A 54076-nucleotide genomic window follows, 5' to 3' on the forward strand; every position below is an offset into this window, starting at 1 on the left:
CGGAAGGGCACGCACGACGTCGCCGAACTCGACGGCGAACGCGCGGAACTCGCGCGGATCGACCTCCTGGAGCTCGGCGAAGCCCATGCCGCCGAAGCGCGAGAACAACTGGGTCATCGCGCGTTCGAGCTGGACCGTGTCGGCCGAGGGGAGCAGCACCCCGATGTCGCGGATGCCGTCGACGAGGCCCTTGCCGTTCCGGGAGGCCGCGGCGATCAGCACCCGGCGCAGGCCCCGACGGAGGTTCGGCGGCACTTCGCCCATCATCCCGAAGTCGATGAACGTGAACTTCCACGCCGGGGAGTCGGCATCCGTCGTTGTGGGAAGGGGGGTGACGAAGACGTTGCCCGGGTGCGGGTCGGCGTGGAAGAAGCCGTCGTCGAAGAGCTGGTCGAACATGACCGCCGCGAAGCGGGCAGCGACCTCGGACGGGTCGATTCCGGCGGCACGAAGAGCGTCGACGTCGTTGATCTTGATCGCCGTGACGTCCTGGAGGGTGAGTAGGCGACGCGTCGTGCGCTCCCACACCACCTCGGGGACGGCCACTCCCCCTTCACCACCGAAATCGTCGGCGAAACGCTCGGAATTGGACGCTTCGTGGAGGTAGTCGATCTCTTCCAGGCTCGTGGCCGCGAACTCCTCGACCAGCGCCGGCATGTCGACACGGTCGCGCACGAGGGCGACGCGGCTCAACCATCCGCCGACCTTGCGCAGAGCACGCAGGTCGACGTCGACGATGCGGTCGATGCCGGGGCGCTGGATCTTGACGACGACCTCGCGCAACCCGGTCTGTTCTGCGAGGTCGTCGGTGAGGATCGCACGGTGCGCCTGCCCGAGAGAGGCGGCGGCGAGCGGACGCTCGTCGACCATCGCGAAGGCGCGCTCGAGTGGCATCCCGAGTTCTTCTTCGGCGCGGACGCGCATCTGCGCGAAAGGAACCGACGGGACCTCGTCCTGCAGACCCTCCAGCTCTTTCGTGATCACCGGAGGGAGGACATCGAGCCGGGAGGACATGAACTGTCCCACCTTGATCATCAGACCGCCGAGATCGATCGCGAGAGCGTGGAATCGGCGCGCGATGACCTGCATCCGCCGGGTGCGGCCGCGAGCGGAGATGCGCTCCAGACCGAACCGCGGCAGGAACAGCTCATACCACCAGGCCTGCACGAGATACCGCGCGGCGAACCGGGTGATGCGCCGGTAGCGGGCGCGCATGAGGGCGTCGTCGGTCATCGCATCTCCCGGATGCCGATGACCCGACGACGGCCGTCGGGCTCTGGCACCCTCAGCTCTGGGCGAGGATGGAGTAGAGCTTACGGCGCGCCTCGTCGAGGATCTCGACGGCGGCAGCGACCTGCTCCTTGTCACCCGTACGCGCCACCTGTGCGGCGGCCTGCGCGAGCTCGACACCGGCCTTGGGCAGCGCGGTCATGCGCCCGCTGTCGCGTGATCCGGCCGACTCCCAGGGAGCGGTGCGCTCGGTGGTCTCGTCACCGGCGGCGGCACGACCCTCTTCGGTGAGCGAGTACGTCTTGCGTCCACCCGACTCCTCGGCCCGGACCAGGCCCTCGTCGGTGAGGAGCTGCAGCGTGGGGTACACCGAGCCGGGGCTCGGCTTCCAGCTGCCGCCGCTGCGCTCTTCGATCTCACGGATGATCTGGTACCCGTGCATCGGCTGCTCGAGCAGGAGCGAGAGGACGGCCGAACGCACGTCGCCCTTGTTCATGCGGGAGCCGCTCGACGTCTTCTGCTCGAACTGCGCGCGCAACTGCTCCATCGCGTCGAGGATGTTGGACATCGGCCAGCCCTGACCGGCGGAACCGCCGCGTGCGCCGAACGCGTCTCCGAGGAATGAACCACTCATGACGACCTCCTGATGCGGACCCCGGATGGGTCCAGCGATATACAACGATATATCGCTGAAGGAGGTCGGGGCTGGGAATCCGCCGACCCGCGCGACTCAGTACCAGTTGGTCGCCTGGGAATGCCCCCACGCGCTGCACGGCGTTCCGTACCCGCGGGAGATGTAGTCCAGACCCCATTTGATCTGCGTCGCGGCGTTGCTCTGCCAGTCGTCGCCGAACGTCGCCATCTTGCTTCCCGGCAGCGACTGCGGGATACCGGTCGCACCGCTGGGGTTGTAGGCCTGGTAGTTCCAGCCGGACTCCTTGGTCCACAGGGACGCCAGGCACGAGAACTGGTCACTGCCCCAGCCGTACTGCTCGGCCGCGGTCTTCGCGGCGAACTCCTTGGCCCCCTCGGGGGTGTTCACGCGGGCGAGCGCTTCAGCCGCCTCCTGCTGACGCTGAGCCTCCGCGGCGGCCGCGGCCTCGGCCTGGCGCTGCGCCTCGGCGGCGGCATCCGCGGCGGCCTTCGCCGCGACGGCATCGTTCAGGCTGCCGCGCAGCTGTGCCACCCGCTCCGCCACACGCTGGCTCTCGCTCGCGGCATTCTGGCTGAGGGCCGGAACGAGCACGACCGGGAACAGATCCGCGGAGGACAGCCGGTCAGCGGCGCTCTCCAACCCCGACGTGTCGACCGAGACATCGCCCACCGACAGCGGCAGACCGGCGGCGGCGATGTCGGTCTCGACGGTCGCGGCATCCTCGAGTGTCGCCTGAGCGCGGGTCAAGGCCGCGTCCGCATCGCCGACCACTCCCTGGAGGGTCGGAGCAGAGCCGATGGCCGCGCTCGCGCGGAACGCCGGCGCCGAGAACCCGGATGCCGAGGCGTCGGGAAGAGACAGCGGCGAGGCCGCGGCCAGTCCCGTGGTCGCCACCAGACCCAGGGCGACACCGGCACACGTGGCGGCGGTGACGAGGGTGCGACGAGCGCGGTGGACATGGGTGAGCTTCACATCGGAACGCAACAAAACAGGTGAGATCTTTCGTCAGGGGCGCGACTCGTCGGACGCGAGCGCGAAAATGTGCCGTCGGGTCGACACAAGTCCCCGAGTGTGAGCGGCACGTCTGAGCGTTATCTCTTCGTTACCTGAAAGGCTGGTGAGAGGCCTGCCGCCGGGACAGCGGGATCGGGCAGCACGCCGCGGCACCGGACAGGGCCTCGACGGGGGTGCCTGGCATCCCCTTGGAAAGGCCCTCTCACCGGGCGTTCCCGCGAACTCCTCGCCACCGCGCAGCCGGCTGGGCGGGGGTACCCGCCGAAGCGACTCCCCGAACAAACGAACGGGCCGATCCGGCGAGGAAAATCGCGCGGATCGGCCCGTTCGGCGTGCGGTCGGAGCGGTTCGCGTCAGGAACGGTGCGCGCGGTAGTAGTTCAGCAGCGCGGCCGTCGAGGCGTCCTGGGACGCGAGGGCGTCGTCGTCACCCTCGATCGCGGGAGCGATCTGCAGAGCCAGCTGCTTGCCGAGCTCGACACCCCACTGGTCGAAGGAGTTGATGCCCCAGATCGTGCCCTGCGTGAAGGTGATGTGCTCGTACAGCGCGATGAGCTGACCGAGGACCGCGGGCGTCAATGCCGGGGCGAAGATCGACGTCGTCGGACGGTTGCCGGGGAAGGTCCGTGCCGCGACGAGGGCGCCCGTGGTGCCCTCGGCCTCGACTTCTTCGGCGGTCTTCCCGAACGCAAGAGCCTTCGTCTGCGCGAGGAAGTTCGCGAGGAAGAGCCCGTGCACATCGCGTCCGTCGTCGGCCAGCGGGTAGGCGGGATTGACGAACGCGATGAAGTCGGCGGGGATCAGGCGAGTGCCCTGGTGGATGAGCTGGTAGAACGCGTGCTGCCCGTTCGTTCCCGGCTCGCCCCAGAAGATCTCGCCGGTGTCGGTCGTGACGGGCGAGCCGTCCCACCGCACGGACTTGCCGTTGGACTCCATGGTCAGCTGCTGGAGGTACGCGGCGAACCGGCTCAACTGCTGCGCATAGGGCAGGACCGCGTGCGACTGCGCACCGAGGAAGTTGGTGTACCAGACGTTGAGCAGCCCCATCAGGACCGGAACGTTGCGCTCGACCGGCGTCGTCGCCACGTGGACGTCGACAGCGTGGAAACCCGAGAGCACTTCGCGGAACGCGGCGGGGCCGAACGCGATCATCAGCGAAAGACCGATCGCGGAGTCGACCGAGTATCGCCCGCCGACCCAGTCCCAGAAGCCGAAGGCGTTGGCGGGGTCGATGCCGAAGGCCTCGACCTTGTCCAGAGCGGTCGACACCGCGACGAAGTGGTGCGCGACGGCGTCGACGCGCGCGTCGTCGGTGGCGTCGATCGCGCCGGCGGCGGCGAGACCGGCCCACAGCCAGTCTCGGGCGAGCCGGGCGTTGGTCAGGGTCTCGAGCGTGGTGAAGGTCTTGGATGCGACGATGAACAGCGTGGTCTCGGGGTCGAGGTCGGCAGTCTTCTCGGCGATGTCCGTCGGGTCGATGTTGCTGACGAAACGCGCCTGGATACCGGCGTCGGCGAGCGGCTTGAGTGCCTCGTAGACCATCACGGGACCGAGGTCGGATCCGCCGATGCCGATGTTGACCACGTGCGTGACCTTCTTGCCGGTCACGCCCTGCCACTCGCCCGAGCGGACCCGGTCGGCGAAGGTCGACATCGCGTCGAGAACGGCCTGGACGTCGTGATCGACATCCTGTCCGTCGACGTGGAGTGCGGGTGCGGCGTCCGCGGGGCGACGCAGGGCCGTGTGCAAGACCGCACGGTCTTCGCTCGTGTTGAGGTGGACGCCGCGCAGCATGTCGGCGAAGCGCTCGCGCACTCCGGTCTCGTCGGCGAGGGCGACGAGGGCCTCGAGGACGTCGGTGGTGATGAGGTTCTTCGATAGGTCGACGTGGAGATCGCCGACCGTGCGCGTGAGGCTGTCGACGCGATCGGGATCGGCGGCGAACCACGCGCGCAGATCGGGGTCGAAGCTCTCGCGCAGTGCCGTGAGGCGGGTCCAGGCGGAAGTGGTGGTGGGGTCAACGGGCGCAGTCACGTCCCCCACGGTAGCGACCCGAGCGGACGGACGAGGGGTGGATGACGAACGAAGGGGAAACCGCTAAGCGATCGACCCCTCGGGAGGAACCGTGCCCACGGTCGGGAGCGCGATCTCGCGCGTGCCGTCCCACGGCTCCGTCCACCCGAGCCGGTCGAACATCCCGTCGAGCAACATCGCCGTGAACCCCCACACGACATGGGTCCCCTTCGCGTGCGGCACGAGGAAGGCCGGGCCGCGCCAGGTCCGTCCGTCGCGGTGGATGCTGGTCACTCCGCGACGCGCCGGGTCGAGAAGGTCGGCGACGGGGGCGCGGAACACGGCGGCGGATTCGGCGGCATCGACCGCGCGCACCGGAGACGGCCGATCCCACCACCCGACGACCGGGGACACCAGGTGTCGCGAGTACGCCAGCGGCACGCGCGGCAGTGTGCCGATGACATCCACTCCCGCCGGATCGAGTCCCGTCTCCTCCTTCGCTTCGCGGAGCGCGGCGGCGACCGGGCCGGAGTCCCCCGCATCGACGCGACCCCCGGGGAAGGCCACTTGCCCCGGATGCGCTCGCAGAGTGGCGGCGCGGGCGAGCAGCAGGACATCCAGATCGCGCGGCACCGCGCGGGCGGAGCGGGAACTGGGGACCGCATCGAGAGTGCCGAACAGGATCAGGACGGCGGCGTCCCGGGCACCGTCCGCGACCGGCAGGGCACGGAGGTCGGCGAACATCTCGTCGGTCGCGCCGTCGACGAGCGCGCGCAGTTCGGTGCGGGGCGAGGGCATGGATCGAGGGTAGTCGGACCGGTCGCGCGCGAGAGCGGGACGCACGTGGGGGAAACGGGCGCGGAAGGCGGCTCTCGCCGGCGTCGCCGCTCGCCGCCCACGGCGTCGCGCGACATGTGAGGATGAACGCGGGAGGTGCCCGATGGCCGAAAGACTCCACGCCGTGACGCTCGTCGTCGACATGCCCATCACCAAGATCGACGCCCTCGACGTGATCGCCTTCGCGGCGAACGGAGCGGTCGACAATGCCGGAACGCCCCGTCCGCTCGTCTGGCTCGCGCCCCACGCCTGGGCGGAGGTCGAGATCCCCAAGTTCGCCGATCCCCCACCCTTCGCGATCGACGTCTACTCCGACGCATCGCGCGAGATCGCCTGGGCGCAGGCGCGTCGGCTGCACAGCGCCCTGGAGCGGCTGGGATGGACGGTCGAGCCCCCGCGCGCGAGCGCCCGGTGACCTCGACCGCGGCGGATCTCGACCTGCCGACGCCGACACGACGGCATCCCGGATCTTCGCCCGGCGAACGGACAGGTCGCTACGAGACGAGACCGGCCAATTCGGCGCTGCGGTCCCACAGCAGGCGCGCCAGCCCGGGGTGGTCGGCCCGTCGGTGGGTCTTCGCGGGCTTGTTGTTGGCGTAGAAGCCGCCGGGCTGCCAGTCGACGCCGGGCTCGCCGAGAGCGAGCCACGTCAAACGCGCACCTCCGACGTCGGTGGAGGGCAGGAAGCGCTCGGCCAGAGCTCCGCCGTAGAGGAACTTCCACGACCCACTGGAGGTCGACCCGAAGCTCGAGGCGATGACGCCGGGGTGGTAGGCGACGGACGAGAGCCCGGCGTCGCCGAAGCGGCGGTTCAGTTCCTTCGTGAACAGCACGTTGGCGAGCTTGGCGTTGCCGTATGCAGCCGAGGCGGAGTATCGACGCTCCCCCTGGAGGTCGTCGATGTCGAAGCGCGAGAACAGACGCGCCGCCGCACTCGAGGTCTGGATGACCGACGCCCGCGAAGCGATGAGTGTTTCGCGTAGCAGGTTCGTGAGGAGGAATGGCGCGAGGTGGTTCACCTGGAACGTGACCTCGAAACCGTCGGTCGTGAGCGCGCGCTCCGCGAAGATCCCGCCGGCGTTGTTGGCGAGCACATCGATGCGCGGGAATTCCGCCGCGAGGGATGCCGCGAGCTCCCGAACCTGGGCGAGATCGGAGAAATCGGCCACGAACGAGCGAACCCCGAGCGCGTCCGCGACGCGGCGCGTCTTGTCGGGGTTTCGGCCGACGACGACGACATCCTCTCCGATGTCGTGGAGTTGGCGGGCGGCGGCCGCACCGATCCCATCGCTGGCTCCGGTGATCACGATCGTGCGGGGCATGAGTCCTCCTGGCGGAATGGGGTGTCGCAAGCGACGACGGCTGGCCACGTTAGCCCGCTCCCCCGGACAAACGTGCGGGCTTGCCCCCGGTATCCCCCGCGCATGAGAACTCACAGCCCGTTCCCAGTCCCACGGGACCAAATCGACCAGGTCCGACGTTCTCCCCACTGATGCCCGTACCGGGCATCGCACGCGAAAGGATGCACACCGTGACCACGGAGTACCGGAAGACGTCGGCCGCCCTCGGGCACCTCACCGACCGCCAGTTCGCCGTCACGCAGGACGACGCGACGGAGCCGCCGTTCCGCAACGAGTACTGGGACCACCACGAGGCAGGGATCTACGTCGACGTCGTGTCGGGGCAGCCGCTGTTCGCCTCGACCGACAAGTTCGACAGCGGGACGGGCTGGCCGAGCTTCACCAAGCCCATCGACGACGACGCCGTCGTGGAGAAGACCGACCGGATGCTCTGGATGAAGCGCACCGAGGTGCGTTCGAGCGGCGCCGACAGCCACCTGGGCCATGTCTTCGACGACGGCCCGCGCCAGGCCGGCGGGCTGAGATACTGCATGAACTCGGCCGCGCTCCGGTTCGTGCCCGTGAGCGAGCTCGAGGCTCAGGGCTACGGCGCCTATCTGGCCCTCTTCCGCGAGAGTCGTGCGTCGTGAACCTCTTCTCCCTCTTCTCCCACCGCGATCGTAAAAGGAGCCACACCATGACCAGCGGACCCACCGACACCGGCGAGATCACCCGCCGACCCGGCACCGAGACCGCCGTCCTCGCGGGCGGCTGCTTCTGGGGCGTCGAGGACCTCATCCGCCGCCAGCCCGGCGTGCTCGACACGCGCGTCGGCTACACCGGCGGTACGAACGACCACGCGACGTACCGCAACCACCCCGGCCACGCCGAGGCGGTCGAGATCGTCTTCGACCCCACGAAGACGAGCTACCGCGACATCCTGGCGTTCTTCTTCCAGATCCACGACCCGTCGACCCTGAACCGTCAGGGCAACGACATCGGCACGAGCTACCGCTCGGCGATCTTCCCGCTCTCGCCCGAGCAGGAGCAGGTCGCCCGCGACACGATCGCCGATGTCGACGCGTCGGGCATCTGGCCCGCGAAGGTCGTCACGACGATCGAGGCCGAGGCCCCCTTCTGGGAGGCCGAGCCCGAGCACCAGGACTACCTGATCCGCATCCCGAACGGCTACACGTGCCACTTCGTGCGGCCCGGCTGGGTGCTGCCCAAGCGCGAGGACGCGACCGCGTAAGTCTCGGACGAGCGCCCGGATGCCATGGCATCCGGGCCCTTTCCGTTGCCTGCGGCGCGGGCGGCGGTTGATACGGTGGCGGCACCATGGACATCCGAGTGGACACCGCGTCGACGACTCCCCCGTTCGCGCAAGTGCGGGTCCAGATCATCGCGATGATCGAGAGCGGCGCGCTGCCGACCGGCACACGGCTTCCCCCGGTCCGCGCGCTCGCGACCGACCTGGGCCTCGCGGCGAACACCGTCGCGCGCGTCTACAAGGAACTCGAAGAGGCGCGGTTCGTCGAGACCCGCGGTCGCGCGGGCACGTTCGTCTCGGCGGGAACGGATGCCACGCGGGAACGCGCAGCCGCGGCCGCCGCCGCGTTCGCCCGCGCGATGCGCGACCTCGGGGTCGAGGCCTCCGATGCGCTCGACCTCGCGCGCGCGGCGCTGCGGAACGGGAGCTAGAGCGTGGTCCGCATCCTGCTCACGGGGATGTCGGGCGCGGGCAAGTCGACTCTGCTCGCAGAACTCACGCGCCGCGGACACCAGACGGTCGAGACCGACCTCGACGGGTGGACCGACGGGAACGGCGGGCCGTGGGACGAGGAACGGATGACAGTTCTGCTCGCGGGGCATCCGGACGTGATCGTGTGCGGAACCGCGGAGAATCAGGGCCGGTTCCGTGAGCGATTCGATCAGGTCGTGCTCCTGAGCGCTCCCATCGATGTCCTGATCGACCGCGTTCGCGCCCGGACGGACAACCCGTACGGTCGGACGTCCGCGCAGCAGGACGAGATCCGCCGATACGTGCGGGACGTGGAGCCGGCGCTCCGTCGGATGGCGACGCTGGAACTCGACGGCCGTCGACCGGTCAGCGAGCTCGCAGACACGGTCGATGCCCTGACCTGACGAGCCGCAACCCCCACCGGCTGGGAACACACCCTGCCTACGCTCGACACCGTGAGCGGATACGACGTCGTGGTGATCGGGGCTGGGCTCGCGGGGCTGCGGTGCGCGACGCGCCTCGCCGAAGCGGGGCGGGATGTCATCGTCCTCGAGGCGGCGGACACGGTCGGCGGTCGGGAGCGCACGGATGTCGTCGACGGTTTCCGCCTCGACTGTGGCTTCCACGTGCTCAACCCGGCGTATCCGGCGATCCGGCGGTGGGTCGACGTGGGCGCGCTGGCGCTGCGGCGGTTCCCCGTCGCTCTCGGGGTGCGGCTCGACGATGGCGTGGCCCGCATCGCCCATCCCTTGCGGCACCCGGCGACGATCCCGGCGTCGCTCGGCAGCGGACTGGTACGCCCCGCCGACCTCCCGCCCCTCGCACGGTGGGCGCTTCCCGTCCTGACGAATCCGCGCGCGGTGAAGCGCGGGCCCGATCGTCGTCTCGCCGAGGCGTGGGATCGGGCGGGCCTCCGCGGTCCCCTGCGCGAGAGCGTGCTCGAACCGTTTCTCGCGGGCGTCCTCGCCGACGACCGGCAGGAGTCGTCCGACACCTTCGTGCGCCTTCTCATCCGCAGCTTCGCCCTCGGCGCGCCCGGGGTTCCGGCCGCGGGGATCGGCGCCCTGCCCGCGCAACTGGCGGACACCGCGCGGCGCGCGGGCGCCGGCATCCGCCTGTCCCATCGGGTGACCGCCACCCGGCCGCACGGGCGAGGGTGGCGTCTGGATGTCGAGAACATGGATGCCGTCGACGCCCGCGCCGTGGTGCTGGCCACCGGCCTGACCCCCGGTCTGGACGTTCCTCTCCCCCGACCGCGCGGTCTCCAGACGTGGTGGTTCGCCACCGACGAGCGCCACAACGACGATCGAGCTTTGCGCGTGGACGGTCTGTGTCGCGGACCGATCGTGCACACCGCGATCGTCTCGAACACCGCCCCGACGTACGCCCCACGGGGCCAGCACCTGGTCGAGGCAACGGTCGTCATGCCCACGGCCGCGACGGAGGCGGACGTGCGCCGGCAGCTCGCCGAGCTGTGGGGTGTCGACACCCGTCCGTGGCGCCTGCTGCGCCGCGACGACGTCTCACGAGCCCTTCCCGCTCAGGAGCCGTCGCCGCATCTGCGCCGCCCGGTGCGACTCGGCGACGGCCGCTACGTCGCGGGTGATCACCGCGATACCGCCTCGATCCAAGGTGCGCTCGTGTCGGGGCAGCGGGCGGCGGAGGCCGTGCTGCACGACCTGTCGCGGTGAACCGGCGGGTCCCACACGTCAAAATGGGAGCATGCGGATCACCGGGGCCCTCGCCCTCACCATCGCGGCGACTCTCGCGGGGCTGTTCGGCGTCCTCATGCTCGGCGCGTCCGGTCTGACCGTGGCCGGCCCCGGGATCACCGTCATCCCGTACTCGGACTCGGACGATTCCGAGCGCGCCATCGGCATCGCCATGGGTGCCGCGGGACTCGGGATCTGGATCGTCGGGCTCATCGGCGCAGCGCTCGTCGGACTTCGCGGCTCGAGGCCTGGCCGGGGCCGCCGCGTCGTCGTGGGGATCGCGCTGGCGCTCGGTGCCGTCGTCGTGCTCGCTGGTCTGATCGCCGTGCTCACCGTGGCCCCGCCCGTGAGCGAATATCCGCAGCCGGAGTGGGGCCGTGCCTGAGCGCGAGACCCCGCGAGGGCGGACCCCTGTTCGATGACGCGATACCTCCGATCGCGCTCGTGACCGGACCCGTCTCGCTTCCGACGGAGACCCGCATTCGGGCGGCGACATCGACCTCCTAGCCCGACAGATCGAGAGCTTCCGGGCCTTGCAACGTCGTCGAGCGGGCCCCCGACCGCGCCGCGTTCGGCGCCGTCCGTCGCCCTGGCCGCCTCCGCACGTTCTCGGCGCTCGCGCGGATCGCCTGGCTTCTCTTCCGGCGAGTGCCTCCGGCGTGGTGCCCTCTCCTTATGACCCGTTCCCGTGACAGGGGTGGGAATGGACACGCCCCTCGGAGAGACTGGAGGACATGGAGTTCGGCGGAACCGTGCCCATCGACGCCCCGGATCCGGGCACCGCGTCCGACATCCGGCTGCGCGCGATCCCGTTTCCGGTGTTCCAGCTCCGGCCGCAGCGTTCCCTCACGCGCGTCCCGATGACGGGGTTCACCGAGATGGGCGGGCCGAACGGCGCGGACGAAGTCTCCGTGCAGTTCACCTACACCCTGTGGCGGTATCCCGACGACCGCTCCGACCCCCGGAACGAGATCGAGGTGGACGAGCGGACCCGGCGCGCGATCGAGGGCGATCCGCCGGGGGGCCGACCCGCCTGGCTGAAGGAGCAGGCGCGGATCTTCCTCTATCCGATGCTGTGGGAAGCGACCCGCACCACGTGGCACGCATCACCCGACCGCGATCGGCACTCCCTCGCGCAGCAGCTCCTCGACCACACGAATCACTTCCTGCGGAACAGCTTCCGCGAGGAGCTCGGGCTTCCGGCCGGCCCGACGACAGCGGACGCGTGGAAGGTGAAAGCGAGCGCGGTCGCCGATTCCTCGATCAGCGTGGACGGAGAGGAGCGTCCGGGAGTACACATCGACACTGACCCGTTCGTCTATGCCGTCGGCGTCCGCGTGAACGAACACGTCGTCTGCACCACGGTGCTCCCGCGGGACAGCCTGCCCTTCCTGACGCTCTCGCTCGCGCGCATCGAGTCGTAGCTCAGCGACCCGCCAGCGCCTCGAGCGCCGCGCCCGTGACGCGCCGCGTGGTCCACTCCTCCATCGCCTCCGCGCCGAGGGCACGGTAGAAGCCGATCGCGGGTTCGTTCCAGTCGAGCACCGTCCACTCCAGTCGCGGATAGCCGCGCTCGAGGCACTCTGCGGCGAGCGCCGACAGCAGCGCGACGCCGTACCCGTTCGAACGGTACGGCTCGTGCACGTAGAGGTCTTCGAGCCAGATGCCGTGGCGCCCGGTCCACGTCGAGTACGTGAGGAACCAGATCGCGATCGCGCGGATCTCGCCCTCTCCCCCGTCGACGACGAAGGCGAACGCGCGCGGGTCATCGCCGAAGAGCGTCTCGGTGAGCATGTCGACCGTGTTGTCGACGGCATCCGGTTCGCGTTCGTAGTCGGCGAGCGCCTGGATGCACGCGAGGATGCCGGGCTCGTCGCCCGGGCGGGCGCGGCGCAGCTCGGCACCATCGGTCAGCGAGGTCATGCCTCGAGGCTAGCCCGCACCGACAGCGTCGCGTCGAGGGCCTCGCGCTCGTCGAAGACGAAGCAATCGCCGTCCCAGTGCGCGTCGCCCTCCGCGGCGAACCAGCCCAGGATGCCGCCGTCGAGCTGGTACGCGTCCAGTCCTTCGTCGCGGAGATACAGCGCCGCCTTTTCGCACCGGATGCCGCCCGTGCAGAAGCTCACGACGGTCTTGCCCGCGAGCTCGTCGCGGTGGGCGGTCGCGGCATCCGGGAACTGGGTGAAGCGTTCGATCCGCCAGTCCTTCGCGCCCGCGAACGTGCCGTAGTCGACCTCGAACGCGTTGCGGGTGTCGACGAGGACGACCTCTCGGCCCTCGTCGTCGACTCCCCGGTCGAGCCACCGACGCAGCGTTGCAGGCGACACGGCGGGCGCGCGGCGGTCCTGCGGGCGCACCTCGGGGCGGTCCATGCGGATGATCTCGTGCTTGACCTTCACCAGGAGCTTGCCGAAGGGCACCGTGTCCGACCAGCTCTCCTTCGTGGTCAGCTCCGCGAAGCGGGCATCCGCGCGCAGCTCGTCGACGAACCCGCGCACACCGGAAGCCTCGCCCGCGAGGAAGAAGTTGATGCCCTCCTCGGCGAGCAGGATCGTCCCGCGCAGCCCCGCCGCCGCGGCGCGTTCCTTCAGGACGGGACGCAGCACCGCGGGGTCGTCGATCCGCGTGAACAGATACGCCGAGACGTTGAGGACGGATGCCGCGGATGCCATGGCATCCAGGGTACGCAGAGCGCAAGGCGGTCCGAGCCCGCCGCCGCTGTCGCTAACGTGGCAGGACCGTCCCCCTGGAGGATCCGTGCCCCAAGATCCCACCGTGTCGGTCGTGATCCCCGTTCGCGACGACGCCGTTCCCCTCGCCGCTTGCCTGCGGGCGCTCGCCGCGCAATCGCGCCCCGCCGACGAGATCGTCGTGGTCGACAACGCCTCCACCGACGACAGTGCCGCCGTCGCGCGGGCGACGGGTGCCCGGGTGGTGTTCTGCGGCGAGCGCGGCATCCCCGCCGCCGCCGCGACCGGATACGACGCCGCCCAGGGCGACCTCATCCTCCGGCTGGACGCCGACAGCCTTCCGGCCCCCGGGTGGATCGCGAGCATGGTCGACGCCCTCGCCGACCCGGAAGTGGATGCCGTCACCGCCGGCGCCGTGTTCCACGACGGCCCCGAGAGGCAGCGTCGGCCGATGGCGTGGGCGTTCCTCGGCACCTACACGGCGTTCGCGTACCCGGCGCTCGGTCACGCCCCTCTGTGGGGCTCCAACATGGCGTTCCGGCGGGCGGCGTGGGAGAGCGTGCGCGATCGTGTGCACCTCGATCCCCGCCTGCACGACGACCTCGACCTGGCGTTCCACCTCGGCGAAGACCACCGGATCCGTATCGTCTCGGGACGGCACATGCGCGTCTCCTCCCGCACGGTGCGACCGCGACGGTTCGCGAAGAGCTTCTCCCGCGGGATGGGCACCGTGTTCGCGCACTGGCCGCGCGAGATCCCGCCCCTGCGGTGGGCGCGACGCCTGGGCCGGCGCCGCTGATGGCGGCCGTGCTCTTCCCGAACGTCTCCGCCCCCGACCTGCACGTGATGAGCTTCAACGTGCGTCGTCGGTTCGAGCGGATGACGTGGCCGCCCGCCGATCGCTGGGGTCTGCGCAAGCAGCGCCTGCGGACGTTCCTCGGCGCGAATCGTCCGCACCTGCTCGGTTCGCAAGAGGCGATGCCCGACCAGGCGCGGTGGGTGCAGGAGTCTCTCGGCTCGACCTACGGGCGTGTCGGGCTCGGCCGCGGGCGCGACCGGGGTGGCGAGGGCACGCCGATCTTCTACGACCGCGACCGGCTGGAGGTCGAGGACTGGGAGCAGATCGCCCTCTCCGACACCCCCGACGTTCCCGGGTCCACGGGCTGGGGAAACTCGATCCCCCGCATCGCGGTGATCGCCCGGATGCGCGACCGCGCCACCTCCGGGCGCTTCGTGTTCGTCAATACCCATTTCGACGCGTTCTCGCGCCGCGCCCGACGGCACTCGGCGCGCTGGCTGAACGACGTCGTCGCCGGCGAGAGCGCTCCGCTGTTGTTCACCGCCGACATCAATGCCCACGTGCGTTCGGCCGAGCTGGCCGACATGTTCGACGAGGGCCGGCTGGTCGACACCTGGGCGTACACCCCGGTCCGCCGCACCGCCGAATGGGGCACGTTCAACAACTACCGCCGGCCGAAGCTCGGGGCCCGCCGTATCGATGCGATCCTCACAACCCGCGACGTGGGCGTGCGCGGGGTGGGTATCGACCCCCGTCCGACGGGGACGAGCTGGCCGTCCGACCACCTGCCGGTGCAGGCCGTCGTGCGAATCCCGGTGCAGGCGGAGAGCCGATGATCGGCGCGATGTACGCCAACCTCCAGCGGCCTCCGCGCACCCCCGTCGAGTGGACCGCGGATGTCGTGCGCGCCGTCGCGATTCTCATCGTCCTCGTGTCGTCGTTCGCACTGCCGGCGACCGACACCGCGGTGCTCTCCATGGCACTCCCGGCCGTCATGCTCTCGCGCATGCTGGGGCTGCGCTCCGGCCTGGACCTCGTGACGTGCGTCACGGTGTTCGTCGCGGCGGGGAGCAACGTCCTCGACCTGTACCGGGCGTGGACGGGATGGGACCTCGTCGTGCATGCCGCGTGCACGGGCGTGCTCGCCGCCGTCGCCCTGATCGTCCTCAAGGACTCCGGCGTCATCGCGCCGACCGGTCGTCGCCGGACCCCGATCGTCGTCGCGACGATCGCGGGGCTCGCCCTCAGCGCCGTGTGGGAGATGGTGGAGTGGTTCGGCTACCGCTTCATCACGGACAGCATCTTCGTCACGTACGACGACACGATCGGCGATATGGCCGCGGGCGGTATCGGCGCCCTCATCGTCGGCATCCTGGCATCCCGGATCCGGCTGACCCGGAGCGACCGCGCGGCGCTGTGACCGCGCGACCGCCCCGGGAACGCGTCAGATGCGTCCGGCGACGTCGCGACCCACGAGGTCGCCGTCGGGGTTCGGCTCGCTGAGCTGCTCGCCCGCGTCGGTCGACTCCTCGAGCGGCGGCAGCGCCGCCTCGATGCGGGAGCCGACCTCGGCATCCACGTTCTTCCAGTACTGGACGGCCCGGTCGCGCACCTCGGCGCGAGTGACTCCCCCGACGTGGCCGGCGACCGTCTCGACGAGACGGTCGCGCTCCTCGGCCGACATCACGTCGCGCACGAGCGTCCCGGGCTGACCGAAGTCGTCGTCCTCGGGGTGCAGGGTCGCCGCCGAGCGGACGAGTTCGCCGTCGCTCTGCCAGCCGCCATCGCCCGTGCGCCGCGGGTCGGCCGCGGGGCCGCCGGCCGAGTTCGGCGCGTAGACGGGCACCTCGGGCGGGTTGTACTCGTACCGCATCGCGCCCTCCTTGGAATAGGAGTGCACCTCGGTGTGCGGACGGTTCACCGGCAGCTGCTGGTAGTTCGTCCCCACGCGGTAGCGGTGCGCGTCGGCGTAGCTGAAGATGCGGGCCTGCAGCATCTTGTCGGGGCTGCCATCGATGCCGGGCACGAAGTTCGACGGTTCGAACGCCGCCTGCTCGATCTCGGCGAAGTAGTTGCCCGGGTTGCGGTTGAGCTCCATCGTGCCGACCTCGATCTCGGGGTAGTCGCTGTGCGGCCACACCTTCGTCAGGTCGAACGGGTTGAAGCGGTAGGTCTTGGCATCCTCGTACGGCATGATCTGCACCTTGAGCGTCCACGTGGGGAACTCGCTCCGCTCGATCGCGGCGTACAGGTCGCGGATGTGGAAGTCCGCGTCCTGACCGGCGATGAGGTCGGCCTCGTCCTGCGTGAGCGTCTTGTGCCCCTGGTCGGTGTGGAAGTGGTACTTGACCCAGAAGCGCTCGCCGTCAGCGTTGATCCATTGGTACGTGTGCGAGCCGTACCCGTTCATGTGGCGCCACGAGGCCGGGATGCCACGGTCGCCCATGAGCCACGTCACCTGGTGCGCGCTCTCGGGTGAGAGGGTCCAGAAGTCCCACTGCATCGTGTTGTCGCGCAGGTGGCTGCCGGGGAGGCGCTTCTGCGAGCGGATGAAGTCGGGGAACTTGATGCCGTCCTTCACGAAGAAGACGGGGGTGTTGTTGCCGACGAGGTCGTAATTGCCCTCAGTCGTGTAGAACTTCAGCGAGAATCCGCGGGGGTCGCGCCACGTGTCGGGGCTGCCCTGCTCGCCGGCGACCGACGAGAAACGCGCGAGCATCTCGGTCTCGACGCCCGGCTGGAACAGGGCCGCCCGTGTGTAGGCCGACACGTCGCCGGTCGTGCGGAAGGTGCCGAACGCCCCGCCGCCCTTGGCGTGCACGACGCGCTCGGGCACGCGCTCGCGGTTGAACTGCGCGAGCTTCTCGATGAGGTAGTGGTCGGTCAGAGCGATGGAGCCGTCGGCTCCGACGCTCTGCGAGTGCTCGTCGCTGCCGACGGGCGCTCCGTTGTTCGCGGTGGTGGGGGTGGTCATGGCGCTCCTCACGTCGGGGGTCGGGGGTCGTTCCCGACGCTACGCAGGTGGGCGCAGGCAGGCGACCTGTTGCGCTTCGTGACCCGACCGCCTACCGTCACGAGCCGGCCCGCGCCTCCCGTCGCCGACGCATCTGCGCAAGAGGCAGAGACAGCCGGTGGTTGCCGGCGAGGGCGTCTTCGTGGCGTTCGAGGAACGCCCAGTACGCCTCGGTGAACACCGAGTCCTTGGCATCCTGAGCCGTCGGCCACCACGAGCCCATCTTCTGCAGGTACGCGCCGCCCGAGACATAGGGCTTGGTCGCGACGAACCCGCCGTCGGCGAACTGGCTCATGCCCATCACGTTGGGGACCATGACCCAGTCGTACGCATCGACGAACAGGGCGAGGAACCAGCGGTTCACTTCGCGCGGCGCGTACCCCTGCAGCAGGAACCAGTTGCCGAGCACCATGAGGCGCTCGATGTGGTGCGCGTAGCCCCACCGATGGACGCGTTCGAGAACGGTGCGGACCGGGATCGGCAGGTCATCCGGGATGCCCTCCCCCGAGTACCAATAGTCCTCCACGCGCTTCTCGAGGTGCAGCGCGTTCACGTGCTCGAGCTTCGGGTGCGCCCGGTACATGCCGCGCATGTACTCCCGCCAGCCGATCACCTGCCGCACGAACCCCTCGACGGATGCGAGCGGTGCATCCGTGCGAGTGACGGCCGCGATGACCTCGTCGACGGTGAGCAGACCGATGTTGAGCATCGGCGAGATCACCGCGTGGAAGAGGAACGGCTCGTCGGACTTCATCGCGTCCTCGTACCGCCCGAAGTCGCCGAGGCGCTCGGCGACGAAGACGTCGAGCCATGCGCGTGCGTCCGCGGGCGTGACCGGCAGCCAGAAATCGGCGGCCTTCCCCGGGTGGTCGGGGAAGCGCTCGTCGACCTCGGCGATCACGGCCTCGGTGATCTCGTCCCGCTCCGGGCGCGGAAGCGCGGGGACGTCGAGTCCCTTCTTGGGCAGCGGCTTGCGATTGTCGGCGTCGAAGTTCCAGCGCCTCCCCGCAGGCTTTCCGCCGTCCATCAGGATGCCGGTGCGCCGACGCTGCCAGTGGTAAAAGTCCTCCATGAGCGGCGTGGGATGCTCCGCGAACCACTCGTCGAGATCGTCCTCGGGGGTGAGGAACAGAGCGTCGGAGAGGATGTCGGTCTCGACCCCGAGCTCCGCGCACAGACGCGCGATGCGGTCGTCGACGGGGCGGTTCGCATCGCTCATCCACGTCAGCTCGTCGACCCCGTGCGCGGTGAGCAGTCCGGTCAGGGCGTCCGCGAACGTGAGGTCGTCACCCAGCGCGACGCGTCGCACGGTGCGCCCGTCCGCCTCGAGCCGCGCCGCCGTGTGCCGCATGGCCGACACCAGCAGGACGATCTTGTGCCGGTGGTACGGCAGCTTCGCGAACCGCGGACCGGACTCGATGAAGAAGAACTCCTCGACGTCCGCGTCCGAGAACGCGGGGTGCGCGGCGAACTGCTGCGTCGCGAGGATGAGCGCGGCCTTCATGCGCCCCGCCGCTCTGCGGCCGCTTTCGCTCGGCATCCGCGCGAGCAGTAGAGGACTTCGTCCCACTGATCGCGCCCGCTCCAGCGCTTGCGATCCGAGAAGGGTCTGCCGCAGAAGGCGCAGGGCTTCGTGCGCAACGGGGGTCGTGCCATGCCGTCATGCTGTCAGCGCACGCCCCGGAGGATCGGGGGCTTGCGGACAGCACACCGAGCGCTCTCACGCAAGGGTCGTGCGCGGAGCGGGCAACGCTGATCGAGTGGATGCCATGACTTCTACACCCGACAGCACCCCCGACACCGCCGATCAGCCCGACGAGCTGGAGACGGCCGACGCGCCCCAGATCCCCGACGGCACCGACGACGACGGCGCTCCCGTGGACAACCCCTCCGGCGGCTGATCCCGGGCGCTTCGCTCAGCCGGGCAGGTCGAACTTCTCGTTCTCGGCGCGGGGTCGTTCACCGGTGACCTTGGATGTCACCAGAGCGATCGCCGTCGCGACGCGACCGCCGGCGCTCCCCCAGTACTCTCCGCTCAACGCCGACACCTTCAGCAGGGCGATGTCGGGCGATTCGGGGCCGTCGGGGAACCATGCCTCCACGCTCGTCGACCACAGTTCCTTCAACATCGCCGTGTCGTCGATCACCTCCGCCTCGCCCGCGAGTGAGAGCCACAGCCCGTCGGAGCTGAACGACAGACCCACCTTCGGATCGCGTCGCACGTGCTCGACGGCCGAGGCGTGCGTGCCCACGATGAACCACAGATCCCCGTCGGACTCGCGTTCCTGGACCGTGAGCGGGTGGGCGTGCAAGTCGCCTTCCTCGGCCCGAGTGGTGAGCATGGCGAAGCGGAACTTCTTCAGGATCTCGTTGAGCTTCTCGAGCTCGGCGACGGTGTCGGACATGGGGTCCTCCTCTTTCCGGTGGGGCGCCCAGCCCACCCCTTCGACAGATCGCCCGCCAGCGGTTGACGTCGCGACGGACATCTGCTCGCGACGGGATGTCGAAAAGAACGATGTGCCGAGAGAACCATCCGTGCTACCGTGGAGTATTCGTTCTGGGACTTGCTTCATCGACGTCCGCCTCATCGCTGAGATGCCGGGCGCACGGCACCGAGCCGTGATCGATGCAATTCCCCCCTCATCTCCGCGCGCGTCGCGCCGATGCGGCTCCTCCGCCGCCCGCTTCGCGCTGAAAGCTTCTGTGTCTGTTCTGCTTCCCCCGCCACTGTCGTGGCGCCAGGCCGATCTCGACGTCTTCGTCGCGATGGCCGATTCCTCCTACGCCGGATTCGTCGGCGCCATCCCCGAGGGCTTCGAGGCCCAGGGTGCGCGCGGCGAAGATCTCGGCATACATGACTCCGTCGACGCGGCCCAGTCCGCCGTCGACGCCCACCGCGTACGCACCGCCCTCCCGGCGTCGCGTGCTCCCCGTCCGATCCGCACGCGTCGGATCGGCGCCCACGGCCGCACCAGCGGCCCGAAAAGAAAAAGGAAGAACACGATGGCCACTGGCACCGTGAAATGGTTCAACTCCGAGAAGGGCTACGGGTTCATCGCACCCGACGACGGCTCGGCCGACCTGTTCGCGCACTTCAGCGCGATCCAGGGCAATGGCTTCAAGGAGCTGCAGGAAGCACAGAAGGTCGAATTCGACGCCGAGCAGGGCCCCAAGGGCATGCAGGCGGCGAACATTCGTCCCCTCTGAGCTCACGCTCCTCAACGGAGGCCGGGAGTGTCGCTACGGCGACGCCCCGGCCTTCGTCGTTCGCGCAATGCGGTATCCGCCGAACGATGGAGCAATGTCCGAGAGGTGTCGACTTCCGGTGAGTATGCCGTGCATGGGGTCGTATACCGACGGCCTCATGGACACCCCCGTAGTGTGAGCCTCAGCCCGGGCATCTGCTCCGGCTCCCGACTACGGTCATCACTTCGAGGAGCATCTTCATCGCCTCCACCATCGTCGAGTCCCGTCTCGGCCCCGTTCGTCAGACGTACGCCGGCACCACCGAATTCCCCCCGATCGCGAAGGCCTACACAGAGCTGTCCCAGGTCGTTCGCGAGAGCGGACTCCTCGTCCGCACCCGTGTCTTCTACGCCCTCGTCGGCACCGCCATCGTCCTCGGCTTCGGCGGCGCGATCACCGGATTCGTCCTCCTCGGCGACAGCTGGTTCCAGCTCCTGATCGCCGCCGCGTTCGGCATCCTGTTCACCCAGGTCGCCTTCCTCGCCCACGAGGCCAATCACCGGCAGATCTTCGCCTCCGGCCGGGCCAACGACCGACTGGCGCTCTGGATCGGCAACGGCGTCGTCGGCATGAGCCAATCCTGGTGGGCGACGAAGCACACTCGTCACCACGCCAACCCGAACCGCGTCGGTAAAGACCCCGACATCGAGATCGACACGATCTCCTTCCTCGACGAGGATGCCGCCACCGCGCGGGGCCTGCGTCGCTGGATCACGCTGCGCCAGGGCTGGTTGTTCTTCCCGCTGCTGACGCTGGAGGGGCTCAACCTCCACGCCCTCGCGATCCGCCACCTCCTCTCGCGCGGCGAGGTCAAGGGCCGCTGGACCGAGCTCGCCCTGATCGCCCTGCGCTTCGCCGTCTTCGTCGCTCCCGTGTTCGTGTTCCTCCCGATCGGGATGGCCTTCGCGTTCCTGGGCGTGCAGCTGGCGGTGTTCGGCGTGTACATGGGTGCCTCCTTCGCCCCGAACCACAAGGGCATGGCCGTCATCGCGCCGGGCGCCAAGCTCGACTTCTTCAGCAAGCAGGTCCGTACCTCCCGCAACATCTCGGGCGGCTGGTGGGCCACCTGGCTCATGGGCGGCCTGAACTACCAGATCGAGCACCACCTGTTCCCGAACATGCCGCGCCCGCACCTGAGCCGTGCCCGCGAGATCGTCCGCGAGCACTGTGCGACCCTCAACGTGCCCTACGTCGAGACCACGCTGCTGCAGTCCTACGGCATCGTCATCGCCTACCTGAACCGTGTGGGCCTCGCCGCCCGCGACCCGTTCGAGTGCCCGATGACCTCCGCGGCCCGGCGTGTCTGACACCCGCTTCGCCTGACGACGCCGCCTCCGGATCCCGGGGGGCGGCGTCGTCGTTCGAGCGGCCGGATCAGCCGCGGGCGTCCGGGTGCGGAATGGGGCACTCTCCCCCTGCCTCCGTCGCCTTCTCGAAATGCCAGCGCTCGTTGGCGTACGTCTGACACAGTCCCCATTCCCGCCCGCGGTCGCCGAGCCACAGCTGCGCATCGAGCGATCCGATGTCGACCGCGTGCCCGGTGACGTGGCTGGAGTCCTCGGGAGACGCAACATACTCGCGCGCCAGCTCCTCGCTTCCGTAGGTGCGGATCGCGTCGCCGAGGAGCCAGCGCTGGTAGTCGACGCTGCGCCACCCGCTCGTGACGTCGAAGACGATGCCGTCGACCTCCGCGGCCTCTTGCGCCGCGCGCAGGGCGTCGCGCAGGACAGGGTCGAGGCCCGTCATCGCGGGGTGCGTATCGTCGTCGACCCCGAGCGGCGTATCCGCGTCGATCATGCCGTCGGCCTCGGTCGGCGAGAAGGCCACGCCCGCCACGACGCGCTCGGTGAACGACGACGCCGTCGCGGATGCCAGAAGCGTGATGACGGCGAGGAGGATCAGGATCAGGCCGCCGGCGACCGCCGCGAAGACGAGACGGTGACGGTCGGCGCGCATGGGAACGGGCGACGGGGAGGGCATGGTCCCAGTCGACCGGGCGGGCCGTTGCCCGGGCGTATGCCGTCCGAGATATGCCGACGATACGGGCGGCCGCGCGACGGTCAGTCGCCCGGATCGCGCGACACCGCGTGCAGGCGCACGTCGTGGACACCGCCGTCGGCGAGTGTGGCGGTCATGAGCGTGCACGACGGTTGACGTCGACGGTCGGTCGGTGAACCGGGGTTCAGCAGCCGCAGACCGCCCGGCGTGACCGTGTCCCACGGGATGTGGCTGTGACCGAACACGAGCAGGTCGGTGTCGGAGAACGCGGCATCCATCCGCGCCTCGCGCCCCGCGGCCGCGCCCGTCTCGTGCACGACCGCCACCCGCACTTCCTCGATCTCGGCCCGCGCCACTTCGGGCAGCCGGGAGCGGAGGTCGTCGCCGTCGTTGTTCCCCCACACACCGAGAACAGGCCCGTGGGCACTCAGCTCGTCGAGCACGCCCGCCTCGACCCAGTCTCCCGCGTGCACGATGAGGTCGACCTCGGATGCCGCGCGGCGCACCGCCGCGGGGAGCGCCCGCGCGCGTTTCGGGACGTGGGTGTCGGCCACGAGGAGCAGTCGGGTCGCCATGACCCCACGCTACTTACACTCGCGATACACGTGCCCGCCTACGATGACGACATGCGCGTGCTGATCGTCGAGGACGAGCCCTTCCTCGCCGAGGCGATCCGCGACGGCCTCCGCCTCGACGCCATCGCCGCCGACATCGCCGGGGACGGCGACACCGCCCTCGAGCTCCTGGGCTACACCGCGTACGACGTGGTCGTCCTGGATCGTGACATCCCCGGGCCCAACGGCGACGAGATCGCCCGACACCTGTCGACGCGTCCCTCCGCACCCCGCGTGCTGATGCTCACCGCCGCCGATCGACTCGATGACAAGGCCAGCGGTTTCGAGAACGGTGCCGACGACTACCTCACCAAACCCTTCGCTCTGCGCGAGCTCGTCCTGCGCCTGCGGGCGCTCGCCCGCCGTCCCCCGACCGGAGCCCCGCCCGTGCTCGAGCAGCACGGCATCCGGCTGGATCCGTTCCGCCGCGAGGTGTACCGCGACGGCCGGTACGTCTCGCTCACCCGGAAGCAGTTCGCGGTGCTGGAGGTGCTGATGGCTGCCGGGGGAGGGGTGATCAGTGCCGAGACGCTGCTGGAGCGGGCGTGGGACGAGAACGCCGATCCCTTCACCAATGCGGTGCGGATCACGATCTCGACGTTGCGCAAGCGCCTCGGCGAGCCCTGGCTCATCCAGACGGTTGCGGGCGTCGGCTACCGGATGGGCCCGGCCGATGCGTGAGCGCGCGCCCGGTCTGTCCGTGCGCGTCAAGCTCACCCTGAGCTACGCCGCGTTCGTGGTCCTCGTGGGGGCCGCGGTGTTCGCGCTGGGCTTCCTCGTGCTGCGCTTCGTCCCGGAGGGCAACCTGTCCTCGGACAGCGGCGCCTTCACGCCGGCCCGCCGCGACCTGATGGAGGCGTTCGTTCGGTACGCGTGGCTGACGGTCGCCGGTCTCGCGATCGTCGGACTCGCCGGCGGATGGATGGTCGCGGGGGTGATGCTGCGCCCCCTCACTCGCATCACCGAAGTCGCTCGAGCCGTGCGCGACGGTGATCTGTCCCGCCGCGTCGACCTCGCGGGGCACCGCGACGAGCTCACCGATCTGGCCGACACGTTCGACGCCATGCTCGCGCGCGTGGGCGAGACGATGGACGAGCAGCAGCGCTTCGCCGCCAACGCGTCGCACGAGCTGCGCACGCCGTTGGCGACGATGCGCACGCTGCTCGAGGTCGCACGGGCCGATCCGAACACCGTGGACCTGGCCCTGCTCGTCCACCGTCTCGAGGTCACGAACGAGCGCGCCATCCGTCTCACCGAGGCGCTCCTGGCACTCGCCCGCGCCTCGCGCGGAGCCGAGCTCCCGCGCGAAGCGGTCGACATCGGCGGGCTGCTCGCCTCCGTCGTGGCGGAGGTCCGACCCGACGCCGAGGCCGCGGGAGTCGACCTGGCGATCATGACGCCGGCGGTCGGCGTCGCCGCGGGCGACGCGATGCTCGCGCGCCAAGCGGTGGACAATCTCGTGCGCAACGCCGTGGTGCACAACGTCGCTCACGGCTGGGTGCGGATCGCCGTGACCGAGCACGCGGATGCCGTGATCGTGGACGTCGCGAACACCGGTCCGCTGCTCTCCCGCGAACTCGTCGCGACCCTGCCGGAGCCCTTCGTCCGCGGAGCCGGCCGCACCCGCGGATCCGCCGACGGTGCCGGACTGGGACTCGCCCTCGTCGCCTCGATCGCACGGGCGCACCGCGGCCGGCTTGAACTGTGGCCGCGAGAGGGCGGGGGCCTGTACGCGCGTCTGCGGCTGCCGCGCTGACCGGGCACCGTCGGCACCGCGCCCCGTCACCGTCGCACGAGAAGCCGCGCCACGACGACGAGGATCGTCCCCACGAGTGCGCCGGCGCTGTTGGCCAGGACGTCTCCCGCGTCGGGGACGCGCCCGGGGATCACCGACTGCGCAGTCTCCACCCCCACCGACACCGCCGCGCCCACGAGCACGGATGCCGGCGACCACCGCAGCGGCAGCAGCATCGCCAGCGCCATCCCGAGCGGCACGAAGAACGCGACGTTGAGCGCGGTGTCGGCGTCCCCGCCGAGGAGCACGTCGTTCCAGCGCGAGGGCAGGAGAGCGAGCACGTCGAGGAGGAGCGTCCTCGCCGGCCACGCGATGCTGCGGGGCGCCAGGGTCAGTCCGGCCACGGTGGCGAGCACGGCGGCGGCGACGAGAACGCGGGCGGTGGTGAGCGAGGGAGCGGGGCGATCGGACACGGGAGACTCCAGGGGTCGGGGACTCCATCCGAACGGATCCGCCATTGTGCTCGCGTCTGCGCGGAACGATACGTCCGCGATACCCGTCGCCCATCCGAATGCGAGGATGGATCCGTGTCGACACCGCGCAGTTCCTCCGCCCTCGCGCTCGTCGTGGATGCCGTCCTCATCGTCGTCTTCGCGGCCATCGGCCGCGCGACGCACGACGGCGACGTCCTCGGCCCGGCAGGGGCGGGCCTGGCCACGACGGCGTGGCCGTTCCTGGTCGCGCTGCTGCTCGGCTGGGCCGTGGCTCGCGGGTGGCGCCGCCCCCTCGCGCCCGTGCGCACGGGACTGCCCGTCTGGGCCGTGACGCTCGTGGCCGGAATGCTGCTGCGGGCGCTGAGCGGTCAGGGCGTCCAGGTGGCGTTCGTGATCGTGGCCGGCCTCACCCTGTTGCTCTTCCTCGTCGGCTGGCGCGCGATCGCCGCGCTCGTGACGCGAGCCCGAGTCAGTCGATCAGCGTGACGTCGACCTGGATCTCGGCCGCGAGGCGCTGAAGGTCCTCGACCAGGTCGTCGACCCGACCCCCGTCGGCGAGCGTCGCGGTGAGCGCGGCCTCGAACAAGCGGCCGCCCGACATCGCGGCATCCGTGGTGTGCGTCGACATGCGCTCGATGCTCGCACCCCGCGCGCCGAGTGTGCCCGTGATCTCGCGGACGATCCCGGGGCGGTCGTTGCCGAGCACGGTCAGCGACACCGACCGTCCCACCGCCGCGCGCACAGGGCCCGGCCCGTGCACCGACACGGTCAGCGTCCCGGTGAGGGCCTCGAGTGCGGAGCGCAGGTCGTCGGCCCGCTCCGGCGACACCGACACCTCGATGATCCCGGCGAAGGCGCCGGCGAGCTCGGCGAGCTCGCTCGTCTCCCAGTTGCCGCCGTGGACGTCGACGATGTCGGCGACGGCGGCCACGAGCCCCGCCCGGTCGTCCCCCACCACGGTGATCACGAGAGTCGTCATGCCCGCCAGCGTAGCCACCGACCCGCTGATAGCGTGAGAGGCGGATCGAGGAGAGGGGTGCCGGGGTGTTCGCATCGTTCCTCACCGCGCTGAACCTCCTGCTCGTCGCCACCGAGCTCGCTCTCCTCCCCGACGGAGGATCCTCGCCGGCCCCGCTGCTGGCCCTCGCGCTGGCCGCCGCGGTGGTGGTGGCCGTCGCGATCGCGGTGATCGTGTTCCGCCTCTCCGCCGAACCGCCGCCGATCCGCGCGACGCGGCCCATCGATCCCTCCGCTCCGCTCACGCAGAGCGATCCCGACGCCGCCGGGCACCCCCGCCCGCGAGCGCCCGGGCGCGCGGCTCCGGCCGCGTAACCCGCCCCACCGCGCCGACTCCGGCGCCGTCGTGGCATCCCTTCGCGGCCGATCACGCCCTGATCGCCCTCACGAACGGACTCTGCCTTGGACCTCTTCGCCCTGCCGCCGCTGGCGGCCCTGCTCGACCTTTCCACCCGGGGCCTGCTGGCCCTCACGTCTTTCCTGTCCCCCGTCGCCGGCGGCACGGCCGCCGCTCTCGCCGTCGTCGTCGTCACCCTCGTCGTCCGCGCGGTCCTCATCCCCGTCGGGGTGTCGCAGGCCCGCGCGGAACGCGACCGTTCGCGTCTCGCCCCGCGGCTGCGCGTCCTGCGGCAACGATGGGGGAAGAACCCCGAACGCCTGCAGCGCGAGACGATGCAGCTCTACCGTGACGCCGGGGTCTCGCCCGTCGCCGGATGCCTGCCCGTGCTCGCGCAAGCCCCGGTGGTGGGTCTGCTCTATGCCGTGTTCCTGCACGCGCAGGTCGCCGGACATGCCAACGCCCTGCTCGCCGAGAGCGTGGCCGGGGTGCCGCTGGGCACGAGTCTGCTCGCGGCCGTCACGAGTGGGGCCGCGGATGCCATGACCGTCGCGCTTCTCGGCGGGGTCGTCGTCGTGATCGCCGGGGCGGGAGAACTGACCCGCCGCTTCCTGCGACCGCCACAGGATCCCGCAGCCCCCGCGTGGGCCGGACGTCTGGTCGCCGTCCTGCCGTTCACGACCGCGATCGTCGCGCTGTTCGTGCCGCTCGCCGCGGGACTGTATCTCGCCGTCACGTCGGTGTGGACGTTCGGGCAGCGCTGGGTCCTGCGGCGCATCTATCCGATCGAGGGCTGACGGGTGGCATCCCACCGGCGGGCGTGGACCGCGTTGAGTGCCGCCATCGCGAGGACGATGAGCGCGGCGGCGGCGGGGAACAGCATCGCCGTCTCCACCGACTCCCGCTCGGCCACGGCCCCCGTGACCGCCGATGAGAGCGCCTGGGCGAGCGTGAGCGCCGAGGCGAGCAGCGTCATGGTCGTGGCCGTGCGCCCGGCGGGGGCGCGGTGCCCGGCCAGACTGAACAGCGTGACGAGCGACGGCCCGACGCCGATGCCCATGAGGCACAGCACGACGGTCACCGTGAGCACCGATCCGCCCACCGAGTACGCGCCCGCCGAGGCGAACAGCAGGATCGCGAACACGACCAGACGCCACCGCAGCGCGAACCGCGCGGGCAGGACGGCCACCGCGAGGGCGAGCACCGCCGAGCCGACCCCCATGACGCCGTACAGCAGCGCTCCGGCCTCGGGCGCGCCGCGGGCCTCCATGAACGCCGTCAACGACGTCAGAGTCGAGCCGAAGAACGCCCCGACGCCGAACACCGCCACGACGAGCATCAGCATCCGCGGACGCAGCAGCTCGCGGGCGGGAGCCATCGCTCCACGCTCCGCCGCCACCGGCACGACCCGTCCGGTGGGGTGGAGCGCGAACGCGGTGACGAAGACGAAGCTCAGCACCGACGCGGCCGCGATGGGAGCCCACGGCGCGATCACGGCGGCGAGCACACCGACGACGAACGGCCCGATGACGAACGCGGTCTCGTCCGCCGCGGACTCGTAGGCCATCGCGCGCGAGAACGTGCGCTCGCGGCGCTCAGCCGGAATGCGGGCCCCGATCAACGCCATGACGCGGCTGCGCGACATCGCCGCCGTCTGCGGTCCGGTGAGGCCGATCGCGACCGCCGCGGCCAGCAGGATGCCGTCGGCTGCGGGCGATGCCACGACGACGGGGAAGAGGGCGAGGAGGAGACCGTTGGCGATGCCCGTCGGAACGAGCACGCGCGACTGCCCGAAGCGATCGGCCAGGTCGCCGAGCACGGGTCCGGCCACGACGACGCCGATGCCCACGGCGGCCGAGGTCAAGCCGCCCAGGGCGACCGACCCGCGTGCCGACACGACGAGCGCGAGGACACCCACCGTCATCATCGCGAACGGCAGTCGGGCCACGAACGCGACCGGGAAGTACCAGAACCCCGTGTGGTGGATCAGCGCGCGCGGCGCGACGGACGGGGCGGGGTGGGACGTGGTCATGCGGATCTCCGGGGCGTGGGGCGGTGCCGCCTTGCCGGTCCGGTAGGTAGATGCACGAGGTGCGGCGGGCGAACCCGCGCCCCCAGTCTACCCGGCGTCCCGGCCGCGGGCCCGGGGCGCGTCCGGCGTCAGGAGACGAGCGCTGCGATCGCCGCGATGAGCGAGGCCAGCGCGAGCACCAGGGCGATCGCGATGAGCACCGTGTGCACGATGAGGAACGGCGTCGGCTTGCCCGCGGCATCCCGTGCCCGCGGGTCCTGCGCGATGCGCGGGTAGAACCGCGGCCAGACGATCGCGTTGAACGCGGCGTTGACGAACAGCAGGACGATCAGGAGCGGTTCCACCCCTCGAGCCTACGCGCGGCTCACGCCGCGCAGGTGATGCAGCGGCGCGCGGTGGGGCGGGCCTCCAGCCGCGCGTCCGCGATCGGGCGCCCGCACACCTCGCACACGCCGAAGGTTCCGGATGCCACGCGCTCCCGCGCCGCGCGGATCTCGTCCCGCTCCCCGCGCGCCGCGCGCGCCAGGGCGTCGACCTGCGCCCACTCCCCCGACAGTGTCGAACCCTCGGGGTCGTGCTCGTCGTCGGCGGTGGCATCCGCGCGGTCATGCCGGAGGCTTTCGGCGTCGTCGGTCAGGTGCCCCAGGCGGCGCTCGACGGCGCGATCCAGCTCATCGAGCAGGGCGCGGGCACGGTCGGCATTCATCCTCCGACGGTACCGCGCACCTCTGACACCGGCGCGAGGGTGGATCGTGAGGACCGTACCCGACAGGATCGGCGCATGACAGCCCTCACCAAGCACTGGACCCCGCTGGCCGTGGCGTTCCTCGTGCTGTCGATCCTCGGTCTCGTCGGCACCTGGACCTTCAACATCCTGGCCGTGGTCCAGATGGCGGACTTCCTCGGCGACCTCGTCTCCAGCGGGCCGGCGGTGTCGTCGATCACGGTGGACCTGCTCGTCGTCGCGATCGCCGGGAGCATCTTCCTCCTCATCGAGGGACGTCGTGTCGGCATGCGGCACGCCTGGCTCTACGTCGTGCTGTCGGGGCTGACGGCTTTCGCCTTCACGTTCCCGCTGTTCCTGGCGATGCGGGAGCGGAAGCTGACGGCCCGGGCCCGCGCGACGGCGTGAACCCGGGCCGTGCCGATCAGCGGTTCAGACCGGCGCGCAGCCCGTCGACGAGCGGGGTCGTCGGGCGCCCGATGACGCGGGCCAGCGTGCCGTCGGTCTGCGAGAGCGCGCCCCGCGCGATCGCGTCGTCGATGCCGGCCACGAACGCCGCGGTTCCGGCATCCAGCCCCGCCTGCTGAAGCCCCGCCGTGAGGTCCTCGATCGAGATCGGCTGGTAGGCGACGTCCCGGCCCAGGATTTCACCGGCGGCGGCAGCCAGTTCGTCGTAGGTCCACGCGACGTCTCCGCCGAGTTCGAGCGTCTGTCCCCGCAGGTCATCCGTGGTCAGCGCCACGGCGGCGGCCTCGGCGTAGTCCTTGCGGCTGGCACTCGCCACGCGAGCCTCACCCACGGCGGCGGCGATCACGCCGGTCTCGGCCGCACGCGAAACGGCGTCGAGGTAGTTCTCGGTGTACCAGTTGTTGCGGAGGATCGTGGCATCCACCCCCGCCTCGGCGATCGCGCGCTCGGTGGCCAGGTGATCGGCGCCGAGGGCGTAGTCGATCTCGTCGACCCGCGGCGCGCTGGTGTAGACGAGGCGCTCCACACCGGCCGCGCGGACGGCCTCGATGACGTTGCGGTGCCCCGACACGCGATCGGCGTCCGTGCCCGAGATGAGCAGAACACGCGAGACACCGTCGAGGCTCGCGGCGAGAGTGTCGGGTCGGGCGTAGTCGAACTCGACGACGCGGATGCCGCGCGCCGAGAGGTCGTCCGCCTTTGCGGGAGTGCGCACGCCGGCGACAATGTCGGATGCCGCGATGCCGCGCGCGAGGAGCGCGTCGACGACGAGGCGGCCGAGGTGTCCGTTGGCGGCGGTGACGAGGAGGGTCATGGGGTGTCCTTTCGATCGGTACGCCCGAGCCAACGCCCACCGTCTCCTCACATTCCGGAATGAAGGTACCCACTTTCTGGTTAGGTACTGACATGACGGTGAGTCTTTCGGAATTACGGGCCGACAACCCGGGAGTCTTCTCCGACGGGTGTCCCACCCGCACGGTGCTGGATCACGTCATGGGCAGATGGGGCGTGCTCGTGCTCGTGACGCTCTCCGACGGGACCCAGCGGTGGGGTGAGCTGCGACGCGGCATCTCGGGCATCAGCGAGAAGATGCTCGCCAGCACTCTGAAGACCCTGGAGGCCGACGGTCTCGTCCAGCGGACGGCGTACCCCGAGGTGCCGCCGCGCGTCGAGTACGCGCTCACCGACCTCGGTCGCGACCTCATGGAGCGGATGCTGCCCCTCATGGCGTGGGTCGCCGACCACGCCGACGGCATGCTCGACCGATCCGTCTGACCCGCGCGGCGTCCTACGCTCGAGACATGCGACTCCCGCGCGAAACCCTGACGTTCCGCTCGCCACGTCGCGGGCCGTTCCTCCAGGTCGCCAAGTCGGCCGCGGCGATGGTGGCCGCCTGGATCGTCGCCGACCTGCTCGTGCCCGGACCGCCCCCGATCTTCGCCGCGATCGCGGCCGTTCTCGTGGTGCAGCCCAGCATCAACCAGTCGTTCACCCGGGCCGTCGAGCGCAGCGTCGGCGTGATCGTGGGAGTGGTCATCGCCTCCGTGCTCGGGATCGTGCTGGGATCCCCGACCTGGGTCATCCTGCTGGCTGCGGGCGTCTCGCTCGTGGTGGCGTGGGTGCTGCGCATGTCCCCCGGGACCACGAACCAGGTCGCGATCAGTGCGGTCCTCGTGCTCGCGCTGGGAACGGCGACGCCGAACTATGCGCTGGACCGCGTTCTCGAGACGATCATCGGCGCCCTCATCGGCATCGTGATCAACACCGCCCTCGTCCCGCCGGTGCTCGTGCCGCCCGCCCGCGAGAAGATCGAGGTCCTCGGCCGCGAGCTCGCCGCGGCTCTGGAGCGCCTCGCCGACGCGCTCGAGACACCGCAGACCCGCGAGTCGCTGGAAGGTCTCCTGCTCGAGGCGCGGCTGCTCAGGCCTGTTCGGGATGCCGCGGCCGACGCGATCCGCGACGGCGCCGACTCGCTGTCGCTGAACCCGCGCAGTTCCCGCCACCGCGCCGACCTCGCGGTCATGCAGGCCCGGCTCGACCGGTTCACCCCGGTGGTGACGCAGGCGGTCGGGATGACCCGGGCCGTCTACGACGGCTACACCTCGTCGATCGTCGAGGATCCGTCGGTGCGAGCGATCGCCGAGCAGCTCCATCGCGCCGCGCACGACGTGCGGCTGAGCTTCGGCCTGGACCCGCGCACCGAGCCGCAGCAGATGGAGCCGGAACCCGCACTGACGCGGCCCCTGCAGATCCGCACCCCGTCGACCGAGCACTGGGTACTCGTGGGCTCGCTCCTGATGGATCTGCACCGCATCCACGAGAGCCTGCGCGACGACACCCCCTGACACCGCCCCAACCCGCCGCACACGGCCCCGGCGCGCTCGGGCGCTGGTTGACTGGTCGCATGGGTACCGCGATGTTCCCGCTGGGAGCCGTTCTCTTCCCCCACACGCCGCTGGCGCTGCGGATCTTCGAGGAGCGCTATCTCGTCATGCTGGGGATGCTGCTCGACGAGGTCGATCCCGAGTTCGGGGTGGTGCTCATCGAGCGCGGCACCGAGACCGGCGGGGGCGACCAGCGTTTCACCCTGGGGACCATGGCGCGTCTGAGTCACGTCGTCCCCCAGGCGGGACAGATGTCGATCGTCGCGCGCGGGGAGCAGCGCTTCGAGATCGTGCGGTGGCTCGACGACGCACCGTATCCCCGCGCCGAGGTCCGCGCGCTGCCCGATCTGGAGTGGACCGACGCCCTCGCGCCCCTGCTCGACGAGGCGGAGCGCATCGTTCGCCGCGTGCTCGGGCGGGCACGGGAGTTCGGCGCGACGCGCTGGGATCCCGACGTGGAGCTCTCCGAGGAACCGCTCGAACGCGCGTGGCAGATCGCCGCGATCGCGCCGCTCGGCGAACTGGATCAGATGGAGCTGCTGCGCTCCCCCACGATGGGCGGGTTGCTGCGCGCCACCGTCGACCTCACCCTTGCGGCCGAGCCGCTCCTGGGCGACCCCGTCCCCGACGGCGTGATCGTCGTCATGGACGAAGACGACGCCGAGGACGAGGACTGACCGCCGTCAGTTCACCGTTGACCCGGACGCGCCTCAGCCGACGGCGCGCTCACGAGTTCGCTCCTTCGGGCGCGGCGGCCAGCGCTTCGGGGATCAGCGTCTCTCCCGCGCCGAACCGGATGAAGCGGCCGATGGTCGCGGGCTGGACGAGGCTCCCCGCCACCGCGGCGGCGACGTCGGCACGCCCGACCTCTGCCTTGCCCTGCGGTGCGGTCGTGATGCGCCCCGTCGGCGGGTCGAGCGTGAGGGTACCGGGACCGAGGATCGTCCAGTCCAGGTCGCTGGCGCGCAGGTGGTCGTCGGCGGCGAGCTTCGCGTCGGCGTAAGCGAAGAACGGATCGTCCTTCGGGATGCCGTGATCCGGGGTCGAGCCGATCCACGACACCATCACGAAGCGGCGCACGCCGGCCTTCGCGGCGGCGTCGACCGCGCGCTGCGCGGCGTCTCGGTCGACGGCGTACGTCCGATCCGCCGAGCCCCCGCCTGCTCCCGCCGACCACACGACCGCGTCGGCGCCGTCGAAGGCAGCGGCCATCTCGTCGACGCCGGCCTTCTCGACGTCGAGCACGAGCGGACGACCGCCCGCCTGCTCCACGTCCGCGCGGTGGTCGGGGTTGCGCACCACCGAGACCGCCTCGTCGCCGCGTTCGGCGAGCAGGCCCGCCAGGTGCAGCGCGACCTTCCCGTGGCCTCCGATGATCACGATGCGTTCCATGTCCTGCCCTCCGGCTCTCTCGGTCGACGTTTTCGGATCATGCGGCCGGCCCGATCTCGCCGGGCCGCCCGTGTCCTCCTGTCGGGGATCCGTCGCGAGCCTACGCGCGGCCGCCGACACGCCCCGCGGGGTTGACTGGGTCAGTCCACGTCGCCGTCGACGTACACCCAGCGGCCCCCGCGTCGCACGAATCTGCTGTGCTCGGCGAGCACTCCGCGTTCGTTCCCCTGGCGCCAGGCCGCGCGGAACGTCACCGTCGCGGCATCCCCGTCCTCGGTCGCGTCCTCGATGACCAGACCGTCCCAGACGGTGCCGTCATCGAGGTCGATGTCGTCCGGACGGGTCGAGGGATGCCACGTCCGTGCGAGGTGCGCGGTGTCGCCCACCACGAAGGCGGTGTAGCGCGAGCGCATCAACCGTTCGGCCGACGGCGCCGACCCACCGTCCAGAAGCGGGCCGCAGCACTCGCGGAACTCCGCGCGTCCGCACGGGCACGGCGCGGACGCGGACGGACGGAGGGAGGAAGCGCCGAAGGACACCCCGACACTCTAGGTTCTTCGCCGCCCGCCGTCCTCGTACGATGGGCGGAGGCGGCCCCGCTCCGTCGCCGGAAAGGCCCGGCATGTCCGACCGACTCATGCTTTTGGACACCGCGTCGCTGTACTTCCGTGCGTTCTACGGCGTGCCGGACAAGGTCCACGCGCCCGACGGCACCTCGGTGAACGCCGCGCGTGGACTGCTCGACATCATCGCCAAGCTGGTCTCGACGTACGAGCCGACGCGGCTCGTCGCCTGCTGGGACGATGACTGGCGTCCGAAGTGGCGCGTGGAACTGATCCCGACGTACAAGGCGCACCGTGTGGTCGAGACCGTCGCCGGGGCTCCCGACGTCGAAGAGGTGCCGGCGGGGCTGACGGCGCAGATCCCGCTCATCCGCGAGACCCTCGATGCGCTCGGGATCGCCGTGGTCGGCGCTCCCGACCACGAGGCCGACGACGTCATCGGCACGCTCGCCACCCACGCCGACGTGCCAGTTGACATCGTCACGGGCGACCGCGATCTCTTCCAGCTCGTCGACGACGATCGCGACATCCGCGTGGTCTATACCGCTCGAGGAATGAGCAACCTCGAGATCATCGACGACGCAGCCGTGCGAGCCCGCTACGGCATCGGCTCGGCGCAGTACGCCGACTTCGCCGCGTTGCGCGGCGACCCCTCGGACGGCCTGCCCGGCGTCGCGGGGATCGGCGAGAAGTCCGCGGCCGCGCTCCTGGGTGCGCACGGCGACCTCGACGGCATCCGGTCCGCGGCGGAAGCCGGTACCGCAGGCACTCCCGCGCAACGGTCCAAGATCCTCGCGGCCACCGACTACCTCGACGTCGCGCCGACCGTGGTGTGCGTCGCCCGCGACCTCGACCTCGGAACCGTCGACGACCGCATCCTGGTTGACGACTCCCGCGCCGCCGCAGCGGCCGACCTCGCCGAACGATGGAAACTCGGCGGCTCGATGACCCGCGCCATCACCGCCCTGCGCGGCTGAACGCCCCCCGTCAGCGGTTGCGCGCGAGCCACTCCCGGAGGCGCGGGAGCGGCCACGTCGTGATGATGCGCTCGGTGGGCACTCCCGCAGCTTCGGCCCGCGCGGCCCCGTGATCCAGCAGCGACAGCTGACCCGGAGCGTGGGCGTCGGAGTCGATCGAGAACAGACATCCCTCGGCCAACGCGAGCGCCAACAGGTCGTCCGGCGGATCCTGGCGCTCGGGCCGCGAGTTGATCTCGACCGCGACACCGGCCGCGGCGCACGCCGCGAACACGGCCCGCGCATCGAACTCCGACGGCGGGCGCGTGCCCCGCGCCCCTTCGACCAGCCGCCCGGTGACGTGCCCCACGACGTCCACACGCGGATCGCGGGCCGCGGTCACGAGACGCCGGGTCATCGCCGGACTCTCCATCCGCAGCTTCGAATGAACGGATGCCACGACCACGTCGAGCTCGCGCAGCAACGCGTCCTCCTGGTCGAGGCCGCCATCGTCGAGGATGTCGACCTCGATCCCGGTCAGGAGCGTGAAATCATCATCGGTGTAGCCGTGGACGACATCGATCTGCGCCCGCAAGCGTTCGGGCGACAGCCCGTTGGCGACGGTGAGCCGCGGCGAGTGATCGGTGAGCGCGAGGTACTCGTGGCCGAGGCCGCGCGCCGCCGCCACCATCGGTTCGATCGGGGTCAGCCCGTCCGACCAGTCGCTGTGACTGTGCAGGTCGCCGCGCAGCACCGCCCGAAGCGCGGCCCCGCCGGCCGCGCCCGCCGCGGCACGCAACGCGGCCAGTCGTTCGGGCACACCGCCTTCCAGCGCCTCCCGGATCACCGTGTACGTCGAGTCGCCGATGCCCGGACGGCGCCGCAGCCCCGGGTCGCGCAGCTCGGCGTCGCTCAGCCCGTGGATGGCGGCCGCGGCCGTCCGGAACGCCTTCGACTTGTAGCGCGACGATCTCTCCCGCTCGAGCAGATACGCGACCTCGGTGAGCGCGTCGAGCGGGTCCACGGTCAGTCCGCCAGCTCCCGGGTCGTGGCGACCCACTGGTCGAGCTTCGCCAGCGCGCGCCCGTCGTCCACCGCCGCCGCGGCGTCGGACATCGCCTCGGCGATCCGCTCCAGAATCGGACGCTGCACCTGCGCGGCATCCTGGAACAAGCGGTACGACACGATCCCGGCGGCCGCGTTCAAGAGCACGATGTCGCGCACCGCACCGGTCTCGCCGGCCAGCGTCCGCCGCACCACCTCGGCGTTGTGATCGGGACTCCCGCCCAGCAGGTCGTCGATGTCGGCGAGCGGGATGCCGAGATCCCGGGGATCCAGATCGTGCTCGTGCACATCGCCGCGGCTGATCTCCCAGACGCGGCTGTGACCGGTCGTGGTCAGCTCATCGAGCCCGTCGTCCCCGCGGAAGACCAGTGCCGTGGCGCCGCGTGTCCGGAACACGCCCGTGATGAGCGGGACCCGGTCCAGGTGCGCGACGCCCACCGCGTTGGCCTCGGCGCGCGCGGGGTTGCACAGCGGACCGAGGAAGTTGAAGACGGTCGGTACGCCCAGTTCCGCGCGCGTCGGCCCCGCATGGCGGAATCCCGGGTGAAACGCGGCCGCGAAGGCGAACGTGATCCCGGTGCGTTCGAGCGTCTCGGCGACGGCGACCGGGTCCAGCGTGAGCGCGATCCCGAGGGACGACAGCACGTCCGACGACCCCGACGCCGAGCTCGCGGCGCGATTGCCGTGCTTGACCACGGGGATCCCGGATGCCGCTGCCACCACCGCCGCCATCGTCGACACGTTCACCGTGCCGTAGCGGTCTCCGCCGGTGCCGACGATGTCGAGCACCTCGGCGCGCACCGGAAGCGGCACCGCGGCTTCGAGGATCGCGTCACGGAAGCCGACGATCTCTTCGACGGTCTCTCCCTTTGCTCGCAGCGCGACGAGGAATCCGGCCAGCTGGGACGGCGTCGCCTCTCCGGCCATGACGCGCTGCATGGCCCACGTCGACTCCGACACGCTGAGGTCGCGGCCCTGCAGGAGCGAGGTGAGCAGATCGGGCCAGGTAAAGCGTTCCGCCATGCCATGATCCTTCCACACGCGTACCGTCGCGCCGCCCCGCGGGCGGCCGCCCGGGAACCCGTTCCGCACCGGGGATTCCTTGCTGATTCTTAGGCTTCCCTAAGTCTCGACGATGGAATATCTCCAGCTGGAGGTGGGAATATCGCCCTCTCGGATCGCGCATAATGGGATGGTGACGACACCAGCGACGTATTCCCAGGCCGTGCGCGCCGTGAAGCGACCAGATCCGGTCGCTGTCGGCACGATCGTGTGGCTGGGCAGCGAAGTCATGTTCTTCGCCGGCCTGTTCGCGATCTACTTCACTCTGCGCAGCACGTCCGCGCCACTGTGGGCCGAAGAGACGCAGCTGCTCAACGTGCCCTTCGCGACCGTCAACACGATCATCCTCGTGCTGTCCTCGGTCACGTGCCAGATGGGCGTCTTCGCCGCCGAGCGCTACCAGCCCTACACGGTCAAGAAGAACAGCTTCTGGCAGCGCTGGGGAATGGTTGAGTGGTTCTACCTCACCTTCATCCTCGGCGCGGTCTTCGTGTCCGGTCAGGTGTGGGAGTACGCGACCCTGGTGGCCGAGGGCATGCCGATCAGCGCGAACCCCTACGCCTCGGCCTTCTACCTGACCACTGGATTCCACGCCCTGCACGTGACGGGTGGCCTCATCGCCTTCCTGCTCGTCATCGGCCGCGCGTACGCCGTGAAGAACTTCGGTCGCAAAGAGATGACCACCTCGATCGTCGTGTCCTACTACTGGCACTTCGTCGATGTCGTCTGGATCGCGCTGTTCTTCGTCATCTACTTCCTGAAGTAAGAGAGCTGCACCTCACATGGCACGAGAGAAGAAGCCGCGTCGCTCGAACGGACGCCGCAGTCCCCTGGCCGCCGCCGCACTGATCGGCATCGGCCTGCTCCTCACCGGCGGCATCTATGCCGGTGCGTCGGCCGCCATGGCCGCGACCGACACGCCCACGAGCGCATCCAACTCCGCCAGCTCGGTCGAAGAGGGCAAGAAGCTCTTCCAGGCCAACTGCGCCACGTGCCACGGTCTCGACCTCCAGGGCAGCGAGCAGGGCCCGTCGCTCTTCGGTGTCGGCGAACTCTCGGTCCACTTCCAGGTCTCGACCGGACGCATGCCGCTGCAGGCCCAGGGCCCGCAGGCCCCGCAGAAGCCGGTGCAGTTCACGGACGAGCAGATCAACGCGATCGCCGCCTACGTGCAGTCGTCGGCCCCCGGGCCGGCCTACCCGTCGGCCGAGACCCTCGACGGAGAGGGCGACCTCTCCCACGGTGCCGAGCTGTTCCGCATCAACTGCGCGATGTGCCACAACGTGGCCGGCGCCGGCGGTGCACTCACCGAGGGCAAGTGGGCCCCCGGCCTGCACACGGTCACGCCGCTCAACATGTACGCGGCGATGGTCACCGGCCCCCAGAACATGCCGGTGTTCAACGACCTCAACCTCACCCCCGAAGACAAGCGCGACGTCATCTCGTACCTGATGTTCCTTCAGAAGTCCGAGTCCCCCGGCGGCTACGCACTCGGATCGCTCGGTCCGGTCTCGGAGGGCCTGTTCATCTGGATCTTCGGTATCGGAGCGCTCATCGCGCTCACCGTGTGGATCACGGCGAAGTCCAACTGATCGTCGTCATCGACATTACGTAACGTACGAGGAGCACCATGGCACACGAGGAAGACGCACTCGAGCACGAGAGGGCTTCATGGAAGCCCGGCTCCGGGCTCGCCGTCGCGGTTCCCGACCCCGTGCAGAACCCCGGTCTCCCGGGGCACCGCCAGCGCATGACGGACCAGGACCCGCAGGCGATGAAGCGTGCGGTCCGCACGGTCTACACGCTGTTCTACTTCTCGGTCGCGGCGAGCATCTGGGCGAGCATCGCCTACATGATCTTCCCGATCGAATCGGGCGCGCTGATCGACATCCGCTACAACAACCTCTTCATCGGTCTGGGTATCGCCTTCGCGCTGCTCGCGATCGGAATCGGCGCCATCCACTGGTCCAAGTCCGTGATGTCCGACAAGGAGTACATCGAGGACCGTCACGCCACCCGTGGGCGCGACGTCACCCGTGAGGGTGCGATCAACGTGTTCGCCGAGGCGAACGAGGAGTCCGGCTTCGGTCGTCGCGAGATCATCCGCAACTCGATGTTCGCCGCGCTGGTGGCCTCGGTCATCCCCGGCATCACCCTGTTCCGCGGCCTCGCGCCCCAGGACCAGGACCCGGTCGCGCTCCTCAGCCACACCATGTGGGAGGGCGGCATGCGCCTCGCGCACGATCCCTCGGGTCGTCCGATCCGCGCCGCCGACGTCACGCTCGGCTCGGCCTTCCACGTGATCCCCGAAGAGCTCGCCGGCCTCGGCCACGACGAGGGGTACCTGGAGGAGAAGGCGAAGGCGATCGTGCTGCTCATGCGCCTGCAGCCGGAGCAGCTGAACCCCGAGACCAACCGCATGGACTGGACGTACGACGGCATCGTCGCGTACTCCAAGGTCTGCACGCACGTCGGCTGCCCCGTCGCCCTGTACGAGCAGCAGACCCACCACCTCCTGTGCCCCTGCCACCAGTCGCAGTTCGACGTCGCCAACGGAGCGGCCGTCATCTTCGGCCCGGCCGCCCGTCCCCTGCCGCAGCTCCCGATCACCGTCGACGCCGAGGGCTACCTCGTCGCGCAGAGTGACTTCGAAGAGCCCGTCGGCCCCAGCTTCTGGGAGCGCTCATGAGCACCGCCACCCATCCCACGGAGAACGTGACCACCGAGCCGGCGGTCTACTCGGGTCCTCCCCAGACCGGCCGTGACAGCAGCAAGCCCCTCGGCGGCAAGTTCGTCGGCGCCGCGGCGAACTATCTCGACGAGCGCACGAGCATCTCGGGCATCGTCAAGGAGCTCGGTCGCAAGATCTTCCCCGACCACTGGTCGTTCATGCTCGGTGAGATCGCCCTGTGGAGCTTCGTCGTCGTGCTCCTCTCGGGCACGTTCCTGACCTTCTTCTTCCAGGCCTCGATGGTCGAGACGCACTACAACGGCGCCTACGAGCCCATGCGCGGAATCGCGATGTCGGCGGCCATGGAGTCCGCCCTGCACATCTCGTTCGACCTGCGCGGTGGCCTGCTGGTCCGCCAGATCCACCACTGGGCTGCGCTGGTCTTCGTCGCCGGTATCGGCGTGCACATGCTCCGCGTGTTCTTCACGGGCGCGTTCCGCAAGCCGCGTGAGCTGAACTGGGTCGTCGGCTTCATCCTCTTCATCCTCGCGATGGCCGAGGGCTTCACCGGCTACTCCCTCCCCGACGACCTGCTCTCGGGCAACGGTCTGCGCATCATCGACGGCATGATCAAGGGCCTGCCGATCATCGGCACCTGGACCTCGTTCCTGCTGTTCGGCGGCGAGTTCCCGGGGACGGCGATCGTCGGCCGCCTGTACACGCTGCACATCCTCTTGCTGCCGGCGATCCTCGTCGCGCTCCTGGCCGTGCACCTCATGCTGATGATCATCAACAAGCACACGCAGTTCGCCGGGCCCGCCCGGACGAACAGCAACGTCGTGGGCTACCCGATGCTCCCGGTCTACGCCTCCAAGATGGGTGGCTTCTTCTTCATCACGTTCGGTGTGATCGTCCTGATCGCCGCTCTCGTGACGATCAACCCCATCTGGAACTACGGTCCGTACGACCCGTCGCCCGTGTCCGCCGGTACCCAGCCCGACTGGTACATCGGCTTCGCGGACGGCATGCTGCGCCTGATCCCGCCGCACCTCGAGTTCGTGCTCTGGGGACACACCTGGTCGTGGAACATCATCATCCCGGTCGCCGTCCTGGGTCTGTTCATCGTCATCGTGCTGATCTACCCCTTCATCGAGGCGTGGATCACCGGTGACAAGCGCGAGCACCACATCGCCCAGCGTCCCCGCAACGCCGCGACCCGTACCGCCATCGGCGCCGCCGGTGTCACGTTCTACGCGGTTATGTGGGCAGCGGCCTCGTCCGACATCATGGCGACGCACTTCCACCTCACGATGGAAGGCGTCATCCACGCCCTGCAGGCCCTGCTGATCCTCGGCCCGATCGTCGCCTACTTCGTCACGAAGCGCATCTGCATCGCGCTGCAGAAGAAGGATCGCGAGATCGCTCTGCACGGCTACGAGTCCGGTCGTATCGTCCGTCTCCCCGGCGGTGAGTACATCGAGGTGCACCAGCCCGTCGACGAGTACGAGCGGTGGAAGCTGGTCGACAACGAGACCTACGAACCGCTCGTCGTCCGTCCGAACGACAAGGGCCAGATCCCCTGGCACCAGAACTTCCGCGCCTCGATCTCGCGGTGGTTCTTCGAGGACCGGCTGACTCCGGTCACTCAGGCCGAGATCGACGCTGCGGTCGCGCACCAGCACCACGAGCTCGACCACATCGACCACGAGGAGACCGACGAGATCGCCGGCGCCAACGCCCGCGCCGATGCCGAGGGTCGCCCCCACATGGCGATCGGCGAGCGGACCGAGGTCGAGTTCCCTGCCCCCAAGGGTCTCGGCGGCAAGAAGGACTCTGAAGACAAGGGCGAGTGAGCCCAGACGAAACCCCGGTGCTGCGGCACCGGGGTTTCGTCGTTCCCGGCACGACGTCGGCGCACTCGGCCCCGTAGCTCCCCCTCCCCCGCACTCCCCTCGAGATGGCAGGATGCCGTCTCTCGATGGCATCCGGCTCCCTCTCTTCCGCGGGACGGAGCGCGCTAGCGTCGTCACATGACCGACGCCGCGCTGTACTTCTCGACCCGCCTCGCGCACGAGACCGATCCGTCCGACGTATACGCCGCACAGAGGGCGCAGGATAGGTTCGTGCTCGTCGATGTCCGTGGCCAGGACGCCTGGGACCAGGGGCGCATCACGGGCGCCGTGCACATGCCCTATCGGGAGATCACGGAACGCGCGCCGACGGAGATCCCTCACGACATGCCCGTCGTCGTCTATTGCTGGAGCCCGGGGTGCAACGCCGGCCAGAAGGGCGCTCTCGCCTTCGCCCAGTTGGGCTACGACGTCCGGGAGATGATCGGCGGGTACGAATACTGGGTGCGCGAAGGCCAGCCCTCCGAGAACGACGAAGGACCGTGCGAGCGCGTCTTCGATCCCACGGTGATGGTCGTGCGTCGCTGAGCCGACGCGGAGGCGGGATGCCCCTGGCCTAGGATTCCGACATGCTCCACCCTCCCCTCGCACCGTTCGCCACAGGATTCCTCGAGCGTCCGGACGGCGCTCGCCTGTTCTGGGAGACGTCCGGCAATCCCCACGGCCGACCTGCTCTGTACGTGCACGGGGGTCCGGGCGGCGGTCTGGGCCGCGGCGGGTACAGACGGCGTTTCGACCCCGATCTGCACTTCCTCGTGGGTCTCGACCAGCGCGGGTGCGGGAAGAGCACCCCGTGGGCGTGCGACGACCTCGCGACCCTCGAGACGCAGACCATGGACGACCTGATTGCGGACCTCGAGGCGCTGCGCGGCCATCTCCACATCGAGCGGTGGCTGCTGCACGGAGTCTCGTGGGGGTCGACCCTCGCACTGGCCTATGCACTCGAGCACCCCGGTCGCGTCACCGCCATCGTGAACTTCGCCGTCACCAGCGGGAGCCGCGCCGAGATCGACTGGATCACCGATGGGATCGCGCGGGTGTTCCCCGAGGCGCACGAACGTCTCCGTGAGCCGCTGGAGCCCGATGAACGCACGGTCGACGGCTATGCGCGACTCCTGCGCTCTCCCGATCGCGCCGTACGTCAGGATGCCGCGGAGCGGTGGGATACCTGGGAGGCCACGCACATCTCACTGGGACCGCAGGCCGGTCCGGGCCCGCTGCACGAAGACGCACGGGAGCAGCGCAATTTCGCCACCCTGGTGACGCACTATTGGGCCCACGACTGCTTCCTGCCCGCGGAGAAGGCCGTCCTCGCCCGGGCCTCGGAGCTCAGCGGCATCCCCGGCGTCCTGATCCACGGCCGGCGTGACATCAGCGGCCCGGCATTCACCGCGTGGCAGCTGCATCGGTCCTGGCCCGGCGGCGTGCTGCACATCGTCGAAGAAGACGGCCACGGAGGGTCGCGCAGCGTGGAGATCGCCGCGGAGGCCATCGACGTGTTCGGGCGGTCATAACCCGCCCGGTGGACGCCCCCCGGCCGCCCCGTCGATATCAGGCCGTTTCGACGTCCTCGGTGAACCAGCGAGCCGCCGAGCCCAGGAAGATCGGATCGGAGGGTACCGCGTCGTCATCCACCACGTCGCACACGACCGCCGTCACGTTGTCGCGGGTCCCTGCCTCCAGGGCGAGAGCCACCGCCGACGCCGCCGCCGCGTGTGGGCCGTCCGCTGCGGCGATGAGCCGCGCGACATCCGCCTCCGGGACGTAGTCGGTGAGGCCGTCGCTGCACAGCAGCCAGCGGTCGCCCGGCTGCGGTGCGTGGGTGGCGACCGAGACCACGTCCCCCTCCGAACCGGCGAGGGAGGCCGTGATGATGTTCCGACGCGGGTGCGCGGCCGCAGCCTCGGGCGAGATGATGCCGTGGTCGACGAGTGCCTGGACGTACGAGTCGTCGCGCGTCTGGCGGGAGAACTCGCCATCACGCAGAAGATAAGCGCGGGAGTCGCCCGTGTGAGCCAGCAGAAGTTCTGCACCGGCGCCGAGGAAGACACCCGTGAAAGTCGTGGCCATCCCCTCCAGGGCCGGGTCGCGCTCGACGTGCGCTCGGATGTCCCAATTGGCCTCACGGATGCGGACGAGCAGGCCGTCGGCATCCAGATCCGATCCCCGCGTGGCGACCAGACGATGCACGAGCGCTGCCGACGCAAGATCGCCGGAGGGGCCGCCGCCGACGCCGTCCGCGACCGCCGCACCCCAGGACGCCGCAAAAGCGGCGTCCTGGTTGGTGGGACGATGCGCGCCAGCGTCGGAGACGGCGGCCGCGTTCAACCGAAGGGGCACGGGATCAGCGCGCGAAATACCCGCGGTAGTACTCGTAAACCCAACCGACGATCGCGATCGCGAAGATGACGAAGGCGACGGGCACGAGCCAGCTTCCAACCGCCAGGCCGATCACCGCGATGGCCGCGGAACCGGCGAGGACGATGGGCCACCACGACCACGGGCTGAACTCACCCATCTCGGGGTCGCCGTCGTCGATGTCGGCCGTCAGCGAGTCCTCGGGCAGCTCACCGCGCTGTGCCTTGAGCACACGGCCGATGTAGAAGCCGATCATCGCACTCATCAGGCCCATAAAGACCAGAGCGACTGTTCCGACCCACTCCAGCTCGCCGTGGCTGATGATGTTCCACACCACGTAGACCGCGGCGATGAACAGCGAGAAGGCGGTGAGAATCCACCAGAGGTTGACGTTGGTACGCATCGGTTACTTGACCTCTCCGGCAGCAGCGTCGACCACGGGCGCGTCGGGCGCATCCTTGGCCGGTCCCACACCGACCGGCACGCCGGCCTCGGGGTGGTTCAGGTCGAAGGCAGGACGCTCGCTGCGGATACGCGGGATAGACGTGAAGTTGTGACGCGGCGGCGGGCACGACGTGGCCCACTCGAGCGACGCGCCGTACCCCCACGGGTCGTCGACGGTCACACGAGGTGCCTTGCGAGCCGTGATCCAGACGTTCAGCAGGAACGGGATCATCGAGGCGCCGAGGATCATCGATCCCACGGTCGAGAGCTGGTTGCCCCAGGTGAAGCCGTCGGCCGCGGCGTAGTCGGCGTAGCGGCGCACCATGCCGTCCACGCCCAGCCAGTGCTGGATGAGGAAGGTCATGTGGAATCCGACGAACAGCATCCAGAAGTGCACCATACCGAGACGCTCGTTGAGCATCTTGCCGGTCCACTTCGGCCACCAGAAGTAGAAGCCCGCGAACATCGCGAACACGACGGTGCCGAAGACCACGTAGTGGAAGTGCGCCACGACGAAGTACGAGTCGGACAGGTGGAAGTCCAGCGGCGGCGACGCGAGGATGACGCCGGTGAGGCCACCGAACACGAAGGACACCAGGAAGCCGAGCGCGAAGACCATGGGGGTCTCGAACGTGACCGAGCCTCGCCAGAGCGTTCCGATCCAGTTGAAGATCTTCACGCCGGTCGGAACCGCGATGAGCATCGTCATCAGCGCGAAGAACGGCAGGAGGACTCCGCCCGTGACGTACATGTGGTGTGCCCACACCGCGACGGAGAGCGCCGCGATGGCGATCGTCGCGTAGACGAGGGTCTTGTATCCGAAGATCGGCTTACGGCTGAACACCGGGAAGATCTCGGAGACGATGCCGAAGAACGGCAGCGCGATGATGTACACCTCGGGGTGACCGAAGAACCAGAACAGGTGCTGCCACAGCAGCACGCCACCGTTCTCGGGGTTGTAGATCTGAGCGCCGAGCACGCGGTCGGCGGCGGCGGCGAAGATCGCGGCGGCCAGGACCGGGAAGGCCAGCAGGATCAGGATGCTCGTGATGAGCGTGTTCCACGAGAAGATCGGCATCCGCCACATGGTCATGCCGGGCGCCCGCATCGTGAGAACAGTCGTGATGAAGTTCACGGCACCGAGGATCGTTCCGAAACCGCTGATGCCCAGGCCGAGCATCCAGAGGTTGCCTCCGACGCCGGGCGAGAAGCTCGCGTTGGCCAGCGGCTGATACGCGAACCATCCGAAGCCGGCGGCACCCTGCGGGGTGAGGAACCCGGACACGGCGATCGTCGAGCCGAAGAGGAACAGCCAGAAGGCGAACGCGTTCAGACGCGGGAACGCCACATCGGGAGCACCGATCTGCAGCGGCAGCAACGCGTTGGCGAAACCGGCGAAGAGCGGCGTCGCGAACATGAGCAGCATGATCGTGCCGTGCATCGTGAACAGCTGGTTGTACTGCTCTTTGGTCGGGATGATCTGCATCCCGGGCTCGAACAGCTCGGCGCGGATGATGAGCGCCATCACACCGCCGAGCATGAAGAACAGCACCGAGGCGATGAGGTACATGTACCCGATCGTCTTGTGGTCGGTGGAGGTGATCCACTTGACGACCAGGTTGCCCTTCTGCTCCACACGGGTGCTGCTGAGGAGAGCGGCTTGACGCGGCGGGAGGGTCGTCGGGCGCGATGCGCCCTTCTCCTGGAGCGGAAGCGTCGTGGCCATGATCACTCGTTCCCTTCGGTGCCGGCCGTGCTGAGGTTCTGCAGGCGGGACAGATCACTGATGTCGCCGACGTCGCCGGCCGAGCGCAGGGAGTCGAGGTAGGCCTCGTACTCGCCCTCGCTGACGACCTTCACGTTGAACAGCATGGCGGAGTGGTATTCACCGCACAGCTCGGCGCACTTGCCCTCGTAGGTGCCCTCACGGGTCGGGGTGAACGACCAGTAGTTCTCCTTGCCGAGGTACATGTCCTTCTTGTAGAGGAAGTCGATGATCCAGAACGAGTGGATCACGTCGCGCGAACGCAGCTCGATCTGGACGGTCTTGTTGACCGGCAGGTACAGCGTCGGCACGTCCTGAAGGTCGTACCCGTCGCCGGTTGCCTTGGCCTGGACGCCCATGGAGTACACCGCGTCCGAGTTGTCTTCGCGCTCACCGTTGTACTGGAAGTCCCAGGCCCACTGCTTGCCGTACGCAGTGATCGAGACGTCGGGGTTCTCATACTGCGTCTCGAGCGTGTTCTGGTCACGGGCGGTGAAGGCGAAGAAGCCCACCACGAGGATCAGCGGCACAACCGTGTAGAAGATCTCGACCGGCATGTTGTAGCGCAGCTGCACCGGCAGGCCCGACTGGCCCTTGCGACGCCGGTAGGCGATGACCGCCCACAGCATGAGGCCCCACGTGAGGACACCCACCGCGAGCAGGACGATCCACGAGTTGACCCACAGGCCGGCGACCATGTCGGTGTGGTTCGTCGCGGGTGTTCCGTCGTCGACGAATCCCGGGAGGAATCCGTGGAGCTGCGACGTGGTGCAGCCGGAGAGGAGGGCGACGGACGCGATCCCGACGGGGACAGCTGCCCAGCGAAGGCGACGTTTGGAGGGCACAGTGCACCTTTCCGGGTCGTGGATGTTGCTCTCGACAGTCTAGAGCAAGCTCTTACGGTTCTCTGGCCATTCGTCCAGCACCGAAGCATCGAAAACCCCCGGATTCCGCGGTGTGATCCGTGGTTTCCGGGGGTCGTCGAATCGGCGCCGAAGCGTCGTGGCCGGCGTCAGTGGAAGCTGTCGCCGCAGGCGCAGGAGCCCTGCGCGTTGGGGTTGTCGATCGTGAAGCCCTGCTCCGAGATCGTGTCCTTGAAGTCGATGTGCGCACCGTCGAGGTACGGAACGCTCATGTCGTCGATGATGACCTCGACGCCGTCGAAATCGACGACCTTGTCGCCGTCGAGATAGCGCTCGTCGAAGTAGAGCTGGTAGATGAGTCCGGAGCATCCGCCCGGCTGCACGGCGACGCGCAGACGGAGGTCGTCGCGTCCCTCCTGCGAGAGCAGGCTCTTCACCTTGTCGGCGGCGGCGTCGGTGAGGGCGACTCCGTGCTCGCGGGTGACGGCGTCGGACGACAGTGTCGTGTCGGTCATGGCGTGGCCCTTCGGGTCGTTCGGTCGCGGGGACGAGTCGATTCTACGCCCGCCTCGCTCCCGCGGCTCGATCAGACGGTCCGGCGGTTCAGACGCTCCAGCAGCAGCGCCTCCGAGACCAGCGCGTTGCCGAAGGTCTCGAGGTGCAGGGACTCGTTCGGGCTGTGGGCCCGGGCGTGCGGATCCTCGACACCCGTGACGAGGATCTGCGCACCGGGGAACTCCCGGACGAGGTCGGCGATGAACGGGATCGATCCCCCGACGCCGACGTCGACGGCATCCACGCCATACCCCTCGGCGAAGGCCTCGCGCGCATCCTCGACGGCCCATCCCCCGGTGTCCACCAGGAACGCGTCGCCGCAGTCGACGTCGGTGAACTCCAGCTGCGCACCGAACGGCGCGTGGGCGCGCAGGTGCGTCTCCAGCGCGGCGAAGGCCTCCTGCGCCGACTGGCCGGGAGCCACACGGGCACTGAGGACGACGCGGGTCTGCGGAGCCAGGGTGTTCGATGCGGACTCGACGGGGGTGGCATCCCACCCCGTGATCGTGATCGACGGCTTGTTCCACAGGCGGCTGAGGATGCTGTCGCGTCCGATGGGCGACACGCCGTCGAGCAGGCCGGACTCGGCGCGCAGGGTCTCCTCGTCGTACGGCGGCGTGTCGGCGTCGCGCACGGCCAGACCTTCGACGGCGACCGCGCCGTCGTCGTCCCACAGCGTCGACAGGAGCTTCACCGTGGCGAGCATGGCATCCGGAACCGCGCCGCCCATCATTCCCGAGTGCGAGGCGTGGGCGAGGGTGCGGACCGTGAGGGTGAAACGCGCGTTGCCGCGCAGCGACACCGTCAGCCCGGGCGTGCGCTCGTCCCAGTTGCCGGAGTCGGCCACGACGATGACATCGGAACGGAGCACGTCGGCGTGGTCGACGAGGAACTGCGCGAACGAGCGGGAACCGTACTCCTCTTCGCCCTCGATGAACACGGCGATGCCGAGGTCGAGGTCGTCGCCGAGCGTCTCGACCAGGGCACGGATCGCCCCCACATGGACCATGACGCCCGCCTTGTCGTCCGCGGCCCCGCGCCCGTACAGCCGGCCGTCCCGGACGGTGGGCTCGAACGGCGGCGACTCCCACAGGGCCTCGTCACCGGGCGGCTGCACGTCGTGGTGGGCGTACAGCAGCACGGTCGGACGGCCGTTGCGGGCCGGACGGGATGCCAGGACGGCGGGCTGGCCGAGTTCGTCCGTGCCGGGGATCGCGGCGCGCGCGACCTCGACGCGCTCGAACACGCCCGTTCCGCGCATCAGATCGGCGACGGCGTCGGCGCTGCGCTGCACTTCGGCCTGGTCGAAAGCGGGCCAGGCGACGGACGGGATGCGCACGAGGGCGCCGAGATCGGCGAGGGCGGAGGGGATGCCGGCGGACGCGGTGGCGCGGACGGCATCCCGCCGGGACAGGTCGAGGGTCATGCGGGTAATCTTAAGTCTCCGATCCAGTGAGCTCTCGAGGTTATCCGTGGCCAAGTCCCCTGCACCCGTCCCCAACGACACGCCCGTCGAGGCGGAGTCCACCGCTGCGGGGAAGGGGCGCGCGACGCCGTCTCGGGCCGAGCAGGAGGCCGCCCGCAAGCGTCCCCTGGTCCCCGACACCAAAGAAGCGAAGGCTCGCGCGCGCGCCGAGCTCGCCGCCCAGCGCGAGAAGGCCCGCATCGGCATGGCCGCCGGCGACGAGCGCTACCTGCCCGTGCGCGACAAGGGAGACCAGCGCCGGTTCGCCCGTGACTTCGTCGACGCCGGCTGGCACCTCGGCGAGGGCGTGATGCCGTTCATGATCCTCGTCATCGTGCTCACGCTCGTGCCCAATGGCTTCTTCCAGTACTGGTCGTTCGTGGCGCTGTGGATCTTCATCCTCTTCGTCATCGGCGACATGATCATCACCTCGATCCGCGTCAAGCGCGCCGTGAAGGCGAAGTTCGGTGAGGGGCGGGTCGAGAAGGGCCTCGGCTGGTACGCGTCGATGCGCACCGTGCAGATGCGCTTCATGCGACTGCCCAAGGCGCAGGTCAAGCGCGGCCAGTACCCCGCCTGATCCGATCCCTGTCGGCGGCGGCGTGTCCTTCGGGACGCGCCGCCGTTCTCATGCGCCGGGGCGCAGACCTCGGTTGATCTGGCGCGCCCACAACGGGCCGCAGTAGAGGAACGCCGTGTAGCCCTGGACGAGAGTCGCCCCGTGCGCGAGACGTTCCCGCACGTCGTCCGCGGTCTCCACTCCCCCGGCCGAGATCACGACGAACTCCTCGGGCACGGCGGCGCGCACGAGGTCGAGGACCTCCAGCGCCCGTTCTTTCAACGGCGCCCCCGACAGCCCGCCTGCTCCGGCGGCCTCGACGGTGGACGCGGCGGTGCGAAGCCCCTCGCGGCCGATCGTGGTGTTCGTGGCGATGAGGCCGGAAAGCCCCACGTCGACGGCGAGCCGCGCGATGTCCGCCACCTCGTCGTCGGAGAGGTCGGGCGCGATCTTGACCAGCAACGGCGTCGTCCCGGCAGCCTCGAGCACCGCAGAGAGCAACGGACGCAGCGTCTCGACGGCCTGCAATCCCCGCAGACCGGGGGTGTTGGGCGAGGAGACGTTGACGACGAGATAATCCGCGAGCGGTGCCAGCAGACGGGCGCTGCGGACGTAGTCGGTCGTGGCATCCTCGACGGCCACCGCCCGGCTCTTGCCGATGTTCACGCCCACGACGGGGCGGCGACGCGAACGCCGCAGTGCCTGCAGTCGACGGGCGGCGACAGCGGCGCCGTCGTTGTTGAAGCCCATGCGGTTGATCACCGCACGATCGGCGATGAGACGGAACAGGCGCGGCTTCGGGTTGCCCGGCTGCGGCAGTGCCGTGACCGTCCCCACCTCGACGTGCCCGAACCCCAGGGCACCCAGGCCTCGCACCATGGTGACGTTCTTGTCGAAGCCCGCGGCGACGCCGAAGGGCGAATCGAACGTCAGCCCCAGGGCGCGCACCCGCGACGACGGCGCGGGGGCGGTGAGCCGACGGACCGCGGATGCCACGGGCACGACGCCCGCGACGCGGATCACCGCGGCACCCAGGTGATGGGCGAACTCAGGATCGAGGCGGCTCAGAACCGAGCGGAAGAGAAGGGGATACATCCCCGTCAGGCTACTGGACGTCGTCGACCGGCTCCGGCGCGGCGGTCGCCCGCGCGGCGTGGTCAGCGCGCAACTGGGCGATCGCGGCATCGAAGTCGTCGAGCGATTCGAAGGCCTGGTAGACGCTCGCGAACCGCAAGTAGGCGACTTCGTCGAGTTCCCGGAGAGGACCGAGGATCGACAACCCGATCTCATTCGCCTCGATCTGCGAGGACCCGGTCTGGCGGATCGCCTCTTCGACCTGTTGCGCGAGCATCGCGAGATCGGCATCCGTCACCGGTCGGCCCTGACATGCCTTCCGTACACCCGACATCACCTTTTCGCGGCTGAACGGCTCGACCACACCCGAGCGCTTGATGACGTTGAGGCTCGCCGTCTCGACCGTCGAGAAACGCCCGCCGCACTTCGGACACTGCCGACGGCGACGGATGCTGAGCCCGTCGTCGCTCGTGCGGGAGTCGATGACGCGGGAGTCCGGGTTGCGGCAGAACGGGCAGTGCATGAGGGACCCCGATCAGTCGGTGAAGCGCGCCGCGACGGCCTCGCCGTGCGCGGGCAGCGCCTCGGCCTGGGCGAGGGTGACGATGGCCTCGTGCACCGCCGACAGCGCGGCCCGGTCGTACTCGACGACCTGTTGGGGCCGCAGGAACGTCGCCGCCGACAGCCCGGCCCCGTAACGGGCTTGGCCCCCGGTGGGCAGGACGTGGTTGCTGCCGGCGAGATAGTCGCCGAGGCTCACCGGCGTGTAGGGACCGACGAACACCGCACCGGCGTTGACGTAGTCCTCCGGCCGGGGATCGGACAGGTGCAGTTCGAGGTGTTCCGGTGCGTAGGCGTTGCTGAACGCCGTCGCCTGCGCGACGTCGTCGACGAGGACGATCGCGGACTGCGGTCCGTCGAATGCCGCGCGGACGCGCTCGGAGTGCCGCGTGGAGGACACACGGGGTTCGAGCGCCGCGCGCACGGCATCCGCCAGGTCCGGGGCGTCGGTCACGAGGACGGCCGAGGCCTGCTCATCGTGCTCGGCTTGACTCACGAGGTCGGCCGCGACCAGAACCGCATCGGCGGTGGCATCGGCGACGATGAGGATCTCGGTGGCTCCGGCCTCGGAGTCGGTGCCCACGCGGCCGGCCACGGCGCGCTTCGCGGAGGCGACGAAGTTGTTGCCCGGACCGGTCACGACGTCGACCGGGTCCAGGCCGAGCGAGGAGACGCCGTACGCGAACGCGCCGATCGCTCCCGCACCGCCCATGGCATAGACCTCGGTGACGCCGAGCAGCCGCGCGGCGGCCAGGATCACCGGGTGCACGCGCCCGCCGAACTCGGCCTGCGGCGGTGAGGCGAGCGCGACCTCGCGGACTCCCGCGACCTGGGCGGGGACGACGTTCATCACGACGCTCGAGGGGTACACGGCCTTGCCGCCGGGGACGTAGAGGCCGACCCGGCGGACCGGCTGCCACCGCTGCGTGACGCGCGCTCCCGGGCCCAGCTCGGTGACGGAGGGAGCGGGGACTTGCGCGGCTGACGCCGTCCGGACACGGCGGATGGCCTCGTCGAGCGCGGCCCGGATACCGGGTTCGAGGCCCGCGAGAGCCTCGTCGAGGTGCGCCGTGGGGACGGCGATCGCGTGGTCGCTGACGCGGTCGAATGTCGCTGCCTGCTCGCGCAACGCTTCCTCACCCCGCTGAGCAACGTCGTCGACGATGCGGGCCGCGGTCGCGAGCGCTTCGTCGCGGGCGGCATCGGCGCGGGGAACGGCGGCGAGGAACTCGGCGGGCGAGAGCACGCGGCCGCGCAGATCGATGGTGCGGAGCATTCCTCCAGGCTACCGGTCGAGGGGGAACCGCCCGCCCGCCGTCGGGCGCTTCCCCCTCACTGCTCAGCCGCGCGTCACGCCCGTCACATCGTGCAGATACCCGATGCGACCGTCGTCGTGCCGGATGACGAAGGTCTCGCCGCGGTCCTCGATCACGAGCGCCCACGCGGTGGGGCCGATGCGGAAGATCGGGAGGCCGTAATCGTCGACGATTTCGCGCTCATCGGGCGAGAGCGCCCAGAACGCCTGCGGATGCGGATGCCGCGGGGCGCTCTCGTGTTCGGCGGTGCGCTCCTCGTGGACCGGAGCGGCGCCCGCGGAGATCACGTCGGTGTCGTGGGTGTCGTCATGGGTGGGCAGCACCGAGGTCGCCGGCGCGGACTCGGCGGTGTGCGGGAACTCCGTCGACCCGGTGTAGCTGCCGGGGGCGGGAGCGCCGGACGTGTCGGGGTTCTCGGACTCGTCGGCGGCGGGAGCCGGCGCAGTGCGCACCGGCCGCGGACGCGGAGGACGCAGGACGACCGCGCGCACGGGGCGCGCGTTGCGGTGCGCGGGGGTCTCGGGCCGCCCCTGGAAGTCCTGCTCGAACGGCGGGATGACGGGGGCGAAGACCGTGAGGACGACGCCCGCCAGGGTGAAGACGGCGCCGACCCAGACGACCCACGTCCGCGTCCACAGGCCCGTCTCGATCGCCACCGAAACGGTGTCCCAGACCCACGACGTCCACACGAGCGCTGCGACCGAGAACGCCACCGAGGCGAACTGGTCGATGCCGAGCGATCCGACCCGGCGGATCCCCTGCGGGGAGAGGCGTCGGAGGACGAGGAGTCCGACAGCGAGGGTCGGAAGAGCGACCGTGGGGATCCACCACAGCCCAGAGAGCCACACGTTGGAGCCGCCGCCGAGGACGCGGACGTTGGCGGGGAGGTTGTTGGTCGAGAAGAACGACACGAGGAACGTCACGGCCCACAGGCCGAGCAGTGCGATCTCGCGCACCGAGAACGGCCCGACGCCGTACTGCGGCGCATCGCCGGCCGGGACGCCGTGCGCGTCGGCGTCCGGCAGCTCGGTGTGCGTGGCACGGCGCGCGTTCACGTGCGAGCGCGCGCCGACCTGGGCCCGCGCCGTGACGTGATCGTCCGCGCCGGTGTCATCGACGTCGGCCCCGGCATTCGGGACGTCCGGGCGATGGACGGCGGAGCCGTGCCCCGCAGCGTCTTCGGTGGCGGCGCCGGTCGCGCGCTCGTCACGCGGGGCGTCCGGGTGGTCGGAGGGCGCGTACCCCGCCGACTGCCGCAGGGAGTCGTCCTCCCCGGCAGCGCCCATGGGCTCGGCGTGCGGGTGGTCGTAGCGATCGGTCACGATGGTCCTTTCCCTCGGGCACCGGAGCGCCCGTCGTCAGTGTGAGAGTGGCCGCGCCGCCCCGGGAAGCCCGGCGTCGACAA

65 protein-coding genes (1 of these 65 running past the window's edge) are annotated in these 54076 nt (G+C 69.9%); 31 read left to right on the plus strand and 34 right to left on the minus strand.

Annotated features, from left to right (window positions below; all coding sequences use genetic code 11):
* The 5 genes from FE256_RS01585 to FE256_RS01605 all read right to left on the minus strand — a co-directional run.
* Positions 1 to 1233, minus strand: partial view of an ABC1 kinase family protein gene (locus tag FE256_RS01585; RefSeq protein WP_138172476.1) — the 5' portion only. The gene continues 465 nt to the left of window position 1, outside the view; only the first 1233 of its 1698 coding nucleotides appear in the window; its start codon is at positions 1231 to 1233; its stop codon lies off the left edge, out of view.
* 52 nt (positions 1234 to 1285) lie between these two features.
* Positions 1286 to 1864 (minus strand): PadR family transcriptional regulator, encoded by a 579-nt coding sequence (locus FE256_RS01590; RefSeq protein ID WP_138172477.1) that lies wholly within the window; start codon positions 1862 to 1864, stop codon positions 1286 to 1288.
* Positions 1865 to 1960: 96 nt separating this feature from the next.
* Complete coding sequence (locus tag FE256_RS01595; RefSeq protein ID WP_252370865.1) at positions 1961 to 2857, minus strand: aggregation-promoting factor C-terminal-like domain-containing protein; 897 nt, start codon at positions 2855 to 2857, stop codon at positions 1961 to 1963.
* A 395-nt stretch (positions 2858 to 3252) separates the two neighbouring features.
* On the minus strand, positions 3253 to 4932 hold the full coding sequence (pgi, locus tag FE256_RS01600) for a glucose-6-phosphate isomerase (protein WP_138172479.1): 1680 nt from the start codon (positions 4930 to 4932) through the stop codon (positions 3253 to 3255).
* 63 nt (positions 4933 to 4995) lie between these two features.
* On the minus strand, positions 4996 to 5709 hold the full coding sequence (locus FE256_RS01605) for an NUDIX hydrolase (RefSeq protein WP_138172480.1): 714 nt from the start codon (positions 5707 to 5709) through the stop codon (positions 4996 to 4998).
* A 142-nt stretch (positions 5710 to 5851) separates the two neighbouring features.
* Between FE256_RS01605 and FE256_RS01610 the strand changes: the two genes are divergently transcribed.
* The gene (locus tag FE256_RS01610; protein WP_138172481.1) at positions 5852 to 6163 is read left to right on the plus strand and encodes a hypothetical protein; all 312 of its coding nucleotides are present in this window, start codon (positions 5852 to 5854) and stop codon (positions 6161 to 6163) included.
* A gap of 79 nt (positions 6164 to 6242) precedes the next feature.
* On the opposite strand, the gene FE256_RS01615 is transcribed toward FE256_RS01610, so the two are convergent.
* Positions 6243 to 7070, minus strand: coding sequence for an SDR family NAD(P)-dependent oxidoreductase (locus tag FE256_RS01615; protein ID WP_138172482.1), 828 nt, complete (start codon positions 7068 to 7070; stop codon positions 6243 to 6245).
* 209 nt (positions 7071 to 7279) lie between these two features.
* Between FE256_RS01615 and msrB the strand changes: the two genes are divergently transcribed.
* The 7 genes from msrB to FE256_RS01650 all read left to right on the plus strand — a co-directional run bounded on the left by msrB (position 7280) and on the right by FE256_RS01650 (position 11965).
* On the plus strand, positions 7280 to 7738 hold the full coding sequence (gene msrB, locus FE256_RS01620; RefSeq protein WP_138172483.1) for a peptide-methionine (R)-S-oxide reductase MsrB: 459 nt from the start codon (positions 7280 to 7282) through the stop codon (positions 7736 to 7738).
* Positions 7739 to 7785: 47 nt separating this feature from the next.
* Positions 7786 to 8340, plus strand: a complete 555-nt coding sequence (gene msrA / locus FE256_RS01625; RefSeq protein ID WP_138172484.1) for a peptide-methionine (S)-S-oxide reductase MsrA — start codon at positions 7786 to 7788, stop codon at positions 8338 to 8340.
* A gap of 86 nt (positions 8341 to 8426) precedes the next feature.
* Complete coding sequence (locus FE256_RS01630; RefSeq protein WP_138172485.1) at positions 8427 to 8789, plus strand: GntR family transcriptional regulator; 363 nt, start codon at positions 8427 to 8429, stop codon at positions 8787 to 8789.
* A 3-nt stretch (positions 8790 to 8792) separates the two neighbouring features.
* On the plus strand, positions 8793 to 9233 hold the full coding sequence (locus FE256_RS01635; RefSeq protein WP_138172486.1) for an AAA family ATPase: 441 nt from the start codon (positions 8793 to 8795) through the stop codon (positions 9231 to 9233).
* 51 nt (positions 9234 to 9284) lie between these two features.
* On the plus strand, positions 9285 to 10520 hold the full coding sequence (locus tag FE256_RS01640) for an FAD-dependent oxidoreductase (protein WP_138172487.1): 1236 nt from the start codon (positions 9285 to 9287) through the stop codon (positions 10518 to 10520).
* A gap of 31 nt (positions 10521 to 10551) precedes the next feature.
* Complete coding sequence (locus FE256_RS01645; protein WP_212743456.1) at positions 10552 to 10926, plus strand: hypothetical protein; 375 nt, start codon at positions 10552 to 10554, stop codon at positions 10924 to 10926.
* A gap of 349 nt (positions 10927 to 11275) precedes the next feature.
* A complete protein-coding gene (locus FE256_RS01650) occupies positions 11276 to 11965 on the plus strand; it encodes a hypothetical protein (protein ID WP_138172488.1) in 690 nt (229 codons plus the stop codon).
* 1 nt (position 11966) lies between these two features.
* Here FE256_RS01650 and FE256_RS01655 read toward each other — a convergent pair whose 3' ends face one another.
* Together FE256_RS01655 and FE256_RS01660 are read right to left on the minus strand one after the other, a co-directional pair.
* Positions 11967 to 12464, minus strand: coding sequence for a GNAT family N-acetyltransferase (locus tag FE256_RS01655; RefSeq protein ID WP_138172489.1), 498 nt, complete (start codon positions 12462 to 12464; stop codon positions 11967 to 11969).
* Complete coding sequence (locus FE256_RS01660) at positions 12461 to 13213, minus strand: sulfurtransferase (RefSeq protein WP_138172490.1); 753 nt, start codon at positions 13211 to 13213, stop codon at positions 12461 to 12463. Before FE256_RS01660 ends, FE256_RS01655 begins: the two co-directional genes overlap by 4 nt.
* An 85-nt stretch (positions 13214 to 13298) precedes the next feature.
* On the opposite strand from FE256_RS01660, the gene FE256_RS01665 reads away from it, so the two are divergent.
* From FE256_RS01665 to FE256_RS01675, 3 genes are read left to right on the plus strand one after another with little or no spacing between them, the layout of a single operon-like run.
* Positions 13299 to 14030 carry a glycosyltransferase family 2 protein gene (locus tag FE256_RS01665; protein WP_252370866.1) on the plus strand — a complete coding sequence of 244 codons (732 nt, stop codon included), beginning with the start codon at positions 13299 to 13301 and terminating at the stop codon, positions 14028 to 14030.
* On the plus strand, positions 14030 to 14866 hold the full coding sequence (locus FE256_RS01670; protein ID WP_138172492.1) for an endonuclease/exonuclease/phosphatase family protein: 837 nt from the start codon (positions 14030 to 14032) through the stop codon (positions 14864 to 14866). Before FE256_RS01665 ends, FE256_RS01670 begins: the two co-directional genes overlap by 1 nt.
* Positions 14867 to 14874: 8 nt before the next feature.
* The gene (locus FE256_RS01675; RefSeq protein ID WP_252370867.1) at positions 14875 to 15450 is read left to right on the plus strand and encodes a DUF2238 domain-containing protein; all 576 of its coding nucleotides are present in this window, start codon (positions 14875 to 14877) and stop codon (positions 15448 to 15450) included.
* 24 nt (positions 15451 to 15474) lie between these two features.
* On the opposite strand, the gene FE256_RS01680 is transcribed toward FE256_RS01675, so the two are convergent.
* From FE256_RS01680 to FE256_RS18610, 3 genes are all read right to left on the minus strand, one after another.
* Positions 15475 to 17004, minus strand: coding sequence for a catalase (locus tag FE256_RS01680; RefSeq protein WP_138172494.1), 1530 nt, complete (start codon positions 17002 to 17004; stop codon positions 15475 to 15477).
* A gap of 97 nt (positions 17005 to 17101) precedes the next feature.
* Entirely contained in the window at positions 17102 to 18547 is a 1446-nt protein-coding gene (locus FE256_RS01685) for a cryptochrome/photolyase family protein (protein ID WP_171024139.1), read from the minus strand.
* Positions 18544 to 18699, minus strand: a complete 156-nt coding sequence (locus FE256_RS18610) for a DUF2256 domain-containing protein (RefSeq protein WP_138172496.1) — start codon at positions 18697 to 18699, stop codon at positions 18544 to 18546. Before FE256_RS18610 ends, FE256_RS01685 begins: the two co-directional genes overlap by 4 nt.
* 113 nt (positions 18700 to 18812) lie before the next feature.
* Between FE256_RS18610 and FE256_RS18550 the strand changes: the two genes are divergently transcribed.
* Positions 18813 to 18944, plus strand: a complete 132-nt coding sequence (locus FE256_RS18550; RefSeq protein ID WP_289508566.1) for a hypothetical protein — start codon at positions 18813 to 18815, stop codon at positions 18942 to 18944.
* A 15-nt stretch (positions 18945 to 18959) separates the two neighbouring features.
* Here the strand turns inward: FE256_RS18550 and FE256_RS01695 are convergent, their stop codons facing one another.
* Positions 18960 to 19448, minus strand: coding sequence for a pyridoxamine 5'-phosphate oxidase family protein (locus tag FE256_RS01695; protein WP_138172497.1), 489 nt, complete (start codon positions 19446 to 19448; stop codon positions 18960 to 18962).
* Between the two features lie 598 nt (positions 19449 to 20046).
* Here FE256_RS01695 and FE256_RS01700 point away from each other — a divergent pair.
* Together FE256_RS01700 and FE256_RS01705 are read left to right on the plus strand one after the other, a co-directional pair.
* Positions 20047 to 20250 carry a cold-shock protein gene (locus FE256_RS01700; RefSeq protein ID WP_026095524.1) on the plus strand — a complete coding sequence of 68 codons (204 nt, stop codon included), beginning with the start codon at positions 20047 to 20049 and terminating at the stop codon, positions 20248 to 20250.
* 239 nt (positions 20251 to 20489) lie between these two features.
* The gene (locus FE256_RS01705; RefSeq protein WP_138172498.1) at positions 20490 to 21596 is read left to right on the plus strand and encodes a fatty acid desaturase family protein; all 1107 of its coding nucleotides are present in this window, start codon (positions 20490 to 20492) and stop codon (positions 21594 to 21596) included.
* 67 nt (positions 21597 to 21663) lie between these two features.
* On the opposite strand, the gene FE256_RS01710 is transcribed toward FE256_RS01705, so the two are convergent.
* Complete coding sequence (locus FE256_RS01710; protein WP_138172499.1) at positions 21664 to 22269, minus strand: M15 family metallopeptidase; 606 nt, start codon at positions 22267 to 22269, stop codon at positions 21664 to 21666.
* Between the two features lie 80 nt (positions 22270 to 22349).
* On the minus strand, positions 22350 to 22862 hold the full coding sequence (locus tag FE256_RS01715; protein WP_138172500.1) for a metallophosphoesterase family protein: 513 nt from the start codon (positions 22860 to 22862) through the stop codon (positions 22350 to 22352).
* A gap of 51 nt (positions 22863 to 22913) precedes the next feature.
* Here FE256_RS01715 and FE256_RS01720 point away from each other — a divergent pair, with 51 nt between their 5' ends.
* Positions 22914 to 23582 (plus strand): response regulator transcription factor, encoded by a 669-nt coding sequence (locus FE256_RS01720; RefSeq protein ID WP_138172543.1) that lies wholly within the window; start codon positions 22914 to 22916, stop codon positions 23580 to 23582.
* Entirely contained in the window at positions 23575 to 24657 is a 1083-nt protein-coding gene (locus tag FE256_RS01725) for a sensor histidine kinase (protein WP_138172501.1), read from the plus strand. Before FE256_RS01720 ends, FE256_RS01725 begins: the two co-directional genes overlap by 8 nt.
* A gap of 26 nt (positions 24658 to 24683) precedes the next feature.
* On the opposite strand, the gene FE256_RS01730 is transcribed toward FE256_RS01725, so the two are convergent.
* Positions 24684 to 25109 (minus strand): VanZ family protein, encoded by a 426-nt coding sequence (locus tag FE256_RS01730; protein ID WP_171024140.1) that lies wholly within the window; start codon positions 25107 to 25109, stop codon positions 24684 to 24686.
* A 114-nt stretch (positions 25110 to 25223) separates the two neighbouring features.
* Here FE256_RS01730 and FE256_RS01735 point away from each other — a divergent pair, with 114 nt between their 5' ends.
* Positions 25224 to 25616: a DUF3054 domain-containing protein gene (locus tag FE256_RS01735; protein ID WP_138172503.1), complete on the plus strand. Its 393-nt coding sequence runs from the start codon at positions 25224 to 25226 to the stop codon at positions 25614 to 25616.
* Here FE256_RS01735 and FE256_RS01740 read toward each other — a convergent pair.
* Positions 25600 to 26109, minus strand: a complete 510-nt coding sequence (locus FE256_RS01740) for a glycine cleavage system transcriptional repressor (protein WP_138172504.1) — start codon at positions 26107 to 26109, stop codon at positions 25600 to 25602. The two genes, FE256_RS01735 and FE256_RS01740, sit on opposite strands and share 17 nt — an antisense overlap.
* Positions 26110 to 26174: 65 nt before the next feature.
* Between FE256_RS01740 and FE256_RS01745 the strand changes: the two genes are divergently transcribed.
* Entirely contained in the window at positions 26175 to 26462 is a 288-nt protein-coding gene (locus FE256_RS01745; RefSeq protein WP_138172505.1) for a DUF6412 domain-containing protein, read from the plus strand.
* An 87-nt stretch (positions 26463 to 26549) separates the two neighbouring features.
* Positions 26550 to 27281: a YidC/Oxa1 family membrane protein insertase gene (locus FE256_RS01750; protein ID WP_138172506.1), complete on the plus strand. Its 732-nt coding sequence runs from the start codon at positions 26550 to 26552 to the stop codon at positions 27279 to 27281.
* On the opposite strand, the gene FE256_RS01755 is transcribed toward FE256_RS01750, so the two are convergent.
* The 3 genes from FE256_RS01755 to FE256_RS01765 form a co-directional block, all read right to left on the minus strand.
* Positions 27263 to 28516 (minus strand): MFS transporter, encoded by a 1254-nt coding sequence (locus FE256_RS01755; protein WP_138172507.1) that lies wholly within the window; start codon positions 28514 to 28516, stop codon positions 27263 to 27265. The genes FE256_RS01750 and FE256_RS01755 overlap by 19 nt on opposite strands.
* A 128-nt stretch (positions 28517 to 28644) precedes the next feature.
* Positions 28645 to 28860 (minus strand): SCO4848 family membrane protein, encoded by a 216-nt coding sequence (locus FE256_RS01760; protein WP_138172508.1) that lies wholly within the window; start codon positions 28858 to 28860, stop codon positions 28645 to 28647.
* Between the two features lie 20 nt (positions 28861 to 28880).
* Positions 28881 to 29222 (minus strand): TraR/DksA family transcriptional regulator, encoded by a 342-nt coding sequence (locus tag FE256_RS01765; protein ID WP_138172509.1) that lies wholly within the window; start codon positions 29220 to 29222, stop codon positions 28881 to 28883.
* 75 nt (positions 29223 to 29297) lie between these two features.
* Between FE256_RS01765 and FE256_RS01770 the strand changes: the two genes are divergently transcribed.
* Positions 29298 to 29648 carry a DUF2834 domain-containing protein gene (locus FE256_RS01770; protein WP_138172510.1) on the plus strand — a complete coding sequence of 117 codons (351 nt, stop codon included), beginning with the start codon at positions 29298 to 29300 and terminating at the stop codon, positions 29646 to 29648.
* A gap of 16 nt (positions 29649 to 29664) precedes the next feature.
* On the opposite strand, the gene FE256_RS01775 is transcribed toward FE256_RS01770, so the two are convergent.
* A complete protein-coding gene (locus FE256_RS01775) occupies positions 29665 to 30522 on the minus strand; it encodes an SDR family oxidoreductase (RefSeq protein WP_138172511.1) in 858 nt (285 codons plus the stop codon).
* A gap of 92 nt (positions 30523 to 30614) precedes the next feature.
* Here FE256_RS01775 and FE256_RS01780 point away from each other — a divergent pair, with 92 nt between their 5' ends.
* Genes FE256_RS01780 through FE256_RS01790 form a run of 3 tightly spaced genes read left to right on the plus strand, consistent with a single transcriptional unit; the run spans position 30615 to position 32769 of the window.
* The gene (locus FE256_RS01780) at positions 30615 to 30983 is read left to right on the plus strand and encodes a winged helix-turn-helix transcriptional regulator (RefSeq protein WP_138172512.1); all 369 of its coding nucleotides are present in this window, start codon (positions 30615 to 30617) and stop codon (positions 30981 to 30983) included.
* A 26-nt stretch (positions 30984 to 31009) separates the two neighbouring features.
* Entirely contained in the window at positions 31010 to 32053 is a 1044-nt protein-coding gene (locus tag FE256_RS01785) for an FUSC family protein (protein ID WP_138172513.1), read from the plus strand.
* A 59-nt stretch (positions 32054 to 32112) separates the two neighbouring features.
* The gene (locus tag FE256_RS01790; protein ID WP_138172514.1) at positions 32113 to 32769 is read left to right on the plus strand and encodes an LON peptidase substrate-binding domain-containing protein; all 657 of its coding nucleotides are present in this window, start codon (positions 32113 to 32115) and stop codon (positions 32767 to 32769) included.
* Positions 32770 to 32818: 49 nt separating this feature from the next.
* On the opposite strand, the gene FE256_RS01795 is transcribed toward FE256_RS01790, so the two are convergent.
* Together FE256_RS01795 and FE256_RS01800 are read right to left on the minus strand one after the other, a co-directional pair.
* Positions 32819 to 33484 carry an SDR family oxidoreductase gene (locus FE256_RS01795; RefSeq protein WP_138172515.1) on the minus strand — a complete coding sequence of 222 codons (666 nt, stop codon included), beginning with the start codon at positions 33482 to 33484 and terminating at the stop codon, positions 32819 to 32821.
* A 140-nt stretch (positions 33485 to 33624) separates the two neighbouring features.
* Positions 33625 to 34023, minus strand: coding sequence for a YchJ family protein (locus tag FE256_RS01800; protein WP_138172516.1), 399 nt, complete (start codon positions 34021 to 34023; stop codon positions 33625 to 33627).
* 83 nt (positions 34024 to 34106) lie between these two features.
* On the opposite strand from FE256_RS01800, the gene FE256_RS01805 reads away from it, so the two are divergent.
* On the plus strand, positions 34107 to 35024 hold the full coding sequence (locus FE256_RS01805) for a 5'-3' exonuclease (protein ID WP_138172517.1): 918 nt from the start codon (positions 34107 to 34109) through the stop codon (positions 35022 to 35024).
* 10 nt (positions 35025 to 35034) lie between these two features.
* On the opposite strand, the gene FE256_RS01810 is transcribed toward FE256_RS01805, so the two are convergent.
* Positions 35035 to 36027, minus strand: coding sequence for a PHP domain-containing protein (locus tag FE256_RS01810; protein ID WP_138172518.1), 993 nt, complete (start codon positions 36025 to 36027; stop codon positions 35035 to 35037).
* A 2-nt stretch (positions 36028 to 36029) separates the two neighbouring features.
* Positions 36030 to 37091 (minus strand): anthranilate phosphoribosyltransferase, encoded by a 1062-nt coding sequence (gene trpD / locus FE256_RS01815; protein ID WP_138172519.1) that lies wholly within the window; start codon positions 37089 to 37091, stop codon positions 36030 to 36032.
* 169 nt (positions 37092 to 37260) lie between these two features.
* Between trpD and ctaE the strand changes: the two genes are divergently transcribed.
* The 6 genes from ctaE to FE256_RS01845 all read left to right on the plus strand — a co-directional run bounded on the left by ctaE (position 37261) and on the right by FE256_RS01845 (position 43225).
* Entirely contained in the window at positions 37261 to 37896 is a 636-nt protein-coding gene (gene ctaE / locus FE256_RS01820; RefSeq protein ID WP_138172520.1) for an aa3-type cytochrome oxidase subunit III, read from the plus strand.
* A gap of 16 nt (positions 37897 to 37912) precedes the next feature.
* Positions 37913 to 38722, plus strand: coding sequence for a cytochrome bc1 complex diheme cytochrome c subunit (gene qcrC / locus FE256_RS01825; RefSeq protein WP_138172521.1), 810 nt, complete (start codon positions 37913 to 37915; stop codon positions 38720 to 38722).
* A 38-nt stretch (positions 38723 to 38760) separates the two neighbouring features.
* Positions 38761 to 39819: a cytochrome bc1 complex Rieske iron-sulfur subunit gene (qcrA, locus tag FE256_RS01830; protein ID WP_138172522.1), complete on the plus strand. Its 1059-nt coding sequence runs from the start codon at positions 38761 to 38763 to the stop codon at positions 39817 to 39819.
* Entirely contained in the window at positions 39816 to 41654 is a 1839-nt protein-coding gene (qcrB, locus tag FE256_RS01835; RefSeq protein WP_138172523.1) for a cytochrome bc1 complex cytochrome b subunit, read from the plus strand. The genes qcrA and qcrB overlap by 4 nt, the downstream gene beginning before the upstream one ends.
* Positions 41655 to 41831: 177 nt before the next feature.
* Complete coding sequence (locus FE256_RS01840) at positions 41832 to 42239, plus strand: rhodanese-like domain-containing protein (RefSeq protein ID WP_138172524.1); 408 nt, start codon at positions 41832 to 41834, stop codon at positions 42237 to 42239.
* 41 nt (positions 42240 to 42280) lie between these two features.
* Entirely contained in the window at positions 42281 to 43225 is a 945-nt protein-coding gene (locus FE256_RS01845) for an alpha/beta fold hydrolase (protein ID WP_138172525.1), read from the plus strand.
* A 37-nt stretch (positions 43226 to 43262) separates the two neighbouring features.
* Here the strand turns inward: FE256_RS01845 and FE256_RS01850 are convergent, their stop codons facing one another.
* From FE256_RS01850 to FE256_RS01875, 6 genes are all read right to left on the minus strand, one after another.
* Entirely contained in the window at positions 43263 to 44051 is a 789-nt protein-coding gene (locus FE256_RS01850; protein WP_138172526.1) for a PP2C family protein-serine/threonine phosphatase, read from the minus strand.
* A 4-nt stretch (positions 44052 to 44055) separates the two neighbouring features.
* Positions 44056 to 44472, minus strand: coding sequence for a cytochrome c oxidase subunit 4 (locus FE256_RS01855; RefSeq protein WP_138172527.1), 417 nt, complete (start codon positions 44470 to 44472; stop codon positions 44056 to 44058).
* 3 nt (positions 44473 to 44475) lie between these two features.
* Positions 44476 to 46239, minus strand: a complete 1764-nt coding sequence (ctaD, locus tag FE256_RS01860; RefSeq protein ID WP_138172528.1) for an aa3-type cytochrome oxidase subunit I — start codon at positions 46237 to 46239, stop codon at positions 44476 to 44478.
* A 2-nt stretch (positions 46240 to 46241) separates the two neighbouring features.
* Positions 46242 to 47123, minus strand: coding sequence for an aa3-type cytochrome oxidase subunit II (ctaC, locus tag FE256_RS01865; RefSeq protein ID WP_138172529.1), 882 nt, complete (start codon positions 47121 to 47123; stop codon positions 46242 to 46244).
* 167 nt (positions 47124 to 47290) lie between these two features.
* Positions 47291 to 47656, minus strand: coding sequence for an iron-sulfur cluster insertion protein ErpA (gene erpA, locus FE256_RS01870; RefSeq protein ID WP_138172530.1), 366 nt, complete (start codon positions 47654 to 47656; stop codon positions 47291 to 47293).
* Between the two features lie 71 nt (positions 47657 to 47727).
* Entirely contained in the window at positions 47728 to 49122 is a 1395-nt protein-coding gene (locus FE256_RS01875) for a dipeptidase (protein WP_138172531.1), read from the minus strand.
* Between the two features lie 46 nt (positions 49123 to 49168).
* On the opposite strand from FE256_RS01875, the gene FE256_RS01880 reads away from it, so the two are divergent.
* Positions 49169 to 49741 carry a DUF3043 domain-containing protein gene (locus tag FE256_RS01880; RefSeq protein WP_252370868.1) on the plus strand — a complete coding sequence of 191 codons (573 nt, stop codon included), beginning with the start codon at positions 49169 to 49171 and terminating at the stop codon, positions 49739 to 49741.
* A gap of 48 nt (positions 49742 to 49789) precedes the next feature.
* On the opposite strand, the gene FE256_RS01885 is transcribed toward FE256_RS01880, so the two are convergent.
* The 4 genes from FE256_RS01885 to FE256_RS18415 all read right to left on the minus strand — a co-directional run bounded on the left by FE256_RS01885 (position 49790) and on the right by FE256_RS18415 (position 53993).
* Entirely contained in the window at positions 49790 to 50815 is a 1026-nt protein-coding gene (locus FE256_RS01885) for a quinone-dependent dihydroorotate dehydrogenase (RefSeq protein WP_138172533.1), read from the minus strand.
* 10 nt (positions 50816 to 50825) lie between these two features.
* Positions 50826 to 51317 carry a transcriptional regulator NrdR gene (gene nrdR, locus FE256_RS01890; RefSeq protein WP_138172534.1) on the minus strand — a complete coding sequence of 164 codons (492 nt, stop codon included), beginning with the start codon at positions 51315 to 51317 and terminating at the stop codon, positions 50826 to 50828.
* A 12-nt stretch (positions 51318 to 51329) separates the two neighbouring features.
* Positions 51330 to 52631, minus strand: a complete 1302-nt coding sequence (hisD, locus tag FE256_RS01895; RefSeq protein WP_138172535.1) for a histidinol dehydrogenase — start codon at positions 52629 to 52631, stop codon at positions 51330 to 51332.
* 63 nt (positions 52632 to 52694) lie between these two features.
* Positions 52695 to 53993, minus strand: coding sequence for a hypothetical protein (locus tag FE256_RS18415; protein ID WP_252370869.1), 1299 nt, complete (start codon positions 53991 to 53993; stop codon positions 52695 to 52697).
* Between the last annotated feature and the right edge of the window lie 83 nt (positions 53994 to 54076).

The organism is Microbacterium sp. 5K110, from assembly GCF_005774735.1.
Lineage (GTDB): Bacteria > Actinomycetota > Actinomycetes > Actinomycetales > Microbacteriaceae > Microbacterium.

Bases quoted from the DNA above. Each gene is read 5' to 3' on its own strand.
- FE256_RS01605 (WP_138172480.1), bottom strand. From the start codon at position 5,709: ATGCCCTCGCCCCGCACCGAACTGCGCGCGCTCGTCGACGGCGCGACC.
- FE256_RS01630 (WP_138172485.1), top strand. From the start codon at position 8,427: ATGGACATCCGAGTGGACACCGCGTCGACGACTCCCCCGTTCGCGCAA.
- FE256_RS01720 (WP_138172543.1), top strand. From the start codon at position 22,914: ATGCGCGTGCTGATCGTCGAGGACGAGCCCTTCCTCGCCGAGGCGATC.
- FE256_RS01675 (WP_252370867.1), top strand. From the start codon at position 14,875: ATGTACGCCAACCTCCAGCGGCCTCCGCGCACCCCCGTCGAGTGGACC.
- FE256_RS01680 (WP_138172494.1), bottom strand. From the start codon at position 17,004: ATGACCACCCCCACCACCGCGAACAACGGAGCGCCCGTCGGCAGCGAC.
- FE256_RS01715 (WP_138172500.1), bottom strand. From the start codon at position 22,862: ATGGCGACCCGACTGCTCCTCGTGGCCGACACCCACGTCCCGAAACGC.
- FE256_RS01840 (WP_138172524.1), top strand. From the start codon at position 41,832: ATGACCGACGCCGCGCTGTACTTCTCGACCCGCCTCGCGCACGAGACC.
- qcrB (WP_138172523.1), top strand. From the start codon at position 39,816: ATGAGCACCGCCACCCATCCCACGGAGAACGTGACCACCGAGCCGGCG.
- ctaE (WP_138172520.1), top strand. From the start codon at position 37,261: ATGGTGACGACACCAGCGACGTATTCCCAGGCCGTGCGCGCCGTGAAG.
- FE256_RS01755 (WP_138172507.1), bottom strand. From the start codon at position 28,516: ATGACCACGTCCCACCCCGCCCCGTCCGTCGCGCCGCGCGCGCTGATC.
- FE256_RS01685 (WP_171024139.1), bottom strand. From the start codon at position 18,547: ATGAAGGCCGCGCTCATCCTCGCGACGCAGCAGTTCGCCGCGCACCCC.
- FE256_RS01725 (WP_138172501.1), top strand. From the start codon at position 23,575: ATGCGTGAGCGCGCGCCCGGTCTGTCCGTGCGCGTCAAGCTCACCCTG.
- FE256_RS01775 (WP_138172511.1), bottom strand. From the start codon at position 30,522: ATGACCCTCCTCGTCACCGCCGCCAACGGACACCTCGGCCGCCTCGTC.
- erpA (WP_138172530.1), bottom strand. From the start codon at position 47,656: ATGACCGACACGACACTGTCGTCCGACGCCGTCACCCGCGAGCACGGA.
- hisD (WP_138172535.1), bottom strand. From the start codon at position 52,631: ATGCTCCGCACCATCGATCTGCGCGGCCGCGTGCTCTCGCCCGCCGAG.
- FE256_RS01780 (WP_138172512.1), top strand. From the start codon at position 30,615: ATGACGGTGAGTCTTTCGGAATTACGGGCCGACAACCCGGGAGTCTTC.
- FE256_RS01660 (WP_138172490.1), bottom strand. From the start codon at position 13,213: ATGGCATCCGCGGCATCCGTCCTCAACGTCTCGGCGTATCTGTTCACG.
- FE256_RS01710 (WP_138172499.1), bottom strand. From the start codon at position 22,269: ATGCCCTCCCCGTCGCCCGTTCCCATGCGCGCCGACCGTCACCGTCTC.
- FE256_RS01875 (WP_138172531.1), bottom strand. From the start codon at position 49,122: ATGACCCTCGACCTGTCCCGGCGGGATGCCGTCCGCGCCACCGCGTCC.
- FE256_RS01845 (WP_138172525.1), top strand. From the start codon at position 42,281: ATGCTCCACCCTCCCCTCGCACCGTTCGCCACAGGATTCCTCGAGCGT.
- FE256_RS18610 (WP_138172496.1), bottom strand. From the start codon at position 18,699: ATGGCACGACCCCCGTTGCGCACGAAGCCCTGCGCCTTCTGCGGCAGA.
- FE256_RS01765 (WP_138172509.1), bottom strand. From the start codon at position 29,222: ATGAATGCCGACCGTGCCCGCGCCCTGCTCGATGAGCTGGATCGCGCC.
- FE256_RS01670 (WP_138172492.1), top strand. From the start codon at position 14,030: ATGGCGGCCGTGCTCTTCCCGAACGTCTCCGCCCCCGACCTGCACGTG.
- FE256_RS01645 (WP_212743456.1), top strand. From the start codon at position 10,552: ATGCGGATCACCGGGGCCCTCGCCCTCACCATCGCGGCGACTCTCGCG.
- FE256_RS01650 (WP_138172488.1), top strand. From the start codon at position 11,276: ATGGAGTTCGGCGGAACCGTGCCCATCGACGCCCCGGATCCGGGCACC.
- qcrA (WP_138172522.1), top strand. From the start codon at position 38,761: ATGGCACACGAGGAAGACGCACTCGAGCACGAGAGGGCTTCATGGAAG.
- FE256_RS01805 (WP_138172517.1), top strand. From the start codon at position 34,107: ATGTCCGACCGACTCATGCTTTTGGACACCGCGTCGCTGTACTTCCGT.
- FE256_RS01610 (WP_138172481.1), top strand. From the start codon at position 5,852: ATGGCCGAAAGACTCCACGCCGTGACGCTCGTCGTCGACATGCCCATC.
- FE256_RS01615 (WP_138172482.1), bottom strand. From the start codon at position 7,070: ATGCCCCGCACGATCGTGATCACCGGAGCCAGCGATGGGATCGGTGCG.
- FE256_RS01590 (WP_138172477.1), bottom strand. From the start codon at position 1,864: ATGAGTGGTTCATTCCTCGGAGACGCGTTCGGCGCACGCGGCGGTTCC.
- FE256_RS01795 (WP_138172515.1), bottom strand. From the start codon at position 33,484: ATGGAACGCATCGTGATCATCGGAGGCCACGGGAAGGTCGCGCTGCAC.
- FE256_RS01740 (WP_138172504.1), bottom strand. From the start codon at position 26,109: ATGACGACTCTCGTGATCACCGTGGTGGGGGACGACCGGGCGGGGCTC.
- FE256_RS01700 (WP_026095524.1), top strand. From the start codon at position 20,047: ATGGCCACTGGCACCGTGAAATGGTTCAACTCCGAGAAGGGCTACGGG.
- qcrC (WP_138172521.1), top strand. From the start codon at position 37,913: ATGGCACGAGAGAAGAAGCCGCGTCGCTCGAACGGACGCCGCAGTCCC.
- FE256_RS01790 (WP_138172514.1), top strand. From the start codon at position 32,113: ATGGGTACCGCGATGTTCCCGCTGGGAGCCGTTCTCTTCCCCCACACG.
- FE256_RS01855 (WP_138172527.1), bottom strand. From the start codon at position 44,472: ATGCGTACCAACGTCAACCTCTGGTGGATTCTCACCGCCTTCTCGCTG.
- ctaD (WP_138172528.1), bottom strand. From the start codon at position 46,239: ATGGCCACGACGCTTCCGCTCCAGGAGAAGGGCGCATCGCGCCCGACG.
- FE256_RS01695 (WP_138172497.1), bottom strand. From the start codon at position 19,448: ATGTCCGACACCGTCGCCGAGCTCGAGAAGCTCAACGAGATCCTGAAG.
- FE256_RS01885 (WP_138172533.1), bottom strand. From the start codon at position 50,815: ATGTATCCCCTTCTCTTCCGCTCGGTTCTGAGCCGCCTCGATCCTGAG.
- FE256_RS01785 (WP_138172513.1), top strand. From the start codon at position 31,010: ATGCGACTCCCGCGCGAAACCCTGACGTTCCGCTCGCCACGTCGCGGG.
- FE256_RS18550 (WP_289508566.1), top strand. From the start codon at position 18,813: ATGACTTCTACACCCGACAGCACCCCCGACACCGCCGATCAGCCCGAC.
- nrdR (WP_138172534.1), bottom strand. From the start codon at position 51,317: ATGCACTGCCCGTTCTGCCGCAACCCGGACTCCCGCGTCATCGACTCC.
- FE256_RS01655 (WP_138172489.1), bottom strand. From the start codon at position 12,464: ATGACCTCGCTGACCGATGGTGCCGAGCTGCGCCGCGCCCGCCCGGGC.
- msrA (WP_138172484.1), top strand. From the start codon at position 7,786: ATGACCAGCGGACCCACCGACACCGGCGAGATCACCCGCCGACCCGGC.
- trpD (WP_138172519.1), bottom strand. From the start codon at position 37,091: ATGGCGGAACGCTTTACCTGGCCCGATCTGCTCACCTCGCTCCTGCAG.
- FE256_RS01770 (WP_138172510.1), top strand. From the start codon at position 29,298: ATGACAGCCCTCACCAAGCACTGGACCCCGCTGGCCGTGGCGTTCCTC.